Genomic DNA, 56415 nt, shown 5'->3' on the forward strand with positions numbered 1-56415 from the left:
ATGGGTATCGCCAAGCCCTTGAAGCCAAGGGGATTAAGCCGTGCATCCCGTCGCAGAAAAGCCGTAAGGTCGCGACCCGTTACGATAGGTGTCCGAAGGTCCTCCTATCAGCCTGCGCCCCTTGGCTGCCGTGGATATGTTCTGGTTATGAATCCTGACCCAAATCAATAATTCCACGTCGCGAACGTAACCCCTGAGGCGCGCAGATTAATTGAAATTCGCATGAGGGGCCAAGGCTTGAACCGACCAGAGGGACAACTGCGCAGTCCCGGTTGCGCATCACCCGAACATCGCGGCGAGCATCGTGGCCGCGACTATGACCTCGACGCACGCGCCGCGCCGATTCTCCGGCACCATATCAACCCGTCCCTGTCCCTTAACAGGCAAGCGTAACGAGGTCCCGCACCTCTCGCACCTCTTCCAGGCGGCTCAGCATGTCCAGTATCCCGGTCTGGCGATCCGGCGCCAGGACAGGGTCGGCGCAATCGCGGAACTTGTCACAAAGCTCGTCCCATGTCAGCGGGTTACGGGGGCCGCCGCGATAGTGTTCTTCTGACTTGGCCGTCAGGGTCCGGCCATCGGTGGTCAAAACGTCAATCTCAAAGACGACGCGGTCCTTGCCAAGATCCGCGATATGCTGCGCAATCGACACCTCTACCCGACCCTGCATGTCCTGACAGACGGGAGAGGCCACAAATTCGTCCGAGAATTCAGCCAGACCCGCCTTGCGCCGCAATGCAATCGCCGCCATCTGAAACGCGACGCAGAACTTACCCTCAAGCGCGGTATGCGCATGGGCGATGCGCAGGGGGCCGGGTCTGATCACGCTGGGGCCGGTGCGCACCACGATGCGGGCGATCTCTTCGGGACGAACCTCGTGCTCTGACACCAGGGCTTTCATCGCATCCATGCCGGGATGCCCAACCACCCCCGACGGATAGGGTTTGACGGACGTACCGGGGCTGATGATCGCCCAGGGATCGCCCAAACGCCCGCGCATGCGTGACGGATCGTGGCCTCCGCCGAAGGTGGCGAAAAAACCTCTCTCGCCTTCCAGGGCAGTCGCCGGTCCGTCAAAGCCCATGGACGCGAGCCGTGCCGCCGACACACCGCTTTCCACCGCATGGCCCATGTTCAGCGGCTTGGCCATAGTGCCGTGGTTTTCGCCAAGGCCCGATGACATCGTCGCGGCGATGGCGATGGCGTGAACGGTCTGTTCCGTCGAAAGCCCCATCAGTCGGCTCGCGGTCACCGTTGCGCCGAAGACCCCGATGGTCCCCGTGGTGTGAAACCCCCTGCCATAGATGAAATGATCAGCACCCATGGTTTCGGCGATCTTGACCTGTGCCTCGAACCCCAGAACAAAGGCGGTGAGCATGTCCCGCCCGCTCACCCCCAGCAGATCGCCAACCGCAAGAGCCGCGCAAAGCGGCTGCATCGTCGGATGGATCAGCACCGTGCGGTCCGGTTCAAGCGACAGCGCGGTGTCGTCCCAGTCAAGCGCATGACCGGCAATGCCGTTGGCGAGCGCGGCAAGCGGCGCCGGCAGGCCAACGGACCCCGCCCCCAGCGTGCGCGCCTCGGCCTTGCCGCCAAAGCTTGCGGCATGGCGGCGGGCGATCAGCGCGCAGGGTTCGCGCGACCCGGCCAGCATCACGCCAAGGCCATCGACCATGCAGCGCTTGGCTATTTGCACCACGTCGTCCGGCAGGTCGGCATAGGTGGTTTCAGTGACGAACGCCGCGACCGTACGGGTCAACCCGGTCATGGTCCCCCCTGCCCCGGTCATCCTGTTTTCCTCACGCGGGTTTCGTCAATCCGGCAGGCCTCTGCCAGCGTGGCGGGTGTGAACGGCTCGTGCAGGCACAATGCGATCAGCCGCGTGCCGCCGTCTGGCAGGATAGGGCCAAGGATATCCGCCGCCTTGTCCGCGACATCGGTGATGGACATCGGATCATCCGGCGTACCGCGCACCGTCCTGGCGTGATGCGAACGGGTCTCTCCGCCCGCGAAACGCACGGTGACGATCGACTGCCGCTCGGGCCGCGCCGCGACCAGCGCATCGTCCGGCACAAGGCGGATCTTTTTGCGCAGCGCCAAAATCTCAGGATCGTGCATCAGGCCGACATCGTGTGATTGGGCAAAGCTGACCCCGCCTCGCAACGCGACCAGCGCGGCAAGATGCTGGGCGCAGATTGCCGGCATATGCCGGTCGTCGACGACATGGACACGGTTCGCGGGCAGCCGAAGCTCGATATCCTCGATCTCGTCCGGCAGGGTCGGTTGGCCGCCAAACACCTCAATCAAGGCGTCCAACATGGATTGCAGCGGGGACCCGACGGACCATTTCTTGATCGTCGCGAACAGGATGCCGTACCGCGTGCCCAATTCGTCGGTCAGCGCAGCAGGGCGCGCATCTTCTGCATACGCAGCAAGGTAGCTGTTCACCCCGGTCAGCGGGTGGTCGGGCGACGTCATTCCGGCTTCGGCAAGTTGGGCTGCGAAAACGCCGTTGCGCGCGGCCCTTGCGCCGAAATCAAAGGATTTTTCCACATGATCGGGGTCGCGATTCCAGTAGGATAGTCCCGATGCCTGCTGCACGGTAAACGACAGTAGGGCTTCCGCCTCCGGCGCAGACAGACCAGCCAGCGCCCCAGCCGCCGAAGAAGCCCCGAACAATGCGCCAAAGGCATGGGTGGAAAACGTCGTGGTACGCGGATTCGAGAACCCCAGCGACATCGTCGCCCGCGCGCCAATGTCATAGCCAAGCGCGATAGCGGCCAGCAGATCGGCGCCGGTACTTCCCTTGGCCTCGGCCATGGCCAACGCGGCGGGCACAACGCCGCAGCCGGGATGAAAACGGCCGGCGACATGGCTGTCGTCCGTCTCGTCAGCATGCGCAGCCATCGCATTGGCAAAGGCGGCCATTTCTGCGCCGACTCTTTGCCTGTCGCCCAAAAGGGTGGCCAGTCCGGGGCTGGCATGCAGACCGGCAAAACGGTAGCCGAATTCACCCGCAGGCAGGAACCGCCCGGACAGGATCGCCGCCAGCGTATCCAAAAGATGCTCACGGGCCTTGGCCTCGACCTCGGGTGGCAGCGGGACCGACAACGCTCCTGCGATATGTTCGGCAAGCACGGCGTCCGGGCTGTCTGGACTAGAAAGTATGCTACGGGACATGGTGTTCACCTCTTATTGTAGGGGCCAGGGCAGTTCGATGCCGGCCCGGGTCTGCAAGAGCCCCTCGGGATACCGCAACGTCAGCTGATCCGAGAGAAGGCCAAGAATGAGGACAAAGCCGGCAGCACCTGCCAGCGCCTGCCAGGGCTTGGCCCGTCCAAAGCCGATCAGAAATCCGGCGATGAAGAACGCGGTGCCAAGGACAAAACCAAGCAGCGCACAAAGCGCAAGATGTCCAAGGATAACGCCAAGCCAGAATTCCGCCGAGCGGGTTGGTTTGTCGGTTCCGTCCGGCACGCGTTCCTCGTCATAGAACATCGTGCCTGCCTGCCGGGCTGTCGCCATCGAGAACGCCAGCGGCGCGAGACACAGCAGGATCGTGGTTCCGGCAACAAGGGGATACAGCGCGGTCAACTGGTTATAGCCAATCACATCCCACATGACATAGAGAGCAAAGGCCGCCACAACCGCCAGCATCCCCCACTGTGGCAATGTCCGGCTTGAGGAATAGGGAGATTCCTCGCCAACCTCGCCAGACGGCGGTGCCTTTAGAAAGATCGCCGCCGTGACAGAGCCAACCGTCAGCGCCAGCAGGATCAGCACAATCGGCCGTTGCAAAAAGCTGGCGCCATACAGCGCGACCGTCTGATAGACCGAAGTCTCAACCCGGCTCGACAGGACAAACCCGATCAGTAGCGCAGGCCGGGACCAGCCAAACCGCTTCATGTAAACGCCCAGAACGCTGAGCACGAACAGCGCAATCAGGTCGCCCCAGTTCCGCGTCGCCTGAAATGCGGCAAAGGCGATGATCCCCAACATGAACGGCGCCAGCAACACATACCGGATCGTCGTCAACCGCGCGATTTGCGGTGCCAGACCAAAACAGATCAGCGCCCCGACGACATTGGCCAGCGCCAGCGACCAGATGATGACATAGACCTGATCCAGATGGCGCGTGACCATCGTCACTCCGGGGTCAATCCCGACTATGATCAGCCCGCCCAACAGGATTGCCATGGTTCCCGACCCCGGAATACCCAGCAAGAGCGTCGGTATCAGCGCGCCGCCCTCCTTGGCGTTGTTGGCCGACTCGGGTGCGATCACGCCGCGCACATCGCCGGTGCCATAGCTTTCGCGGTTCTTTGTGGTTTGAATGGCGTGACCATAGGCGATCCAGTCCACAACCGACCCGCCAAGGCCCGGCAGCGCCCCGACCAGGCAGCCGATGACGGCGCAGCGCAGCGACAGCCACCAATTCGCCATCCAGTCCTTGACGCCCGCCATCCACCCAGGCCCCAGCGTGGCCTTATCCGAAATTCGTTCGCTGCGCCGCAGCAGATCGACGATTTCAGGCGTCGCGAACATTGCCAGACCGATGATCGTCAGCGGCAGCGGGTCAAGAAGGTAGTCAGTGCCAAAACTGGCCCGCTCAACCCCCGACATCGGCGCAGCGCCAAGCGCCCCCAACGCGAGACCAAGAGCACACGACGCCAGCCCCCGCCAGACACTCAGCCCCGTCAGGATGCCGACCATCGACAGCGCCAGAACCACAAGCATGAACTGTTCGCCAAAGCCGATGGACAGGATGATCGGCCGCGCTGCGACAACCGCGAACGACAGCACCACCGCGCCGAACAACCCGCCGAACAGCGACGACACGAACGCCGCTGACAACGCCCGCGTCCCCTGCCCTGCCTTGGCCATGGGAAAGCCGTCCATCACCGTCGCCTGGGACCCGGAGGTGCCCGGAATGCCCATCAGGACCGCCGGGAATGTATCTGATGTTGTTGTTACAGCCGCCATGCCGATCATCATGGCAAGGGCCGAAGATGTCTCCATTCCGAAGACAAAGGGTAAAAGCAGCGCAAGCCCAGCGGTGCCGCCCAACCCGGGCAGGATACCGACGACTAGCCCGACAAGAACCCCGCTGACCAGCGAGATCAACAAGGAAACCTGACTCAATTGCGATAATGCACTCAGTGCAGCGTCCAGCATGGGACCTCGGATCGTTGGGCCGATCGGCAACGCAAAACGTCAGCCAGCCGGACGGTTGGAATGTTCGGAGCAAGTTCGTCGAAACGGGCAATACGCATCGGCGCACGACGCCCCGCAAAGGGCGCCGCGACCGTCGTCAACCGTCGAGAGACGTGTCGTAATTCTCCATCAGGAATTCGTTGGCCCAGTCCCGGACCTCTGGTTCCATCCGGGTGCCCGATGCGATGGCGCGGGCGGTTTCCACACCAAAGTTCACAGGCATTTGTCCCAGTTCCTTGTCCAGAACGGCACGCACGTCGGGGTCGGTCACAACCTGACGCATGGCATCGACATACATGTCGCGCACCTCGTCGGACGTTCCGGCCGGCAGCATCAGCGCCTTGGAAATCATGACCTTCGCGTTCATGAGATTACGCAGAAGCTCGTAGCCCTGCCCCTCTGGCTTTGATCCGGTTGCGGTTTCAAAGAATTCCTCAAAGGTCGGTAGACCCGGTAGATCGGGATCCTGCTGAAGCGCCCCGGCTTCGTCAACGAACCCATAGCTCCATAGCGCAACAACGTTGGCATCCTCCTGGAAGTTCGAGATGAAGGACAAGGTGTTGTCAGTGTTCATGTTCAATTCAGCCCGCAGGAACGCAGCCTCTGCATCCGCGGAATCCAGGCCAAAGATCACCCGCGGATCCAGACCCAACAGGTCGAGCGCAACAAGATCCAGCATCTCGGCCGCAATCGGCGTCGAAAGACCGAACCGGATGGGTGCATCCTTGAGCGCGGCATAGTCAGCCGCCGGATCGGCCCCGCCACCGTCAACGCCGAGCTGGTCCTTGATACCATATAGCAGCGCACCGCGCGGGAACCCGGCAACAGCGGTCCATTCTGTGGGATCGAACCGCGCAATATCGGCGCCCAGCATCTTGGGCAGGAATGTCGATGTCGACGCCATCAAAAGCTGGGTACCGTCGGTCGCGTCCACCGACTGAAACGCATTGGCAGCCGTGACACCACCGCCGCCCGGCTGGTTCAGAACGATGATGTTCGGGGTGCCGGGCAGGTTTTTCGACAGACTGGGCAACAGGATTCGGGACAGCCGGTCAGCCCCGCCCCCTTCGGCGAATGGCACAATGATCGTGACCGTCTTGCCTTCTAGCGACAGATCCTGAGCAAGGCCCAGACTTGGGATCGCGATGGCAGCAATTGCAGCGCCCGCCATCAGGGGCTTTCTGAAATAGGACATTGTTATCTCCTCCCTTTGGACCGGTCGACCCTCCAAAGTCGTTGCCGGTTGGCAATTAACAGCACAGGACAACTACTGAATCAAACGCAATTAACTGATTGATTAATGAATATAATGAAAGTATCTCCAGATCATGCGCGTCTCACTCGATGATCTTCAGGCCTTCACAACCGTCGCCCGGGTAAAGAGTTTTGCCCGCGCCGCGACCGAACTTGCCATTTCGCAATCCGCCATCTCACGCCGGATCAAAAAACTTGAGGAAGAGTTGGGCACGCGGCTGTTCGACCGCACCACACGGCAGGTGACCGTCTCGGCTGTCGGATTGCAGTTCCTCCCCGAGGCAGAGCGGATCCTGCATGATTATTCCCGTTCGCTGCGCGACATGCGCGATTTGGTCAACGTGCGGCGGGGCTTTGTGTCTTTCGCCAGCAACATGACCGTTTCCGAAACGCTGTTGCCCGAAATCGTTGCGGGCCTCCGCGCCACCAATCCCGGCGTCCGCGTGCGCATCTCCGAAGGATCAAGCCCGCAAGCCCGCGAAAGGGTGCTGCGCGGCGAGGCCGAACTCGCCATCAGCCAGTTTGGCAACGGGCACCCAGAGCTGGAATTCGAGCCACTGCTCGAAGATCGATTCGTGCTGATCAGTCACCGCGATCATGAATTGGCCAGCGCCCCGGACCTGGCCTGGTCCGATCTGGAGGGGCACGATTTCATTCGGATGCGCCCCGGAAGCGGCACGATATCGCTTCTGGAACGCTCGCTCGGGTCCGGTTGGGATCGTCTGTCCGGGACGTTGGAGGTTGGCCATTTCCACGCGCTGATGGCGATGGTTGGGAAAAACCTCGGGATCTCGGCGGTGCCGACGCTGATGCAGTTTCGCCGCCTGGACCTGAACCTCGTCGCGACGCCCATATCCAACCCGGTGGTCAGCCGAAGCCTTGGCCTCGTCACCTTAAAGGGGCGCACCTTGTCCCCCGCAGCAGAAGCTTTGCGCCAAAGTTGCCGCACCGTGCTTGACCAGTCGGTGTCGCTCAGATTGCGCAAGATTGCCCACGATCTGGAATCCCCGCCCAAACCAAAGGCCCCGCGCCCGTCGGGAAAGCCCCCCGCCAAAACCAAAAAACGCAAGAAGGAATAGACAATGGATACGACTGACAGGGAACTGACTGGCCAGGTGGCGTTGGTGACAGGCGCATCGCGACGCATCGGCCGCGCCGTCGCGCTCGGTCTGGCGAAAGAAGGGGCCGCCGTCGTCGTGCACGCCCAGTCGTCGCGCGAAGAGATCGAAGCCGTCGCCGCCGAGATCCGCGCCGCAGGTGGTACGGCCATGGCCGTTCTGGGGGATATCACCGACGAAGCTGATGTCGCGCGCGTCTTCGCACAGGCCCGCGACGCGCTTGGCGAGATCACCATTCTGGTCAACAATGCCGCAATCAGGGGCGAGGCCGATTTTCTCGAAATGACGCTGAAACAGTGGCGACAGATCCAGTCCGTGATCCTGGACGGCGCCTTCCTGTGCAGCCGCGAGGCCTTGCGAGGCATGGTGGCTGCGGGCGGTGGAACAATCGTCAACCTTGGCGGGGTCAGCGCCCATGTCGGCGCAAAATCCCGGGCCCACGTCTCGGCGGCCAAGGCGGGGATTGTCGGACTGACCAAGGCACTGGCGCGTGAATTTGCAGACCGGGGCGTGACGGTGAATTGTGTCGCACCGGGCAAGATCGGCGGCGCCCGCTCCGCCAGCGCCGGCGCCGCGCCCGAAATGGGCGCAGGCCCGATCCTGGGCCGCCCGGGCAACGTCGACGAAGCCGCCTACATGATTGTATCGCTCTGCCGCCCCGGCGCACGATTCACCACCGGGCAAACCATCCACGTCAGCGGCGGAATGTATATGCCCTGAGCAACCATCGACTACGGCGATCCGGGGTCAGAGACCCCTGACAGAAACGACGCTCACGGTGGGATATCTCAGGGCGTTCTTTTGCCCGCCCACTGCTGATCATGTGCGTCGATGTCATCTCGACAACTTCCCGCGGTATGACCAAATTGTTTGCCGCGGGTCGTAGAGCTGCATCTTGGTCGTCTGTCAGGCTGCCAGTTCTGCGGTGTCGTCATCCCAATTGCACAGGCATTCCGCCCGACATAGCCCCGAGGTGCTTTCTTCACCGCTCAGGCCAGCCGGGACGACGCGGATTACACCTGTAAAAGTCTGTCGAAATCAGAAAAGCTTCGGTCACAAGAGGCAAGAAATTCGTTTACGTCTTTATCTTGTTCGATGATGGCGATTTCATCCGCATCTAACTCGGATGACCAGCGTTGATCATGAAAGACCTTCTTCAGACGATCAAAATAATATTCGTCATCTCCGGTTTTGACAGTGTATTGTTCCGCCCGAACGAGGTTGTTGAGCGCTGCGCCATTGCCCCCAAGGCCATGATGTTCAACCTCCCAATAGCGGAAAGCGTTTGGGTCAAAAGCAATGCCCAGAAAATCGCACACATGCGTCATATGCTGTTCGGGATCCAGTATGATCTCATCATAAAATGTCGTGAATCGTGGCACCCCAAGCTGAACCAAGCGATTCTGAATTTCCCTGTTTCTTTTGACCCATGCCGCGCATCCATGCTTTGCAGTCATCCGTGATCGACGTTTTTGAGAGGCAAACCATCCCCGGGGATCTTTGATAAGGTGCAAAGCAATCGATTCAAATTTAGATGATGCAGCAGCCAACTCAAGCCAGTCCAGCCGCTTGCTGCAATCAACCAGTATCCGCGCGCCTGTTCTTTGGAACGCAAAGGCATGGGCGTCTTCCTTTGGGATATTTTCGATTCCCGCCAGATATTCGCACTGGGGTTTTCCTTTGGCCTCACAGAGACGGCAGGCTGTGTGGCCGGGGCGCAGAAATGGGCGAAAATACTCTCCCAAGTGCGCGCAGTCGACATAGCTGCCCAACACGTATGACAACCAGGTCGAGCCGCTCTGTTCTGCGCTCATAATAAAGGCAGCTTTTTGGGTTCGGTTGGTATCCGGCATTTGTACCTCAAATTTTCTTAAAATCTTTTCACTGTTCGTGCCCCGGGACGCCACGTACCCGACAGCTATCATAGCTGTTTCCTATAGCGCTATGGTTTAGGTTTCTGCCAATCTACCGTAGCTTGGAAAGATCGGGCCATCCTCCCCAAGTACCGGGGGGCGGTCACCTCATCAATGCCAAACGGATGCCAAGTTAGATGATCAGCCCCGACGCCTCGTGCATCGGATCTTGGATGAATCAGTTTAGCTCTGAAACCCGGATGGGGTGCCCCTAGGTTTTTAGACGCTTTGCCCCATTACTTTGAACCGAGAGGGCGACATAGGGACAAGAAATTCCAGCGACGAGTTCAAACGGGATGCGGTGCATCAGATCACGGTGCGCGGGTATCCGGTGTGGGAAGTGTGCCGAGATTGCAGTTGGCCGTTTTCGCTACTGCAGGTCTGCACACCAGTTCGGCAGTAGCCGTTTCTACACTGGGAATCATGGGCTGTTATGTCTCTGATGTCGCTACGTTGAAACCAAGAATGAGAAGAGCAGCCATAGCTGCGGTGGTTGTTGACTGCACAAGTTCGGTGCCTCAAACGGCACTGAATGTCGAATATGTTTCGATGGGTAACGTGGCAGACCCGCCCACCGTGTCAGGGCGCGACGAATTTTGGTATTAGAGTGTCGACGCACCCGGTGTTGAGCTCTGCTTCGGGGGTCTCGATAAAGCCAACCGCGCTGTCGAGCGCACATTGTGAAAAGAGGATCGTCCCATGGCCTGTTTCGGCAAACGTGGCCGCGCGGGCGTTCGACAGCATCGGTGCTATATGCTCGGCTGCGTCTGGGTTGGTCTGCGTATCGTTCAAACCGGAAAGGGCGAGGACTGGAATATCGCTGTCGAACGGCTCGTGAAATCCGGTATGATCAATGGGTGTGAATGCGTCGCACAGGTCGCAGAATAGGGACGTATACTGACGCAACCAAGGGAACCGCAGCGGGTCGAGAGCGGCGTTAAATCCTGCCCGTGAGTTAAACGGTATCGATTCCTGACAGGCATAGATCGCAGTCTCAAACATCTGTCCCGCCCACGGAGTCTGTGTGGCGGTGTCGCGCACCGCGCGATCGTAAAAGGCGGCCAGATCGGCGTCGGACATGACGTTCAGCAGGTTGATCATCCGGGACAGGTGTGGCTCGGACACATGCGTCGTCGCCCACGCACTCACGGCATCTCGCGAACGCGGCTCGGCCAACAGGGCCGCGTAGTCGCGCCCCATTGTTATCGCATCACTCGGGCTCAGCCCGCGCACAGCCGCCGACAATTCTGAGTCGAGCAACAATTCGAAATCAGAAAAGCCAGGGCCGACAGACATATCTGACCCGGCCTGTCGCAACATGGTCTCGATTGCCAGCATCTGTTTATCAATCCCGGTCGCGGACCGCGCGGCGGCATAAGCGAAAGCAAGAATATCGCGGTCAACCACGCCGATATGAGGTGCAGGTGCAATCAGCGCTTCGGGTGCCACCGCCATGATCGGCACGCCGTTTCCGACCTGATCGAACGCGATTGGATCGCCCTCGGCTATCGCCAGTAGATGAAGGTTGCGACGAGAGTGATCTCACACAGGAAGACCTGTGGACTTTCTGCGCAATAAGATCGGTGCCGTCTGGATACGGCGTTTCAGGCCGGCGCTTACCTCGTTATGGCCAGTGTCGGAAAAGCCCAAGCGCGAGCGCCTCGTCGCTCGGCCCGAAATTCACTTCGTCGATTCCGGGCGTCAGAGGCATTCACCCCCGTCGATGACCAGCGCCAGCCCGGTAACAAAGGCCGAACGGTCCGACGCGAGGTAGAGGATACCCTCGGCAATCTCTTCGGCGCTGGCCCAGCGACCCATGGGGATGGTGTCGGCAACATAGCTCTCTAACCCGGCGCGTCCGCCCATCTGCGTCTCGAACCCGGCGTTAAAGGGTGTGTCGACGAACCCCGGACACAGCGCGTTGAATCGGATCTTTTCGCGCGCGTAATCCGCCGCCATCTGTTTGACCATCGCCACGGCGGCGTGTTTGGTGGTGGCATAGGACACCATGCCCCGGTCGAACTGGCAGCCGGAATTGGACGCTGTGATGATCACAGATCCCCCCCCCTGCGCACGCATATGCGGGATGACCGCCCGGGAGGCGACAAAATGCGCCCGCACGTTCAGCGCCCAGGCTGCATCCATCTGCGCAGGGGTCACGTCCTCGGCCCGGCCCGCGATCTGGATGCCCGCATGGCTGTGCAGCACGTCGATCCGCCCGTAGGTGGCTCCGACACGTGCAATCTCGTCCTCAACCGCCGCGTCGTCGCGCATGTCCAACGCACGGGCCTCACCACGCCCGCCTGCGTCCCTGATCAGCGCCAGTGTCTCGTCCGCCAAATCCTGTTGCAGATCGCTCACCACGACGAATGCACCCTCGCGGGCCATGGCAACGGCCCCGGCCCGGCCGATCCCCGAACCGCCTGCGGTCACCAGTGTGACTCGATCTTGCAACATTGCTGTCTCCTGCATCTGAATTAACGGCGCGCCTGCGCCTGTGACCGTCGCAACAGCAACTGCGCGACAATCAGAAGGGTGAGTGAGGCGATCATGACCATGGTGCCGATCGCGTTGATTTCGGGCGTCACACCGCGACGGATCGACGAAAAGACGTAGATCGGCAGGGTTGTCTCGGCCCCGGCGACAAAAAAGGCGATGACAAAATCGTCAAAGCTAAAGGTGAAGGCCAGCAGAAATCCCGCAAGGATCGCAGGCATGATCTGCGGCAACGTCACCTGCCAGAACGTGCCAAGTGGCGTCGCGCCCAGATCGTTCGATGCTTCGATCAGGGCACCGTCCAGCGTTTCCATCCGGCCGCGCACCAGCAGCACAACCAGTGACATGGTGAACAACCCGTGCGCACCGATCAGGGACCCAGCGCCCAGTGACAGGGACCAGCCGGTCATCGGTTCAAGCCAGGGATTGACCAGATCAAAGACGCTTACCAACGCGATCAGCGTCGCAATACCGATGACGATGCCGGGGATCATCACTGCGATCTGCACCAGCAGGTCAAAGGTGGCGCGCAACCGCCCGCGCATGCCGGTCAACGCCAGCGCCGCGGCCGTGCCCACCAACGTGGCCAATATCGCCGACAGAAACGCCACCCTCACGGATGTCCAAAGCGCCTCCATCACAAACGGATTATTCAGCGCCCGGCCGTACCATTGCAGGGAAAACCCCTGCATCGACGAAGCAGACCGTCCCGCCGAAAACGAAAAGAGGGCGATGATGCCGATGGGAAGATAAAGAAAGGCGTAGACCGCCATTGCGTAAAATTTCATGGCACCCTCACATCAGGCCAACATCGTCGCGGCTGGCGCTAAAACGCTTAACCACGCGGGAATAGATCGCGACCGTGATCAGCATGATCACAACCAGCGCCACGGCGACCGCCGATCCAAAGGCCCAGTTGCGTGATTGCAGGAACAGATCCACCAGCGCGTTGCCGACAAAGAACACTTTGCCACCGCCAAGGATCGCGGGGATCAGAAATTCCCCCATCAGCAGGATAAAGACCAGCATCGAACCCGTCAGAACCCCCGGCATCGACAGCGGCAGGGTAATTTGCAGGAAACTACGCCACGGCGGCGTGCCCAGATCAGCGGCGGCTTCAAGCAGGCGCAGGTCCAACTTTTCCAAGGCGACGTAGATCGGAAAAACCATCAGCGGCAGGTAGCCATAGACGATACCGACCAGTACGGCAAAGGGCGTGTTGAGCAGGCGAATTTCTTCGAACCCGATGGCGGCGAGTAGCGCTGGCACACCTTTGCCACCCAGCAGAAAGATCCATGCGTACGACCGGATAAGGATGGATGTCCAGAACGGTACAATGACCAGCACCAGCAACATGGTCTTCCACTTGGGCGTGACCTTGACCGCCAGAAAATAGGCCAGCGGATAAGCAATGAAGAGCGCCGCCAATGTCCCCACCGGCGCAAGCGTCAGGGTGTTGCGAAAGGCCGCGAACCGCGCCGGAAGGTTGGCATATTGCTCAAGCGTGAAACCGGGGGCATAGCCGCCGATTGCACTTCGCTCTCCAAAGGAAAAGATCAGGACGACGGCCAACGGCAACAGCAAAAGCGCCGCATACCACAGCGCTGCCGGCGTCAGCAGCAACGCCCGGGCCCGTGTTTGGGTCATGGCCATCGTCCGTCTCCCTTTTCTTTACCTCAAGCGGATTTGAAACGCGCCATCAGCTCGGCGCGGTTCGGGTCGGTCAGAGTGACCGCCGCACCGAACTCCAGCGCATCCAGCGCCTCGGCTGCGGGATAAAGGATCGGATCGTTCAGCAGCGCCTCGGGTAGCAGTTCGTTGGTGCGGCTGTCAGCCACCGGATATCCATGGGCCAGCGCCTCGCGGGCGTTCACCTCGGGGTCCAGCAGATAGTTGATCAGCGCATAAGCCGCGTCCATATGCGGTGCGCCCTTGGGGATCGCGTAGTAATCCGACCAGATTTCACCGCCTTCCTTGCCAAGGGCAAAACCGATTTCGGGCATGTCGACGTTCATCTGTTTGCCGTCGCCGGTCCAGCACATGGTCAGCCAGGCATCGCCATTGCGCATCGACGGCTGATAGTCCGACGAGATCGCATAAAGGTGCGGCTTAACGTCAATCAGCAGCTTTTCGGCCATCGCCAACTCTGCCGGATCGACCGAGTTAAAGCTGAACCCGTGATAGACCAGCGCGTTGCCGATTGTGGTCAATTGATAGTCATGCACCATCACGCGGCCATCGAACTGATCACGCGCGCCGTCAAAGAATGTCTTCCAGCTGTCGACCACACCGCCGGTCTTGTCGCTGTTAAAGGCGATGCCGGTGGTGCCCCAGTTCTTGGGCACGGCATAGACGGTGCCGTCGATCGTCCCCGCATCGGCAAAGCGCGGATCAAATGCCGCTGCATCAAAGTTCGGAATTTTTGAAAGGTCGAGCGGTTCGATCAGATCGGCCTTAACATAGGTCGGGATCGCATAGTTGGTGGGCACAAACACATCCCAGCCCGAACCACCGGCCTGAATCTTGGCCAGCATTTCTTCGTTCGAACCAAAAACGTTAACCTGCGTGTGGGCACCGGTCGCGTCCGTGAACATGTCGAAATTTGCCGTGTCGTGGTAGTTTGGCCAGGTCGCCAGAACCACGCGGTCGCCGATATCCTGCGCCCGCGCACGGGTAGGCAGCAGCCCCGGCAGCGTCCCGCCCATCACAGCCATTGCGGTACCCAGACCGGTGACACCCAGAAAGTGCCGACGCGTGACGGATCCTTTCTGGTAGCGGCGCAGCTCTTGCATGAAGGCTTTGCGCGAAATCGGTGTGTTGTCGTTTTTCATCTCATTTTTCCCTATTTGGACGAACTCAGGCTCAGTCAGGTGTCGGCGGCAAGAACGAGCCCCGTTCCCACCGGCCAGAGGATGTGAACTTGTGCGCCCACATCATGCTCGCCCAGGGCTCTTGCGGCCTGTCGCGGAGCGTTGACCTGCAGTGGGCCGATGCCGTCGGCCACCAGCAGGTATTCGGTACGGTCCCCCAAAAAGGTGCGATGCGTGACCCGCGAAGCAAGGGCGACTGTCCCCTCGGGCAACGGCGCCTCTTGCGGCGCGATGCTCAGCGCCTCGGGACGGATGGCAATCTCGGCATGTTGACGGTTGTCTGCGGGCAGGTCATGCACGATGACCTTTGTCCCATTGCCCAGAACAACCTGCGCCATGCCGCCTTGGCGTCCGGCGATCTGACCCGCGACGATATTCGCCTTGCCGACGAAATCCGCGACATACCGGTTGCTTGGTCGATCATACAACTCCTGCGGGCTGCCCACCTGCGCGATGCGGCCCTTGCCCATAATGCAGATGCGGTCAGACATCGACAGCGCCTCTTCCTGATCATGGGTGACCAGCACAAAGGTGATGTTCAGGCTGCGCTGAAGCTCGAGCAACTCGCGCTGCATTTCGCCGCGCAGCTTGGCATCGAGCGCCGCCATCGGTTCGTCGAGCAACAGAATTTGCGGCTCGTTGATGATGGCGCGTGCCAGTGCAACCCGCTGCTGCTGACCCCCTGAAAGTTCCCAGATGCGCCGCTCGCCAAAGGCCTCAAGTCGCACCGTGGCAAGCGCCTTGTCGACCTTTTGCGCGATGTCGCTCCTCGACAGACGCGGGCGGCGTTGACGCAGCCCGTAGCCGACATTCTGCGCCACCGTCATATGTGGGAACAGGGCGTAATGCTGAAACACCATGTTCACAGGACGCTTGTGGGCGGGCACCGCGCTGACATCGTGGCCGTCGATCAGCACCGACCCCTCTGTCGGGGTCTCAAAACCGGCAAGCATCCGCAGCGCCGTGGTTTTGCCGCATCCCGAAGGCCCAAGAAAAGACAGGAATTCGCCGCGACGAATGCGCAGGTTGATACGGTCGGCAGCAAGCACCTCGCCAAATCGTTTGGTGGCACCGGAAAATTCCGCCACCGCGTCCTGTGCCGCGACATGCGCGGATGTGGTTTCGGCCATCGTTGCGTCCTGGATCATCGTATTCCTCGTTCGGCTTACTCGCCCTGCATGGTGCATCTGAATTGACTTGCGCAACGCGGTATATGCCGTCATTTTTCAAAATCGTACGGAAATGGCCATCGGCTGTATATATCACAAAGGGCATAGATGGGCGTGAAAATGCAAATTTCAGACTGGGTGACGGCAAGCGCAGAGGTTGTGTCAGCGCTGGGGTCCCCGCGGTTCGCCGAGGCACTGACAGATGCTATGCGCGTCGTGGTGCCGTTCGAATTCACCGTCATTTTTGCCTATTACCGCGACAGTCGACCTCTTGATATCTATGATAATTTTCCCACTGAAAAGCGGCAGGTCATGGTTGATGATTATCAGGAGGGCCCCTACCTTCTGGACCCGTTTTACCTGCATTCCGCCGCCCCCACGACAACGCGCCTCGTGCGGCTGCGTGACCTCGCTCCGGACCGGTTTTATCAGGCGGAATATTTCCGCAACTACTACGTTCAGACCGGACTTGCTGAAGAAATAGGCTTTATCATCGACGTTGGTGACAACGTAAGCGTGGTGATATCGGCGATGCGTGAACACAAGGCCTTTTCCGCGCGCGAGTTTCGCGACCTGCAGGCCATCGTTCCTTTTGTCGCGGTCTGCGCGCAGCGGCACTGGGACGGGCTGCTCTCAAAATTCTCGGACCGCCCGCAGTCAGAAGGGCCGCGCCTGTCAAAACTGATCGACGAGTCGTTTCAGCGTTTCGGGCGCAACCTGCTGACCCCGCGCGAGGCAGAGATCGTGGAATACACGCTCAAAGGCTATTCTGCTGAATCCACGGGCAACGCCCTTGGCATCGCAACGGGTACGGTGCGGATTCACCGGCGCAACATCTATGGCAAGCTCGGGGTCAGCTCGCAGGGTGAACTGTTCTCGAACTTCATCGCCTCACTTGATGAGATCTGAGCCCCCTGCCCCTTGGGTGCCAGCACGCGCCACGGCGGCGCAACACGCCTGGTGGCCCGACATCACCAGCAAGTACTACATTCTTGTGCGATTCTGGACTTCCCGCCATCCGATTCTTCTGATCGAATGATACAATCAGGAAAACGCCCGGTCATGGCGCCCTGTGTATATGTCGTGTATAACTTATGCCGCTTGCCAAAGACAGCGCAAACTCAAGCCTAAACATCTGTGATTAAAGTATTATTTTCAGGCTGTCCAATCCATCAACTCACTGGGGGCACACGCTGAATGGCCAACCCCATCAGCTTTCTGTAGACTTACACACCTTTACTGATGTAAGCCTCTGTAAAGAATAAGACCGAAGAGGCAGAGCAGCATGAGAAACCTTCTGGGCTCCGAAACACTGGGGGCTTTCAGCGAAGCGCTGGATGTGGCCCTGCGCCAGCAATCCAGCCGCCTTCTTGCGCCGGATACGCGTAAATCCGACAAGGGTCTGCGCCGGTTCACCATCCGCGAGATGGCCGACATTTGCTTTCGGATGAACTACAACACCCTCCGGCATCATCTCAAGAACATCCCAGACCTGCCCCAAGGCATCATGGAGCCCGGCAACCGCCGGACATTCTCGCTCGATGAGATCCTCGAAATTCAGCAAAAGCTCTTTGATGCAGGCAAGATCCCGGTCGACATGTACCCCAGCAAGCTGGACGGAGAAGACACCGCCAAGCTGTTGATTTACAACCTGAAAGGTGGGGTCAGCAAGACCTCGACCGCGGTCAATCTGGCGCAGTTTCTGGCGATCCGCGGTTTCAAGGTCCTTCTGGTCGATCTTGACCCGCAGGCCAGCTGTTCGGACCTGTTCGACATTCAGGCTGACCTCGACGGAACCCCGTCGATCTACGATGTCCTGCGCTACGAAGAAGAAGGCGATGGCGAGCCGCGCGTCGCAATTGCCGATGCCATTCAGGCGACATATTTCCCCAATATCGACATCATCCCCGGCTCGATCTCGCTGACCGAATTCGAATACGAAACGGCAAGCGCCGCCGCCAAGGGTATCCCGTTTTACTCGCGGATCTCTGACGCGCTCAGCCTGGTCGAAGACGCCTACGATGTTGTGCTGTTTGACACGCCGCCACACATGTCGTTCTGCGTGATCGCGGCGCTCTACGCCTCAAACTCGATGCTGATCCCGCTTTCGGCGGGGATGCTCGACGTGGTCAGCCTCGTCAAGTTCCTCGATCTTGCTTCAAGCACGCTGGACAGCATCGAAGGTGTCGATCCAAACAAGCGGTTCGACTTTATCCGAATTCTGCTGACGCGGTATTCGCCCAATGATCCGGCCCAGCTCCAGCTCAGCTCCTTTCTGCGCAACACGCTGGGCAGCGCGATGCTGAACACCGATTTTCTGGCCTCGACCGCAATCGCCGATGCCGGCAACACGATGAACCCCCTTCTCGAGGTCGACCCGTCGAGCTTTACACGCAAGACCTATGATCGCATCCTCGAAAGCCTGCATGGAATCGCGTTGGAGATAGAAGCCGAAATCATGGCCGGCCGCGGTCGGCCATCCGAGAATGAGGAGGTGGCCTGATGGCGCGATCCGTCTTTGGTAATCCGACCGAACCGGGAAATGAGGGGACACAGGACCAGCCCGCCCAGAAACCGGCGCTGGTCCGACGCAAGCCGATCATCAAGGGCGGCGCGGCCAGTTCCAAATACATCAACGCCGCGACCCAGGGCGGCGCCGACCGGACCTATCAGGAAATCTCGATCGACCAGATCCGGGAAAGCCCGATCCGGGATCGCATCAATGTCGAGGAAGACCTCGACAGTCTGGTCGAAAGCATCCGCGCCAACGGCCAGCAGATCCCGATCCTTGTCCGCGTGGTGCAGGGCGACAAGCCCTACGAGATCGTGGTCGGGCGCAGACGCCTTGCCGCCCACCGCCGCCTGGGTCAGCCCAGGATCAAAGCCTTTGTCGCCAAACTGGATGACCGCGAGGCGTTCATTGCGCAGGGGATCGAAAATTCGGCCCGGCTGGAAACCAGCTATATCGAACGCGCCCGCGCCGCCGCGCAGGGGGTGGATGCGGGCTATGATCAGAAAGACATCGCCGAGTTTCTGAACATCTCGCGCACGCTGATCAGCTTCATGATCAAAAGCTATCAGGCCGTGGGCGAGGACCTTGTTCTGGCCATCGGTCCTGCCCGGGGTGTCGGGCGTCGAAAGTGGGATGCGCTTATCACCACAATGGCGCGCCACGGGATTTTGCCCGCGGCAGCGAAGGCGCTGGTCAACCAAGAGATCGAGGACAGCGTTGAACGGTTCGAGGCTTTGCTATTCGCCCTTCAGCCCGGAGTCGCAAAGACCAAGGTCCATGCCACCAAGCCAAACCACCGTAGTTTCCTTGGTGGCGGTGTCTCGACGGTTCGCAAGCCGCAGCAGCTGGTCGTAAACACCCGCAAGAACATGCCGCCCGAGATCCTCGATAAGATTGACGCAAAAATTGTCGAGTTCTTGGCAGAATTTGAAGCTGAGCAGGAGAAATGAAATGTAACCAACTGAAATAAAACAAAAAAATGATTTACCGCGGTAAATCCAAAAGGCGGGCCAATGAGCCCATTTACAGGCAACCCCAAAAAGGAGCAGACCCCGGTACAAAAAAGCCCTCCCGAAACCGAAGTTCCGAAGAGGGCTGGATAGATCTTGTAGCAAAGTCTTTCTAGCCGCTTTCCGAATCGTTTTCAACACCGGTTTTCGGTGAACGGTCGAATTTTGCCGTCTGATAACTGAATGAACACATTGATGTCCGCGGCTCAGCCGCGTGGGCAGGCGGAAGACGCTTGTCCGAAGCTTGGTACAAGGCTCCGCCTTCTGGACCGGTGGGAGCTGTTGTCCTTAATCACCGATCTGCGCCAAGAGCTCGGCCTCACAGACCGGGACGTAATGGTGCTCCGGGCGCACCTGAGCGTCCTGCCCCATGGCCCGCTCGATCCCGAAAAACTGAACGTGTCTTTCATGCGGGTGGCCGAAATCCTCGGCCGGGCCTGCGGTATGGATGAACGCCGCTTCCGCCGCGGCGAGACTCGCCTTGAACAGGCCGGCCTAATCCGGCGGCGCCTGAGCGGCAATGGCCGACGCTTTCCAGAGCGCGATCGCCAGGGCCACATCATCAATGCCTACGGCATCGACCTTGCACCACTGTTTGAAAGACACGCCGAACTACAGGAATTACGAGAACGTCTTGAGGAAAGGCACCTGTTGCTGCGCAGTCGCAAAAATAGCATCAGCGCGCGTCTGCAGGCTGCCCTCAAAGCGTTCCTCGCATCAGACACCAATCTGCCTGACTGGATCGAAGCACTGCGCACACAGCTGCGTCGCGCGGTACGTCGTAAGACGACTGCGCATGAGGAACTTGATGACATCGAGACCCGCATTCTTTCCTTAGAACACGCCGTCTGCGCCTTGCCCCCTGCCCCGCCCCAACCTGAAACAGTGACATCAACCCCGGTTTCACCAGTCAAAAAAGCCGCAGATGGCGGTCAAACTGTCCGGCACATAGAGTCAAAACTAAAAAAAATAAATAAAAGAAAGCCGACTCCATTTAGCCAATGCACCATTTCAGAGAGTTGGGCAAAGACCCTAACCCTCAAAGATCTATACCCACTAGCCCCCAAAACGGAACGCGAAGCAGCAGAGATACTTTTTAATTTCGCATCGTTTATTAGAATCGCTCAACCGCAGGTACTCCGCGGTCTCGCTCTGGTCGGCTGGGAAGGAATCATCCAACTCTTGGACTACATGGCATCAAAAATGGACACGATCGCCCAACCTGAAGTCTATCTAAGGTCGATGATAAAAGCCTGTGAACAAGGTGACTCCATCACCCGTCAGCGTGTGGTCCCATGTTATTCCTCCCGGCATCAACGAATGACGCCAGCTTGAGCCATGCGAAGAGCCACATCCCTGCCACACCATGCGCACTTGCTAGGTCATCGCCCACGACTAATCGCATTCGATTGCGAAACAGAAAACCGTAACCCAAATGTCAGCCATGAAAGCATGAACGGCGACGAAAACCATACACAGCTCTGACACTTTGCGCCGCCGCGCATTCCTTTGAGCAATCTCGATGAGGTTGTGATGAAGCCTTGGTTTCGAATCCGGTTTACCGCGGTAAATCCATTTTGGCGAATGCGCTCGAACCGTGAACTATTTCTGCCGAAGAGACGCAAGATTCTGTGGCGTTCGATCTCGGTGCACGCAAATTAGCAAAGGACTAGGCGCATTTTTCTGATCACTCGGATTGGTAGCGCGCAAGGGCTGTTAATTCTACTCTCCGCCAACACCGAACACCAGGCAAGTGGCGGCACCTGACTTACCGAGGTGGCATTGACTGCTTATCTTACATTACCAATCTTGAGCGCGTTCAAGATTGGCAGGTCTACGCACGATGGCCCTGAATGAACGCCTGAAGGACATAGGTGTATGAAATCTTTACCGTTCGCTTCAGATCATGCTACCACTTATGTTGAATCGCGCCGAGCGCGGAGCCAACCGATGTCAGGACCGTATTTTGAGCGGTAATTTAGAACAATTTCTGACCAATCTGTCGCGTGGGCTTGAGCGCACGATGGTGGCGGTTAACAGGGAATTGCCGCATCGCCAACGCATTAAGCGTGCGTGGTCGATGCGGCAATGTGCGCGCCTTTTGAATGTGAGCATTCAGTATCTGACCAAGTTCGCCAATTCGAGCCATGACTTTCCCGCAGGCGAATATGTTGGACGGGAACGCGTCTTCACGCTTGCTGAGTTGATGCACATGCGCGCGCTGTTGGCGGAATCTGCAAAGCGGCCGTATGATTACCTCGCCTGGCGCCAACCCGATGCGCCACTGCCGGTCATCTCCTTCGCGAGTCAGAAGGGCGGAACAGCCAAAAGCCTGAGCGCCGCACATTTTGCCCAGTATCTGAGCTTGCACTACGGTATGCGCGTTGGCGTGATGGATGCGGATCCGCAAAGCACAATCACTCTTTATTTTGTCGGCGGTGAAGGGCTGCCTAGGATGCCCGACGAGAATACTGCGTCGATGGTGGATTTTGCGGGGCTGTTTCCATCGGACAGTGCGCCCTACACCGATCATGACGCCGCCAGCCTGGACAGTTTCTTTCTAAAAACCTCGTGGCCGGGGTTACGTTTGCTGCCCGCCCATGGCGAAACATCCGAGGGTGAGATTCAGATTGCCCGGCTGGTGCGCGACGCCCCGGCGGGTAAGAGTTTCTATCGTTACCTGCGCGATGCCATCAACCGCTGGAAAGAAGGGTTCCCACCAAAAACCGCGCCCAGTGAATTGGTTGTCGACGGCAAGGTCGATCAGGCGCGGCTGAATGCTGCGTTGACCGAGACTTTGGATTGCATCATCATTGACTACCAGCCGGCGCTTACACTGTTTCAGCTGAACAATGTGATCGCGTCATCGTCGCTTGTGATTCCACAAACCATGAAGGGGTTCGACATCGCGACCTTGTCAACCTTTGTCACCGGGCTGCGGGGTATGCTGCAGCACATCCTGGCGCATGAACGGATCGACATCGGAACAGGTGCCAACATGCTGCTGCCGACGATTGTTCAACGCTCGAATGCGCAGGATCTGAATCATATCGGCAATCTGCTAGAACATTGTCCGACAGAAATTCTGCCGGTATTTTATATGCGGTCAGATGCGATAGCAAATGCGTCGGACGTGTATCAGTCTGTCTACGAATACGAGCCTGATACACCCGGAAAGCGCAAAGGTATCAACCGATTCATCGTAAATGCGGACGCGGTGAACGATGCAATCGTGGCACGGCTCTGGCCAGGGCTTGAGCGTGGCTATGCCGCGGCATGGATCGACGCATTTTATGAGGATGATGAGGAGGGCGGGACGTGAAACGCAGTATTCCAAGATCGCTGATCAGTCGGGCTATGAAGTCAGAGTTGGCCAAAGGGCAGGGATCCGGCAGGGCCAACAGCGCAGAACCAGATGCCGCAGTTTCTATGCCTTTCAAAGGCGCAGGCAGCGCCTGGAAATCGGGTGCGCTGGCGCAGTCGCAAGCCGCAATCCTACGCGCCAGAGAATTGCTGTGCGCCGATATTCTCAATGGTCGGCACGAGCTTAATCTGTCGCCGGGTCAGATATCTGACCCCGTGGGGACGGACCGCCGAAAAGACTGGAAATCTCAAGAGGCGTTCAAATCGTTGCGAAGCAGTATCGCGACAAACGGGCAGGATACGCCCATTTTGGTCTGGCCCGAAGATCCCCATTGGCGACCCGATCCCTTGGATCCGGCAAACATTGCCGGCGTTCCGTTCGTGATGCTGACGGGCCGTCGGCGTCTTGCTGCGGCGGCTGAACTCGGTCTGCCTGTACGTGCCATTTTGGCGTCACCCGAGGCGCGCAATGTTGAGAACAGCAAATTTGAGATGCTGTTCCTTCGGTTCAGAGAGAACGAAGAGCGCGAAAACCTTAGCCCGTTTGAGCGGCTCGTATCCATCGGTGAGATGTACGTATCGTTGGCGTCCGAGAACCAAAAGCTGACGGCGGTCGCATTTGCCAATAGGATCGGCGTACATGAGAGTCTGGTTTCGCGCGCCCGATCTGTTTTTGCGGCGCAAGATCAAATCTTGAACGCGTTCAAGAATGTCTATGACATGAGCTTTCGGGATTTACAGACCGTCATGGCGGGGCTGGACACAAGGCCCACACCCAAGCCCAAGAGCAAACACCAAAAGCTCAGCGTGACACGCAAGGTTGGCAACCGCAATCTGTCGGTGACATCCATCGATGGCAACCTTTCGATCAATGTTGCGGGTGTGCCGATGGATCAGGACGCTCTCGAAAAGCTTGGTGATTTGATCGCGGGCTATCTAAACGGCGACGACATAATACCGGGCGCAAACTGACACCGGATCTTGGGGCTGGGGTGGAGCATGACCCCGGAGCAGGCGCATCGGAAAGAGTAGAGCTATAAGTTTATCAAATCCTCGGTGGCCGTATTAGCATAGATCCCTATATTCCAAGCTGACCGCGCCGGGTCTACTCTTGCTGCAACACAGCATGGAGATGATCATGGGCGCACTCGACGGCATCAGGGTTCTGAGCTTCAATCACTTCCTGTCCGGGCCTGCGGCCGCGCAGCATCTTGGCGACCTTGGGGCGGATGTGATCGCGGTGGAGCCACTGAACGGCGCCTTTCAGCGCAACTGGGCGGTGGGCAACCGGTTTGTCGACGACACCTCGGTCAACCATATGACGACCGGACGGAACAAACGTTCCATCGCCATAGACCTGAAGGCGCCTGAAGGCATCGCAGCCGTCAAGCGGCTGATCGCCACCGCCGATGTGGTGATGGAGAACTTTCGCCCCGGCACGCTGGACAAGCTTGGTCTGTCCGAGGCCGAAATGCGTGCGGTAAACCCGAAAATCATCTATGCCGCCACGACGGGGTTCGGCGCGGATGGACCCTATGCCAAACGCCCCGGACAGGACGTGCTGCTGCAGGCGATGTCGGGCCTTGCGGCTCATACTGGCAGCATGGAGCAGGGTCCGGTTGCGGTCGGTTCGGTCCCCATCGACCACCACGCCGCGGCGCTGACAGTGACGGGCATCATCGCCGCTCTGTTCGAGCGCGAGCGCACTGGCACTGCCCGCCGTGTCGAGGTCAACATGCTACAGGCTGCGATGGATCTGCAGGGCGAGTCGATCACCGCCTGGATGAACGGTGCCGACCGTGCAGGCCCGCGCGGCAGTGACGGCATGGCCAACTGGTTCAGCCCGGCCCCCTATGGCATCTACGCCACGACCGACGGGCATGTGATGATCTCGATGTCCACGCCCGCCGATCTGGCACGTGCGCTGGACCTGCCCGAGGTTGCGGAATTCACTGAAACCGACGGGTTCGAGCGGCGCGGCGAGGTGTCGCGCACCGTGGCCTTGGGCATGGCGCGGCTCTGCACACAGGAGGCGACCGGCAAACTAGAGGCAGCGGGGGTCTGGCACGAGGTCGTGCAGGATTACGACGCCCTGCGCCGGAATCCGCAGGCGTTGCACCTTGATGCCTTTACCGAGGCGCGCACGCAGGGTGGATCGCCGATGGTCCTGCTGTCGCACCCGGTCCGCTATGACGGCGAGACACCGCCGCTGCGCCTGACGCCGCAGCCACTGGGCGGTCAGACCGGCGAAGTGCTGGCAGAAGCCGGGTTCAGTGGTGCCGAAATCGACGCGCTGCTGGCGGCGGGCACCATTGCCCAGACCGACAAGATGCGCGGTTGAGCCACTGAAAGGACCGGGAAGATGGATTTTACGATCTCCGACGAGATGAAGATGGTGACCGAGGCTGTGGGCCGTTTTGTGCGCGAAAAGGTACAGCCGCTGGAGGCAGAAACCGAAGAGGCGGCGGCCATCCCCGCAGACAGACTCGCCCGGGTCAGGGCAGAGGCACAGGCCCTTGGCTTTTACGCGCTGAACATGAGCGAGGACGTCGGGGGCGGGGGCCTTGGCGTGCTGGACATGTGCCTTGTCGAGGAACAGCTTGGCCAGACCTCGGACGCGCTGATCCGGCGCATCTTTGGGCAGGTCTATCCGATGCTCGAAGAGTTCAAGGGACCGCTGCGCGACAGGTACCTGTATCCCACCGTCAAGGGCGACAAAATCTGCGCTATGGCGATCACCGAGCCGGGCGCGGGATCGGACGCTGCCGCGATCCGGACCCACGCCCATCTGGACGGGGATGAGTGGGTGCTGAACGGAACCAAGCATTTCATCTCGGACGGGGATATCGCCGACTACATCATCGTCATGGCCGTGACCGATGCCGAAAAGCGCGCCCGTGGCGGTATCACACTGTTGATCGTCGACAAAGGCACGCCGGGTTTTAACGTGGTGCGCAATCAGAAGATGATGGGCCATCGCGGCTATGGCCATGCCGAGCTGACCTTTGATGATGTGCGCATCCCCAGGGACAACGTCCTGGGCGAAGTGGGGCAGGGGTTCCGCGTCATGATGGCCAATGTCGGCGGCATTCGTCTGGGCCACATTGGTGCGCGCGCTGTGGGCATGGCGTCGCGGGTGCTTGAGATGATGCGCGACCACGCCGCCAGTCGGCAGCAGTTCGGCCAGCCCATCGGCGACTTTCAGATGGTGCAGCAGATGATTGCCGACAGCGCGATTGAAATCTTTGCCACCCGCATGATGGTGCTCAACACCGCGTGGGAGGTCGATCACGGCATGGACCCGCGCGACAAGGTGTCGATGGTCAAGGTGCAGGCCTCGGAAATGCTGGGCCGGGTTGCAGACCGCGGGATACAGGTCTTTGGCGGTTACGGCTTTACCAAGGAACTGCCGCTTGAACGCATCTACCGCGACGCCCGCGTCACCCGCATCTATGACGGCACTTCTGAGGTGCACCGCATGCTGATCGCCCGCTCGGTGATCAAACGCGGCCTGACACTGTGAAAGGATCCCACATGACCGACGGACCGCAGCCCGGCCAATCCATCACCTTTCGCAAGACCATGACGGTGGCCGAGCAGGGGTTCTTTACCGGGATCTCGGGCAACCTCGGATCGCTCTATGTCGATCGGCGCGCCGCGCAGGCACAGGGCCTGCCCGACATGGCAGTGTTCGAGCTTGCGGCCGGCGCGCTGTTTTCTACGGCACTTGCCCGCCTCGCGGGGCCGGGCTGGCGGATCGAGTCGATTTCTTTCCGCTTCGCCCGCGCCCTGACATTGGGAGAGACACTTGCCGCCACTGCGACCATTGCCGCCAGCAGCAGCACGCTCGGCTTTTCGCTGTCGGGCGAGGTAAACGGCGAGCAGGTGATTGAGGGCGAGGCGCGCATGGCGCCCGTGACTGCCGATGTATGACATCCGTCAGATTGACGAACTGAACGTCGGCGACCGTGTGTCAGTCTCCAAGACCATTACCGAGGCGGACGGCGCCATGTACATTGCCGCCACTGGCGATTTCGGTCCGGTCCATGTGGATGGGGACTATGCTGCCGCCACACGGTTTGGCGAACGGCTCGCGCCCGGCATCCTTGTCGCGGGGATCTGTACCTCGGTTCTGACGGCCGAGCTGGTGGGAACATTGGGCGTGTCGATCCGCGACAGTTTCTGGTTCACTGGGGCGGTGCGCTACGGCGATACCATCACGTTTGAGATCTGGATCTCGGCCCGGGACGAGGACAACCGCACCGTCGACTGGCAGGCATCGGCCCGCAACGAAGTGGGCATTGAGGTTCTCAAGGCCGATGCCACCCTGAAATTCCCCAGAAAGAAGGTTATCACATGAGCCTCACCGGCAAGGATCTGCGCGGCATCACGGTCGCCACTGTGCTTCCCTTTGACGCCGAGGGCGGTATCGACTGGGACGGCTATGCCGCCGTGCTGGACCACTGCGCGCGCCCCGAGACGACAGACTGCGTTTTTGTCAACGGTCATGCGGGCGAAGCCACGGCGCTGACTCCTGCGGAGCGCGCCGAAGTCATCCGGTTCACCCGTGATCATATCGGCGCGGGTCAGCCGCTGCTTGCGGGGGTCGTGCCTACCGGTCTGCCGGACGCAATAACTCAGGCCGAAACCGCGCGAGAGGCGGGGGCCGACGTCGCGGTGATCTTTCCGGCCGAGGCACTTGCAGGCGGCAATGCGGCGACCGGGGCGCCGGTCGCGATGATGGAAAAGCTGGCCAGCACGCTGCAAATGCCGCTTTCGGTCTTCCAGTTTCCCATCGCCTCTGGCTTTGGTTTTTCCACGCCGGTTCTGGCCAAGATCGCGCAGATCCCCGAAGTTATCGCCGTCAAGGAGGGCAGCGCCACGCTGCTGGCCTATGATGAAAATCGCCGCGCGATCAAGGCGGCCGCACCCGATGTTGCGGTCCTGCCGTCGAATTTCCACTGGTTTTTCGCCCAGCTTGCTCTGGGAGGTGACGGCATCCTGTCGGGCCTTGCCTCGCTTGTGCCCGGGCTGCTTGCGGATCTGTGGACGGCTTCGGAGGCCATGGACCTTGCCGCGATGCGCGTCGCCAACGACCGGCTGTATCCGGTTGTGCGGGCAATCTATGGCCCCGCGCCGGTAATCGACATGCACACCCGGATGAAAGACGGCCTCAAGATGCTGGGAGTCATCGAGAACGCCGATCCGCGGCTTCCGCTGCTGCCGCAATCGGCAGAAATAGTCGAGGATATTCGTGCGGCGCTGATCACTGCAAAGGTGCTGCGATGACCCCGCGCGAGATCCATGGCGGTCTCTACGCCGCCACCATCTGCCCGATGCGCAGTGATGGGTCTTTGGACTGTGCAAGCCTTGAACGCCATTTTGCGTCGGTGTTGGCGGATCCTGGCCAGCGTGGCCTGCTGCTGAACGGTCATGCGGGCGAGGGAATCTTTCTGTCCCGCGCCGAACAGGCCGAGGTCGTGAGCATTGCCCGGCAGGCAGCGGGCACGAAACGTATCCTCGCCGCCGTCAGCGCCGAGGCCACCGCCATCGCTGCCACCGACGCGCAGGCGGCTCTGCGTGCCGGGGCGGATGGGGTCATGGTCTTTGCTCCCTTCTCCTGGGTGCTCGGAGCGGACGCCCGGTCGATCGTCGCCCATCACCGCGGCATTGCAGAGGCCACCGGAGGTGCGCCGGTCTATCTGTTCCAGGGCTCGGTCGGATCTGGCATCGCCTACAAGCCGGACGTCCTGAAAGCGTTGCTTGAAATCGACGCAGTTGTAGGCGTCAAGGAGGGATCGTGGGAAGTGAAATCCTATGAGATCACCCGCAGAATTGCCCGCGCGGCGCGACCCGATGTGGCGGTCATGGCCTCGGGCGACGAGCATCTTTACACATGCTTCGTGCTGGGCAGCGACGGCAGCGCCGTAAGCCTGTCGGCGCTGGTGCCCGAAATGATCTCGGCGCTGGATGCCCATGTTATCAAAGGCGACCACGCTGCTGCGCAGGCCATTCACACAAAGATCTTTGATCTGGCAAAGCTGGTCTATGCGGCGCCCGGTCATCTGGCCGCTGCGCGAGTCAAGGCCTGCCTTGCCGCACTGGGACGTATCGCCAGCCCGGCCTGCCGGGCCCCCACACCCGGCATCGACGACGCGGAAATCGAACGCCTTCTTGCCGCGCTGCGCCCCTGTCTGGAGGGGGCGTGATGGCGCAGACCCATATCGTCTTTGTCGACATAGACCCAGAGTACGAGACCGACTTTGATGCGTGGTACGATACCCGGCACCTGCCCGACATTCTGGCCTGCCCCGGCTGGCTCGAAGCGCGGCGCGAGAAGTGCCTTGAAGGCGGGCCGCGTCATGTTGCGATTTACACGATCAGCGGACCTGAAGCCTATGAAACGCCGGAGTTCAATGCTATCAAGGGCTTCGGGCCGTTCACGGACAAGATCCGCAACTTCCGCCGCATCAGGCTGACGCGGAGTTGACCGCAGGGGCCAGGATGGATCGGGGCCGCGACATGCTCAACCTCAGGCAGCTCGAAATTCTCCGCGCCGTGGTGCAATACCGCACGACCGTTGGCGCGGCGGAGCGTCTGGGCATGTCCCAGCCCTCAATCTCGAACACCATCCGACACATCGAAAGCGTGCTGGGCTTTCCGTTGTTCGAACGGGTCAGCAACCGTCTGACGCCAACCGAAGAGGCGCTGATCCTGCTAGAGGAATCCGAGCCTCTATTCCTGCTGCGCGACGCCGTGAACCAGCGCGCGACGGATCTGCGCATGGGCCGCATTGGGCGCATTCGCGTCGCCTCGACCGCAGAACTGTCCGAGGCTGTGCTGCCGCGCGTGATTGCGGATTATGCCAACGAGTACCCGCAGATCCAGATCTCACTTGAGACGCGGCCGCTCGACAGTGTGTTGCAGGTCGTGGAAAACGGTTTGGCTGATGTGGCTTTTATCATCGCGGGATACGAACGGCAGGCGTTGGAATACGTGCTGGTGGACGAATTGCGTGCGGTCTGCCTGTGTTCCGAGAGCGATCCGCTGGCCAAACTTGACCAGATCACGCCAAAGGACCTGACAGCCCGACCCATGGTCGGCCCGCAGGTCGCCAACCGTATTGGACTGATGATCGCCGACAGCTTTCGCGCCGCCGGCTACGATTACCGGCCCACCATCGAGACCCGTTTTATGAATGCCGCCGCGCGGATTGTGCGCGACGGGTGGGGTGTCACGCTGGTTGACGAGCTTTCTGCCTTTGCTGCGCTGAAACCCGGCCTTGTCGTGCGCCCGTATGTGCCGGAACTGCGGTTTCCTCTTTCGGCAGCCGTGCCGAAAGCCAAGACCGCCTCGCGGCAGACCCGGCGCTTTATCGCGGCCTTTTCCGAACGCGCCGCGCTGCGCATCGCGGAAGTCAGGGCGGCGACGCACCGGCCCGGGTTTCCGGACTGACCTCTGATTCACGCAGTCGGGCCAAGAGCGCCACGCCGCCCTCGATGATGAGGTTCGTCTCATTCGTCGCAACGACGGCGGTCGCGCCGAGGGACAGTGCGTGGCTTTGCACCAGATGCGGTGGCAGCCCCATGACCCCAAAGCCGCAGCCGTTGCGCAAGGCGGCCTCGGCAATCGTCGCAAAGGCTGTCAGAACGCGGGGATGATCCAACTGGCCGCGCAGGCCCAGCCCGTCTGCCAGATCGTTGGTGCCGATCATCAGCATGTCGATGCCGTCGGTCGCGGCGATCCCCTCGACTGCTTTCAGCGCTTCGGCGCTTTCGATCATGGCGATCACCTGCGTGCCAGCCTCGGCGCGGGTGCAGAGTTCGGCAGACGGGATCAACGCGTAGTCCAATCCGGGCAAGGGGCCGGGCAGGGCGCGCGCGCCGCGCGGGGCAAAGCGGCAGGCGCGGGCGATGCGGGCCGCATCCCCGGTACTATCCACATGCGGCACCACGACGGCGGTGGCGCCGCAGTCCAGCACCCGCGCGACGTCGCCCGAGCGGGGCCCCGTGACCCGGCCCCAGACCGGCAGACCCGCCGCAATCCCGGCCGCGGCCGCCTGACCCAGCTCTGCCATGCCCAGCGGGCCATGCTCCATATCAATCACGACGAAATCGAATCCCGCTCCGCGCGCCAGCAGAACAGCCTCTGCGCGGCCTAAAAGACAGAAGGCGAGGCCGCACATATGCGGGGCCGGATTTGTCGCGTGCTTAAGAATTGGTCGGTTCACCGGAGAATGCTCACTTTGTGGTCAGTGCCCTTGGGCGTGTGTTTTGAAGATAATGCAGAATCCCCGGAAACATTCAGGAAAAGCGCGGGATAAATAGTTGGTATCGGTCTTCTTATAGTCGCGGTTCTTCATCCACCCGCCATTGCCGGTAACCTGACCGCAACATGGCCGGGGATGGACAGTTGCAAGGCTCCACCATACCCCGCGCCGCACAACAGGAAGGTGTGTCGATGGAAGATCCCACGACCCGTTTCGCAGGCCCGACGTCGGCGCCGCGCACGTGGAGAGACAACAAGGTGATCAGGACGCTAACCTTTGGTCTGTGGGGTCTGCGGCGGCTGGTGGACGGAGCGGCATTGCTGCTGCTCGGTTACATGGCGCTGGCGATTCTGGTGCAGATCACCGGGCGCTACGTGTTCAACTATTCCATCGCCTGGAGCGAGGAGACCGCGACCTTTGCGCAGGTCTGGCTGACGCTGCTGGGGGCGGGCATCGCCATGCGCTACAACCAGCATGTCGGTGTCGATTTTCTGATCCGCAAGGCGCCGCTGCCGGTGCAGCAGCTGTGCTCGGCGGCGAGCTTTGCCTTGGGGGCCTGGTTCCTGAGCGTGGTGGTGATCGGGTCGCTGTCGCTGGTGGCGATCGGGTTCATGGTGAAATCCCCGGCGCTGCGGATCCCGATGGCAGTGCCCTATATGGCGCTGCCGGTTGGGTTTTCCTATTTCCTGTTGGAATTTGCGCTATCGGGCCTGCCGCGCATCCTGCGCCCCGGCGGTCCCGATGATGCGACCGGAGCTGCGGCATGATCTGGGCAGCGGGCGGTTTCCTTCTTCTGCTGGTCTCGGGCATTCCAATTGTTCTGGCGCTTGGCATTGCCGCGCTGGTGGCAATCGAGATGACCACGACGGCGCCGATCTCGATCGTGGCGCAACGGGTCTATGGCGGCATCAACTCCTTCACACTCATGGCGATACCGTTCTTCGTGGCCTCCGGCCTGCTGATGGAGGCAGGAGGTATCGCGCGCCGTTTCGTCAATCTGGCCACGGCGCTGGTGGGCTGGATCACGGGGAGCCTTTATCTGGTCGCCATCGTCACCGGCACGGGATTGGCCGCGATTTCAGGGTCGGGATCTGCCGACACAGCCGCCATCAGCGCCGTAATGACGCCCGAGATGAAACGCCGGAACTACAACATCGACCTTGCCGCGGCTGTCATCGCAGCATCCGGCTCGCTGGCCTCGATCATACCGCCGTCTATTGTGATGATCGTCATCGCCATCACGGCGAACCAGTCCATCGGTGCGATGTTCCTGGGTGGCGTGGTGCCCGGTCTGCTGGTCATGACGGGGTTGATGCTGGGATGCTGGATCTATGCCCGGCGGGGAGGCGAGGCCTATCGCGACCGGGAGGCCTTTACCCTTGCGCGACTGCGCACCGGTTTTTTGGATGCGGCGCCCGGCCTTCTGGTGCCGGTGGTCATCATCGGGGGCATCACGGGCGGCATCTTTACCGCGACCGAGGCCGCCTGCGTCGCCCTGTTCACCACTCTGATCGTCACGCTTTTCATCTATCGCGAGCTGAAGTTGCGCGACCTTCCGGCGATCCTGCTGCGGTCCATCAGTCTGTCAGCCACGGTGCTAATCATCATCGCGACCGCTTCGGTGTTCACCTGGATCATTGCAACACAGGGTTTTCCCGCGATGCTGCGCGGATGGCTGACCGGACTCACCGACAATCCGGTGGTGTTCCTGCTGATCGTCAACCTGCTGCTGCTGGTGGTGGGGATGTTCATGGAAAGCATCTCGGCCATCCTGATCCTGCTGCCGATCCTGCTGCCACTGTCGCAGAGCTATGACATCGACCCGGTGCAGTTCGGCGTAATCACCGCGCTGAACCTGTCCATCGGGCTGATCACGCCGCCCTATGGCATCTGCCTGTATGTCGCCGCGTCCGTGGCGGGGCGGCGGATCGAACAGGTCTCGCGCAAGGTCTGGCTGCCGTTCGGATGCATGTTCGCCGCGCTGATGCTCGTGACCTTTGTTCCCGCCATTTCCCTCTGGCTGCCTTCGGTTCTGATGAACTGAAACAGCCGTTTCGCCCACCCCCCCTCAACAGCAAGAAGAAAGTAGAAAAAAAGATGTCCAACAGAACGCTCACCTCCCTTGTCGTCGCCTGCGCCCTTGTCGCGGCCCCGGCATTTGCCGCCGACTACACCTTCAAGATCGCCCATACCAATGCCGCCGACGAGGTGCAGGATATGGGCCTTCAGAAGATGAAGGAACTGCTTGAGGCCAAGACCGACGGTGCCGCGACGCTGGAAATCTACCCCGGTGGTCAGCTGGGCGACGAGGCGCAGATCATCGAAGGCGTGATGCTTGGCTCGCTCGACATGGCGATGACCTCAAATTCGATGCTGTCGAACTATGTCGAGGATTTTCAGGTCTTCGACATGCCCTTTCTGTTCCCGTCGATCCCTGCGCTTGGCGAAAAGGTCGATGCCAATTCTGACATGATGGAAGCGTCGGCCAATGGTGCGGGCTTTGAACTTCTGGGTGTGTTTTCGTCGGGCATCCGGCATCTGATCACCTCTAAGCCGATCAACAGCATCGACGATCTGGCTGGCATGAAGATCCGCACCATGCAGAACCCCGTGCATGTCGAGGCGTTCCGCGCCTACGGCGCCAATCCCACGCCGATGTCCTATTCCGAACTGTATGGCGCGTTGCAGTCGGGCGTTGTGGACGGGGCCGAAGGTGCATCGACCGGGTATGACGGCATGAAGTTCTACGAGGTCGCGCCATCCTTTGCGCTGGTGGGCTGGCTCAACATGACCGCGCCCGTGACCATGCAGAAGGCCGCCTATGACGCGCTACCCGCCGAGATCCAGACCGCGCTTCTGGAATCCGGCGAAGAGGCCGCAACCTGGCAGCGCCAGTATGTTGTGGATCAAGAGCAGCCGCTGCTTGATAGCTTTGCCGCACAGGGGGTCAACATTACGCACCCCGATACCGCGCCGTTCATCGAAGCCTCCAAGCCGCTTTACGAAAGCCAGCTTACCACCGATGGTCAGAAAGCCCTTTATCAGGCCCTGACGAAGTGAGCGACCGGCCCGCGGCGCGCCTCGCTTCGCGCCGCGGGCCTTTTTGACCGACGGATAGAAAGACCACACATGCTAGATACCGCCATCCGCAATGCCGAAATCGTCACCGCCGCCGACCGCTACCGCGCCGAAATCGGCATTCGTGACGGACGTATCGTGATCATCGCCGAAGACGTCGGCCCGGCCCACGAAGAGATCGACGCCACCGGCCTGCTGGTGCTGCCGGGCGGGATCGACGCGCATGTGCATCTGGAACAGCCGCAGGGCGGTGGTGTGGTCATGGCCGACGGATTCGAAAGCGGCACACGTTCGGCCGCAGCCGGAGGCACCACCACGGTCATGCCCTTTGCGCTGCAACAGCGCGGCCAGTCCCTGCGCGAGGCCGTGACAGCCTATCACAAGGCTGCCGAGGGCAAGTGCCATACCGACATCTCGTTTCATCTGATCATCACCGACCCGACGCCGCAGGTTCTGGGGCAGGAACTGCCCGCGCTGGTCAAAGATGGCTATACCTCGTTCAAGGTCTTCATGACCTATGACGACATGGTGTTGAACGACGCGCAGCTGCTGGATGTCTTTGACGTGGCGCGGCGGGAAAAGGCCATGGTCATGGTCCATGCCGAGGGTTACGATGCCATTAAATACATGGCAAAACGGCTGGAAGAGGCAGGTAAAACCGCGCCCTACTACCACGCCGAAAGCCGCCCCCAGAGCGTTGAGCGCGAGGCAACACACCGCGCCATTTCCCATGCCGAACTGAGCGATGTACCGATCACCATCGTGCATGTGTCGGGGCGCGATCCGATGGAGCAGATCCAATGGGCGAAAAAGCGCGGCATGAATGTCTGGGCCGAGACCTGCCCGCAATACATCGCGCTGGTGGCCGACGACCTCAAGGGGTTGAACATGGATTTCGAGGGGGCGAAATACGTCTGCTCGCCGCCGCCGCGCGATCTCGATTCCCAAAAGGCGATCTGGGAGGGGTTGCGCGACGGTACCTTCGACCTGTTTTCGTCCGACCATTGTCCGTTCCGGTTCGAGGATGCCAAGGGCAAGGATGTCGCGGGTGCGCGCACATCGTTCCGCTGGGTGCCGAACGGCATTCCGGGGATCGAGGCGCGCCTGCCCATCCTGTTTTCGGAAGGCGTGTCCAAGGGGCGTATCCCGATCGAACGCTTTGTGGCGCTGACCTCGACCAATCCGGCGAAACTGTTCGGGATGTATCCCCGCAAGGGCACAATCGCCGTGGGCAGCGATGCCGACCTGACGTTCTGGGATCCAGAGCGCGAGGTGACCATGTCGCAAAGCCTGCATCACCACGATTGCGATTATACCCCCTACGAAGGCATGGCGATCAAGGGCTGGCCGGTGCGCACCATCCTGCGCGGCAGCACAATCTTTCTAGACGGCGAGATCACCGGCACACCGGGGCAGGGGGCTTACCTTGAACGTGGTACCAGTCAGGCCTTTGGCGTCTGAGCCGCGACGGGTGCTGGCAGAGGTTTGATCCGTCGGGTGGGTGTGCGCGGGCTCAGTCTTCTGGCGCGATGCGGGATACGAGGTCTTCCATCATCGCGGCGTTCTGCATCCGCAGGATGGCCTCGGCAGCGGGGGCGTCCTGTCGCTTTAGCGCGTCAATGAGCAGGGTCATCTCTTCTGCCATGACCTGCCGACGCCCGGTGCCGTAGCCATAGCCGCGCCGGAAGGCCAGGATCGTGTCCCAGCCGCGTTGGAATACCCGCAGCGCCTCGCGGTTGCCACCGAAGGTCACAAGCCGCACGTTAAAGCTCCGGTTGGTTTCGATGGCCGCCAGATCCTCGCCCGCTCCGATCTGCGCGCGGTAGCTCGCGGCCAGCGCCTCAAGCTCGCGGATTCGTTCCAGCGTCAATGCGGCCATGCCGCGCCGGATGGCAAAGATGCGCAGTTCGGTGTTCAGCTCGAACAGGTCGGTGATATAGGCGCGGTCGAGCTGGCGCACCGTCGCGCCCCGGTTGGGCTCGATCTCGACCAGGCCTTCGCCTTCGAGTTTTCGCAATGCTTCGCGCAGCGGCATGGTCGAAAAGCCCAGCCGTTTGGCCAGTTCCGCCGTCTTCAGCCGCGCGCCCGGCGCGATGCGCCCAGCGAGGATATCTTCGCGGATCTGGCGCGTGGCCTGATCGACTGAGTTCTGCGTGGCGTCCGGATCTTCGGTCATGCGTCGCACCATCCTTCAGGGGGCCTTTTGGATCAAGGAGATATGTTCGGCATCGATGAGCAGGGTCCCGTCGGCGCGGTGCAGGCGCACGGATTCGGTGATGATCCCGGCAGGGCGTGAGGCGGATTCGCGCTTGGCGGAAAAGGCCATTTCGACATGCACTACGTCGCCCGCGACGATGGGGGCGACAAAGCGTACAGCATTCCAGCCAAGCGATGCGATTGAGGTTTCCTCGTACAGCCGCAGTTCGGTTTTCAACCCCTCCATCAGCGACAGCCCGTAAAGGCCATGCGCGATGATCCCGGGAAACCCCTGCGCCTTTGCATAGGTTTCATCGGTGTGCAGCGGATGGAAATCCCGGGTGAGACGGCAGAAGTCCGCGATGTCCTGCGCGCTGATCCGGTGGCTTGGGGTAGTGAAGGATGCGCCCACCTCCACCTCTTGGAAATACAGGTTCATGTGTACAGCTTCTCTACCTGGCGCGCGATGATCATGCGCTGGATCTGGTTGGTGCCCTCGTAAATCTGGCTCAGGCGCACGTCGCGGAACAGCCGTTCGATGCGGAATTCGCGGGAATAGCCGTTGCCGCCGTGGATCTGCAAGGCGTTGGAAATGTGCACCTGCGCCATGTCGGTGGTGAAAAGCTTGGCCTGCGCTGCCTCAAGTGCGATTGCATGGCCCGCATCATAGAGCCGCGCCGCGTGGTGGATCAGCAGGCGGGCGGCGGCGATGTCCTTTGCCATGTCGGCAACCATGAACTGGATCGCCTGGAAATCGTAAAGCGGCTTACCGAACTGGCGACGGTCATGGGCGTAAGCGATGGCATCCTCCATCGCGGCCTGCGCCATGCCAAGCGCCATTGCGGACATCATCAAGCGCGAGAAGTTGAAATTCTCCATCGCCATGCGGAAGGCGCCATTCTCGGGCCCGATCAGATTTGCGGTGGGGACGCGCACATTGTCAAAGCTGACCATGCATTCGGCGAGGCCGTGCATCCCGAGCAGTTCTTCGGACTTGCCCTTGATCACGCCGGGGCGATCGGTTTCGACCAGAATGCACGAAATGCCCCTGTGCCCGGCCTTGGCATCGGTCTTGGCAAAGACCATGATCACATCCGCGACCTGACCGAAAGTGACCCAGGCTTTGGTTCCGTTGATGATAAATTCATCACCCTCACGACGGGCCGTGGTCTTTATCGCCGCGACGTCTGATCCGCAGTCCGGTTCGGTGACCGCAGTGGCCGGGATCACGCTGCCGTCGAGCACTCCGGGAATCAGTTTGTGATGCTCTGCGGTACCGTGATGGTGCAGGAACAACGCCGCCTCGACCGGAATGGCGAAGGCGTTTCCGACCGCGCCAGAGCCGCGCGCGAGTTCTTCCATGACGATGCAGGCTGTCATTGCATCCATCCCCACGCCGCCCGCGTCCTCGGGGAGGGCGATGCCGAACAGCCCTTGTTCGGCAAGGCTCAGGTAGATTTCGCGCGGGAAAGTATTGTCGCGGTCGATGGCGGCTGCTGCGGGGGCAACAACCTCATCTGAAAGACGGCGGGCCGTGGCGCGCACCATGTTTTGCTCTTCGGTGTAGAACTGGTTCAATGTGATCTCCTATTGCGGATATAAGATAATATCTGATCACAGATTTACGCCCGCCTGAACCGCCGCGTCAACCCGAGGCTGTCCCGCCGTGAAAGGCGTCGGCCGGGGCCGTGTCGAAAAAGTAGACGATGACATCCTTTGGCGATGCGCCATAGGCCGCGACCACCGCGTCGGTGATGCGCTGAGCTGCGTCTGCCTTTAGCTCAGCGCCGCGCGGAAAGGCATGAACCTTTATAAAGATGCGTATATTTTCAGCGTATTTGCCGTATTTTCCGGCATGTGCGTAGGAATAGTGACCCATGGAATTATAATAGACAGTGACGATTTCGGGCTTGATCGCGAAGGCCTGACAGAGACCATCAGTCATGTGGCGGCTCGCAACCTCCCGTATTTGTTCGCTGGGTCCGTGGTCGGTGACCTCAATGAAGGGCATGGGGGTGTCTCCTTTTTTGGCGGTGAAACGGGGCATCCAGACGGGAGCCCGAGTTGACTCAGTATCTGATCATATAAATGGTGTATGCAAGAAATTTGGATCGGGAATACCCCGATGCGGTCGGAAAGGAAAACCATGACCTTTAGAGGGAGCTACACCGTCTGCGTGACCCCGTTCGACGCCGAAGGACGCGTCGATCTTGCGACGTTGCGGTCCTATGTGGACTGGCAGATTGCCGAGGGCGTGCACGGGCTGATCCCCTTGGGCTCGACCGGTGAATTCCTGTCGCTGACCCGCGAAGAGCGTAGTGCCGTGGCCGAAGCCGTCATCAGCCAGGCTGCGGGCCGGGTGCCCGTTCTGATCGGCACCGCCGCCGAATGGACCGACGAGGCCGTGTCGCTCAGCCGCGAGGCAGAGGGGCTGGGCGCCGATGGCGTGATGTTGGTGCCTCCCTATTATTCCTCGCCGACCGACGCGGAACTGATCGTGCATTTCACACGCGTAGCCGAGGCGCTGAGCATCCCGGTGATGCTGTACAACAACCCGTTCACTGCGAACGTGGACCTCTCCGCCGCTTTGGTCGGGCGGTTGTCCGAGGTCGACAACATTTCCTACATCAAGGACACATCGAAGAATGTGCACCGGGTCACCGAACTGCTCGAGGCGTGCAAGGGGCGGATGACGGTCTTTGCCGGCTATTACCCCTGGGAAAGCTACCTTGCGGGGGCCGAGGGCTATTCCTCGGTCATGTCGAACATCGCGCCAAAGCTATCCGCCGAGACCTTTGAGCGGACGGTCGACGGCTCTGGAGAGGGCCGCGACCTTTACCTCAGAAGCCTGCCGTTGATCAACGCCCTCGCGGGCGACCTCTACGTGTCCGCGACCAAGGCCGCGATGGCGATGGTGGGGCATTCGGCGGGCCAGCCCCGTCCGCCGCGCCTGCCGCTGCCTGCGGACAGGCAGGCGGACCTGCGGACCGTTTTGGGCACTCTCGGGCTAATCGCTGAGGCCTGAACCCCGGCCCCGCACGGGGCCGCAATATCCGACCCAACAGAGAGACAAGGATACAACAAATGAAACTTACCAATCTGACCCTTTGCTTTGCGCTGGGTGCGGCTGCACTGGCAGCCCCGGCCCACGCGCAGGACATCACGCTCAAGGCGAGCCACAATGCCAATGCGGACGAACCTTATGGTGTCGGCATGCGCAAGATGGCGGAAATCCTCGGAGAGAAATCCGGCGGCGTCGCCACCATCGAAGTTTATGACAATGCCACGCTGGGCGACGAGATGGAGAGCATCCAGGGCACGCAGATCGGCACCGTGGATATCGCGGTGACGGCAAATTCGACCCTGTCGAACTTTGTACCGGATCTGTCGGTGTTTTCGCTGCCGTTCCTGTTCACCGATGCCGCGCAAATGGACCGCGCGCTAAGCGACCCGGCGGTGATCAAAGAAATCCAGACCGCGCTGGACGGGCAAGGCTTTCATCTGCTGGCGATCTTTTCGGCGGGCACCCGCCACATCATGACTAAGAAGCCGATCGAGACGATGGAGGACATGGCCGGCCTCAAGATCCGCACCATGCAGAACCCGGCGCATGTGGACGCCTTTACCGCCTTTGGCGCGAACCCGACCCCGCTGGCCTATACCGAGCTTTACGGCGCGCTGGAGACTGGCGTTGTGGACGGCGCGGAAGCGGCCAACACCAACTTTTATTCGCAGAAGTTTTACGAGGTCGCGCCCGACTGGGCGGTGATCGGCTGGCTGGAACTGGTCGCCCCGGTGATCATGGGCAAGGCAGCCTTTGACGCCCTGCCGGAAGACGTGCAGACCGCACTTGACGCAGCCGGGATGGAAGCGGGCAAGATCCAGCGCAAGGCTTACCTCGATAGCGACAATGCGCGCTTTGCCGATCTGGAAAAGGTCGGGGTCACAATCACGCGTCCCGACGACACGCCGTTCCGCGAAGCCGCAGCTGCCGTCCAGCAGAAGTATCTGGAAACCGACGCGCAGAAGACGATCTTTGAGCTTTTGAAATCCGTCGAGTGATCGCCCTTTTGGCATGACAGGCCCGGCCGCGCCCACCGCGGCCGGGCAAACTTTCCGCAAAGGAATGCGTTTATGGTCCGTCTTCTGGAACGTCTCTGCCTCGTGCTGCGCCGCGTCGTGTCGGGTGCGGTGATCCTGCTGTTTTCGGTGATGATGACGGCGGTTCTGATGCAGGTCGGCGGGCGATATGTGTTCAATTACTCCATCGCCCAGGCGGCCGAGATCGCCACTTTCTGCCAGATCTGGCTGGTGCTTTTGGGCGGCGGCGTGGCCGTGGCGAGGGGGCAGCACGTCGCCATCGATATGGTGCCCGCGGCCCTACCGTTGCCCGCAGCGCGGGTGGCACTGGTTGCCATCGCGGCGGTCGGCATGGCCTTTCTGGCGACGCTGGCCTGGGGCAGTCTCCCGCTGATCCGAATGGGGGAATTCCAGACATCTCCGTCGCTGCGGATGCCGATGAAATATATGTACTTCTGCCTGCCTGCGGGTGCTGCCTACATGGGGCTTGAATTGCTGTTGTCTGTGCTGCAGCGCTGGGACGATCCGTTTCCACCGCCCGTCCCCGAAGACGCCGAGGAGGCACTCTGACATGCTGGTTATCGCTCTCTCCTTTGTCTTCCTGCTTGTCCTGGGTGTGCCCGTGGTGTTTGTTCTGGGCGCCTCGGCGGTCATTGCGCTGGTGACGACGACCGACGTGCCCGTGGCCATCGTCAGTCAGCGGGTCTTTGCGGGGCTGAATTCTTTCACGCTGATGGCGATTCCGTTCTTTGTCTTTGCGGGCGTGATCATGGATGCGGGCGGGATATCGCGCCGGATCGTCGATTTCGCATCGGCGTTGATCGGCTGGATGGTGGGGAGCCTCTATCAGGTGTCCTGTGTGGCCGCTGCCGGTCTTGCCGCGATTTCCGGGTCGGGATCGGCGGACACCGCAGCAATCTCGGCCATCATGCAGCCGCAGCTGCGCCGCCGGGGGTATGACGTGGATTTTGGGGCGGCGCTGATCGCCTGCGCCGGGTCCATCGCACAGGTGATCCCGCCAAGCCTGACCATGGTCATCCTTGCCGTGGTATCCAACGTGTCGATCGGCGCGCTGTTCATCGCCGGAGTGCTGCCGGGGCTGCTGTGCATCGTCATGCTGATGATCGTAGCCTACCTTCAGGCCCGCAAGGGCGGCGAGGTTTACCGCGAAACCGAGCCGTTCACCATTGCACGCCTGCGCCGCACCGGCTGGGCGGCCCTGCCTGCCGCCGGAATGCCGGTGCTGATTCTCGGCGGCATCCTCGGCGGGGTGTTCACACCGACCGAGGCCGCCGCCGTCTCGGGTTTTTACGGGCTGCTCGTCGGGCTGTTCGTCTATGGCGATCTCAAGGTGCGCCAACTGCCCAATCTGATCCTGCGCACCGCGTCACTGTCGGCGGCCGTCATGCTGATCATCGGCACAGCCGCGGTGTTTTCCTGGCTCATCGCCAATGCCAATGTGCCCAAGATGCTGGGCGAATGGATCACCAGTGTGTCCACCTCGCAGCTTGTGTTCCTGATCATCGCCAACCTGCTGTTCCTGTTCGTCGGCATGTTTCTGGAAACCATCGCAGCGATCCTGATCATCGTGCCGGTGCTTGCGCCCATCGCCGCGCAGATGGGGGTGGACCCGATCCACTTTTCGCTGCTTGTGATCCTGAACTGCGCCATCGGCACGGTCACACCGCCCTATGGTGTGTCGCTATTCGTCGCCTCCAGCGTGGCCGGGCGACCAGTGCTGGCTGTCTCGCGGCGATTGGTCTGGCCGCTTGCCGGACTGTTCACGATCCTCATCGCCGTTACCTTCATCCCTGACCTGTCGCTGTTCCTGCCGCGTCTTGTCGGGCTTATCGACTGACCACAATGACCAAAGGAAAGACCACAATGCTCAAGATCACCATCGCCGGAATCGTGTTCGACGCGCAGTTCGAAGAAGACAAGGCGCCCAAAACTGTCGCTGCCTTCCGCGCGCAGTTGCCCTACACCAGCAAGGTCGTTCACGTCCGCTGGAGCGGCGAAGGCGTCTGGATCCCGCTGGGCGAAACGGATTTCGGCGTTGACTACGAGAACCACACTAGCTTTCCCGCGCCGGGGCAGTTCATCCTCTATCCCGGCGGCATTTCCGAAACCGAGATCCTGCTGGCCTATGGCGGGGTTCATTTTGCCTCCAAGATGGGGCAGCTTGCGGGCAATCATTTCATTACGCTGACCTCGAATCTGGACGCTCTGGCCGAGATCGGGCCGAAGGTGCTCTGGGAGGGTGCGCAGGAAATCCACTTCGAAGAGGTCTGAGGACGGGCTATGTCGGATGCGTTGCCCGACAACCGGATCAGTTACGGCGCCCGGCTGCGCCAGCTTGCCGCCATGCGGGGCGGGGCAGAGGCCGTGCGCTTTCTGCCCGCCGGGGGCGATGCCGTCTCTCTGAGTTGGGCGGCGCTGGATTTGTTGGTGGACCGCTACGCACGCGGCCTCATGGCGCGCGGGGTGGGGCAGGGCGATGTGGTCGCCTTTGCGCTTGGCAACGTGCCGGCGCATCTGGCGCTGGCGCTTGCGGTCTGGCGGGTGGGGGCAACGACGATGGTTCTGGATTCGGGAATGAACCCGGCCACCGTTGCGGCGATGAAGGCGCGCAGCGGCGCGCGGCTGGTGATTGGCGCAACGCCGGGGGCAGGGGATCTGGACATTGAGGCCTTTGAGGCCGAATCCGCTGCGCTGCCCGAAACGCCCGTCCCTGATCGCACAGCTTGCCCCGGCAAGATCGTGTTGTCAGGCGGCTCGACTGGCCTACCCAAGATGATGGCGGACGATCTGCCCTTTGTCCGGACGCCCGGTGCAAGCTGGGGACGTATCGCGCCCAGACTTGGCTTTCGCTGTGATCAGACACAGCTGGTCTGTGGAGCGATGTCGCACAATGCGCCCTTCACCTGGGCGCAGAATGGGTTGTTTGAGGGCAACCGGCTTGTTCTCATGGAGCGGTTCGACGCGGCCCGTGCACTGCGGGCGATCGACACGCACCGCGTTGGTTTTGCCATGCTGGTGCCGACGATGATGGTGCGGATGCTGGATGCGCTTCCCGGCAGCGGCGCGACCCTGAACAGTTTGCACGCGCTCTATCACACAGGCGCGCCCTGTGCGTCCTGGCTGAAACAGGCCTGGATCGACGTGCTAGGGCCGGACCGCGTGACCGAGATGTACGGTTCGGGCGAGAATACCGGACAGACCACGATCACCGGCGCGGAATGGCTGACGCATCGCGGCTCGGTCGGGCGTGGGTTCGAGACAGCAATCCGCATCTACGGCCCAGAGGGGGCGCCGCAACCTGCAGGGGCAGCGGGCGAAATCTTCATGCGGCCCGATGATCTGGGCGGGCGGGCGCGCTACCGTGGCCCCGATGCGCCGGAACCGCAGCGCGACGAGGAGGGATTTCAAAGCATCGGTGATCTTGGATGGTTGGACGACGATGGTTTTCTGTATCTAGGCGGACGGCGGGACGACGTTATCAACACCGGTGGGGTCAAGGTGCACCCCGAGACTGTCGAGGCGGCGCTGCTGCAGCATCCGGATGTCACCGATGCCGTGGTCTTTGGCATGCCGGACCGCGACTGGGGCGAAAGGGTCGTGGCCTGCGTGGTTCTGCACGCCGAGGTGACGTCAGAGGTGCTACAGGGCTTTTGCGCCGCGCGTCTGGCCCCGGCACAAGTGCCGAAAGTTGTGCGGATCTGTGACGCTCTGCCGCGGGATGGCTTTGGCAAGATCCGGCGCAAGGCGATGCAGGCGGCCTTTTCCTGACTGGAACCGACCACTGCGTGCCAATCGGCACGCAATCCTGCCCCCAGGCTGCGTGCCAAAATAACCCCCGATCGTGCGCACGGGTCGCTGACCCATGTCGAGATCCTATCCAGACCTCACCACAATGACGCGTTCGGCCAACGGACCCTCAATATCACGCAGGCTGAGCGCAAAACGATGATACGCCCAGACTGTGGTGGTAGTTGAGACAACACGTTGACGACGCGGCTATTCCATCTCCTGCACGACCCGGTCCAGCCAGGCAGGAGGGGCGCCGTGAAAACCGCCGTCAAGCGCGCTGTGACAGCGGCAGCTGCGGACCGGCGACAGGGTGGCGCAGGTCTAGCATCACAAGGTCAGCCTGAAATCCGGGGGCGAGGCGGCCAATTTCATCGTCCCAGCCCAGCACCTTGGCGCCCTCGTGGGCGGTCATGGAAAAGGCATCTCTGGCCAACAGGGCGTGACTGTCCAGCGTGTGCAGCCGTTGCGCAACATTTCCAGCACGGCCAGCGTGCAACCCCGGCGGTTGCCCGACGAGCGATATCACAAGGCTGATGCTATCCAGCACCGTACCGCGAAACGCCGCAGCAAGGATGCCAAGGGGCACCGCGATAATGATCGACAAAGCCAACGCGCTGCCGCTGAGGGCAAGCGTCGCCGAAGCCCGGTCAAGCACCAGACCCATGGCCGGTTCACCATAGCGCAGGGACATGCCGAAATCGCCCTGCAGCGCCTTACCCCGAAAACCGATGTATTGCTCAGGCAACCCGCCTTAAGGTGACGCCAAGCTGTGAACTCGGTACCGCGATCAAATGTGATCGAGCTACGTGCATTTTCGGGCAGGACTTACAGGCTTTCGATCAGACGTTCCATCACTGGCTTTGACTGTCGATCCGGGTTCTTCGGCACAACCGCAAACCGATTGACGCGTTCAATCAGTGTCGCGACATTGGCGTTGCTCTGCGCCCGCTCAAAGATCATCAAATCTCCCTCCCAATTGCCGAACTGGCTGCGATCGTTGATCTCTTCGGGTCGGGTGTGGATGCTTGTTTCCAAGGGGAACACACGGTCACGCGCCCTGGACTTGTCGCGATTTAGTTCCGGTCTCTTTCGAGCGATATTCGCAATGAAGGAGACACAAATTGGCACCAAGATACAGCGACGAGTTCAGACGTGATGCGGTTCGCATTGCAACAAGCAGTGGACTGACGCGACCTCAGATTGCGTCTGATTTAGGGGTTGGTGTTTCGACACTGAACAAGTGGGTTCAACACCATCAGAATGATGACCTGATGTCCGGCCCGCATGAGGATGTGGAGAAGGAGAACGCCCGCCTTCGCAAAGAGAACCGGCTACTCCGCGAGGAGAGGGAAGTGTTAAAGAAGGCGACGATCTTCTTCGCAGGCCAAAAGGCGTGAGGTTTGCCTTTATCGACACCTGGAAGAAGATCTGGCCCATTGAGTTTCTATGCCGCGTTTTGCGGGTAACTTCCCGTGGGTTTCGCGCCTGGAAGATCCGCCCTATCAGCCGAAGCCAGCGAGATGACATGGTGCTGTTGGCCCATATCAGAGAACAACACCGCCTTAGCCTGCAAAGCTACGGCCGACCTCGCATGACGGAGGAACTGCGCGATCTCGGTCTTGTTGTCGGGCACCGCCGGGTAGGCCGGTTGATGCGTGAGAACGCGATCAAGGTTATTCGAACCCGTAAACATAAAGTCACGACTAACAGCAATCACGCCTTCAATGTCGCCCCCAACTTTCTTGATCAGGACTTCTCTGCTGATGGCCCAAACCAAAAATGGGCAGGGGACATTTCCTACATCTGGACGAGCGAGGGATGGCTGTATTTGGCCGTGATCATCGATCTTTACTCCCGCCGGGTCATTGGCTGGGCGGTCAGTAACCGGATGAAGCGGGACCTGGCCATCAAGGCATTAGACATGGCAGTAGGGCTGCGAAAGCCACCCAAAGGCTGTATCCATCATACGGATCGTGGCTCTCAATACTGTTCAGGTGACTATCAGAAAAGTCTGAAGCAGCATGGATTTCTGGTCTCAATGAGCGGCAAGGGAAATTGTTATGACAATTCCATGGTCGAGACCTTCTTCAAATCTCTGAAAGCCGAACTGATCTGGCGTCAGAAATGGGCGACCCGCAGACAAGCAGAAGGAGCAATATTCCAATACATCAATGGGTTCTACAACCCGCGAAGACGGCATTCATCCCTTGGCGGGAAAAGTCCCTTGGCTTTCGAGAGACGGCCTCCTAACATGAGCTGAGAGACCGGAACTTTTGCGTGGCAAGTCCATCCCGCCAGTCGAGTGCAGGATGCCTCACGTTCTTTCGGTTGATCCGAGGGAGCTGCGCCTTGACCAGATTTTTCACGTCGCTCAGGTGCGTCTGCTCCCGCCCCTTGGCGTGAACCATGACAAGGTTCAGCCGGTCCAAGGCCTTGCGGCCAACGTCTTGATGGTAGATCGGGCGGATTACCTCGACAAGATCATCGAGGGACAGTTCCGCAATCGGACGCCCCCCAATCTTCGGAAAAACGTGCGTCTGGAGTGGGCTGAGCCATCGCCCTGCTTCGCCGTCACCTTTCAGCCCCACCTTGTTAAGCTCGAAGAACTCGAAGGTCATTTCTTTGAAAGTCTTCGACCGGATCGGCTTGGCCCAGAGCGAGCGGGGATCACCACCATCAGCTACCAGCCTCCGGCATTCAACGGCCTTCTCTCTTGCCCGTTTCAAGCCGACGGCACCTGCAGCTTCTCCGCGCGATAGATGCGCCTGACCTTCTTGTGGTTCACCTCAAAGCCCTCCCGCGCAATCATCACATGGATACGGCGGCAACCAAACCGACGCCGTTCACGAGACACGCGCTTGATTGCATCTCGCAGTTCGGCATCATCACAACGACGCGACAGATACCGCACCGATGACCGATCAATCTGCAGCACATCACACGCCCGTCGCTGGCTCACACCGTGCGCTTCGCACGGGTGAACCACCGCATTCCGCTTTGCCACGGGCGTCACCTTTTTTTTGAATTGATGTCTCGCAGCATCGCGTTGTCCAACATCTGTTCTGCCAACAGCCTCTTCACCTTGCTGTTCTCGTCCTCTAAAGCCCGCAATCGCTTGGCGTCAGAAGGGTCTGCACTTGCCCCCAACCTTGGACCACCTGGGTCTAGAGATTTCCGGCTTTCGTCAGATCGGTGGGCTGGTTTCACCTTCTGATTTTACGAGCATGATCGGTGACTTGTTTCCGATCGCGCTGTGGGGCCGTTCTTCGTTGTAGTATCTACGCCAAGTCTCCACCTTTTCTGCCGCATCCGCAAGGCTCAAGAACCAATGCGCGTTCAAACATTCCTGGCGAAACTTACCGTTGAAGGCCTCGATGAAGGCGTTGTCTGTCGGTTTTCCTGGCCTGCTAAAATCCAAAACCACGCCCCGATGATAAGCCCACAGATCCAGATCCCGAGAGATAAATTCCGGCCCATTATCGACTCGAATGGTCTTAGGATACCCAATCTTGGCACAAGCCAGATCAAGAGATTTAACCACATCCTCACCGCGATAATTGAACCTTACGTCTAGAATTGGCACATAGCGCGAGAACGTATCGACGACGGTCAAAACGCGCAATTTGCGGCCTGTGGCGAGTTGATCATGCACAAAATCCATTGCCCAGACGTCGTTATTCTTCACAGCTTCTGTGCGAGCATCCCGCAGCTTCGCTTTCACGCGACGTTTCGGTGTCTTGTTGCGCAGTTGAAGACCCATCTCCTTGTAAATACGATATGTTTTTTTAGCGTTCACTGGCCAACCCTCACGCTGCAACACAAAATGGACGCGCCGATATCCATATCGAACGCGTGTCTCACAAATCTCCTTAATGCGCTTTTTCAACGCGGCCGGATCGGTGCGGCGGGATTTGTAATGATAGGTCGAGCAATCAAACCGCAAAGCACCACATGCCTTTCGGATCGACACACGCCAATCAGACCGCATCCCATCGACAAGCTCACGCTTTCGATCCGGCCTTAGAGCTTTCGCTTGATAACGTCCTGCAACATCTCACGATCCAACGTCAGATCAGCGACAATCCGTTTCAAACGGTTGTTCTCGTCTTCCAGATCACGCAACCGGCGCATCTCTGACGGCATCAGCCCCTCATACTTTTTCTTCCAGTTGAAATACGTCGCCGGACTTATCCCGGACTTGCGGCAAATCTCCGCAACCGTCGTGCCCTCATTACCTTGCTTAACAATAAACGCCTTTTGGGCGTCCGTGAATTTGGATGCTTTCATCGCGTCCACTCCTTTTCCAGCCAGGAAAGTAGCAGTCGGAAACTCTAATTCAAAATGGTCCAGTTTTTAGGGGGCAGGTCATGAGTAAAGCTTGTTCATCGGCGATTCTCAATCGCTACGTATGTCACACGCGTCGAGGGAACACTGTGGGTTTCTCACATTCAGCCTTGCAACCCCTGCACCGTTCGCTGTAGAGCGGCTGTCGGAGAGGTGGCCGAGTGGTCGAAGGCGCACGCCTGGAAAGTGTGTAGGCGGGGAACCGTCTCGAGGGTTCGAATCCCTTCCTCTCCGCCACACCACAATATTGAACGGTTTTAATGGGTCGCCTTCGGTGGCCCTTTTCTTTTGTTTGCAGCGGTTTGTCGGGTTTCATCGTGATGCTGGATTTCTTTCGATTGCTCCTGTATCGTTTCCTTGAGTGGTATGGAACGTGGTATAGATCATGGCGGCGCTATCGGGAAAGCTGACACGGAAGCTGGTCGAGAATCTTGGGCCGGGGCGGCATGGCGACGGGAACGGGCTTTATCTCGTAGTCGATCCGTCAGGGGCGCGGCGCTGGATCGTACGGGTGGTGGTCAAAGGGCAGAAGAACAAGAAGGGTGCGCCGCTGCGGACGGACTTTGGTCTGGGCGGTGCGGATATCGTCACTTTGCATCAGGCGCGGGACCGGGCGCTGGAATATCGGCGCATGGCCAAGCAGGGGCTGAACCCGCGTTTCAACGCACGGCAGGACATCCCGACCTTGGAGGAAGTGGCGCAACAGGTCCATATCGACCGGATGCCCACGTGGAAGAACGCCAAGCATGGTCAGCAATGGATCAACACCCTGCGCGACTATGCTTTCCCCAAGATCGGGCGGATGCCGGTCGACAGTGTTGGCCAGCCGGAAGTCCTGATGTGCCTGTCCCCGATCTGGACGGACAAGCACGAAACTGCCAAGCGGTTGGCGCAACGGATCAAGACAGTGCTGGACGTGGCGCGATCCAAGGGACTTCGGTCTGGCGAAAACCCCGTGACGGCGATCAAGGAAGCGCGGGCGTTGCCCGTCGTCAAGGCAAAGCCAAAGCACCACGGCGCGATGCGTTGGCAAGACGTGCCTGTGCTTTATGCCGATCTGGCGACGCGGAAGGCGATGGCGGCAAAGGCGCTGATGTTCACCTGCCTGACCGGATCGCGCACGGGTGAGGTGCTGGGGATGCGCTGGTCAGAGGTCGACATTGACTCGCTCCTCTGGACCTGTCCGGCAGAGCGGATGAAGATGGGCGAAGATCACCGGATTCCGCTAACCGACGCAATGCTGGCAATCATCGAACCGCTGCGGGAGCTACAGTCGGAGTATGTCTTCGAGGGGCAGAAACGGCACAAACCTCTGTCCAATATGTCGATGCTGATGCTTTTGCGACGGATGGAGGTCGAGGGCGTCACAGTCCACGGCTTCCGCTCGACTTTCCGCGATTGGGCCTCTGAACAAGCCAATGTGCCGCGCGAAGTGGCGGAACTGAGTTTGGCGAACAAGGTCGGGTCGAACGTGGAACGGGCCTATGCGCGGTCTGATCTGCTTGAAAAGCGGCGCAGTTTGATGGAGCGGTGGTCACGATTCATAGCAGGATCGGACGGGATCGTTGTTCGGCTGCATCAGGTGGGCGATCCGCAGTAAAATGAAATGCCAAAAGGTCCGCCTTTCTGAGCCTTACGACAACATCCCAGCACCGAAAATAGTTGAGAGCAAACGATTGAAGGTTCAAAAGGTCACGACTATCGTACCTTATGGTTGATGCTCCGAGTACGTCAGAACAGATCGATGAGCTACTCCCCAATTGTTGGACAGGACTTGGCGTAAATTAAGCTACTCTTTGCTCCTGCTGATCGGGTTGGGTTGTTTCATTTCGCTGCCTATAGACCACGGCCGGTGGTTTGCCGCCAAGGGAAGAGTGTGGTCGCTTGTGGTTGTAAAACTCCATCCATTTCCCGATCCCGGCCCTGGCCTCTGATCCGGTCTCCCAAGCATGCAAATAGACGCACTCGTATTTCATCGACCGCCACAGCCGCTCCACGAAGATGTTGTCGAGGAACCGGCCTTTGCCGTCCATGGAGATGCGGATGGTTGATCTGCGCAGCCGGTCGGTCCAGGCAAAGGACGTGAACTGAGAGCCTTGGTCAGTGTTCATGATCTCAGGAGGCCCGAACTTGTGGATGGCCTCGTTCAGGGCTGCGACGCAGAAGTCTGCCTCCAGCGTGTTCGAGATGCGCCACGCCAGAACCTTGCGTGTGTGCCAATCCATGATGGCGACCAAATAGAGGAAGCCACGTCGCATCGACAGATATGTGATGTCGGCGCACCAAACCTGGTTGGGCCGATCCACGCGCAAGCCGCGCAATAGATAGGGGTAAATCTTGTGCCCCTTCGCCGCTTTGCTGGTGTTGGGTTTCTGGTAAATCGGCATGAGGCCCATCAGCCGCATCAAGCGCCGGATGCGTTTCTCGTTCACGAGGTGGTCTTCATTACGCAGATGCCACGGGTAATCCCCCCATTTTTAACGTGGTGCATTCGTAGAACTTACGCGGCCATTTTCAGTTTCTGGGCGGGTGTGATGCCGCCGATGGCCATGTTCGGGCGGTCGTTGTTGTAAGTCCAGAGCCATTGTGTGGCGTGATCTTGGGCCTCCTCGACAGTTTCGATGATGTATTGGTCCAGCCATTCATGTCGGACGGTGCGGTTGTAACGCTCGATGTAGGCGTTCTGCTGCGGCTGACCGGGTTGGACTTGTCGCGATTTAGTTCCGGTCTCTTTCGAGCGATATTCGCAATGAAGGAGACACAAATTGGCACCAAGATACAGCGACGAGTTCAGACGTGATGCGGTTCGCATTGCAACAAGCAGTGGACTGACGCGACCTCAGATTGCGTCTGATTTAGGGGTTGGTGTTTCGACACTGAACAAGTGGGTTCAACACCATCAGAATGATGACCTGATGTCCGGCCCGCATGAGGATGTGGAGAAGGAGAACGCCCGCCTTCGCAAAGAGAACCGGCTACTCCGCGAGGAGAGGGAAGTGTTAAAGAAGGCGACGATCTTCTTCGCAGGCCAAAAGGCGTGAGGTTTGCCTTTATCGACACCTGGAAGAAGATCTGGCCCATTGAGTTTCTATGCCGCGTTTTGCGGGTAACTTCCCGTGGGTTTCGCGCCTGGAAGATCCGCCCTATCAGCCGAAGCCAGCGAGATGACATGGTGCTGTTGGCCCATATCAGAGAACAACACCGCCTTAGCCTGCAAAGCTACGGCCGACCTCGCATGACGGAGGAACTGCGCGATCTCGGTCTTGTTGTCGGGCACCGCCGGGTAGGCCGGTTGATGCGTGAGAACGCGATCAAGGTTATTCGAACCCGTAAACATAAAGTCACGACTAACAGCAATCACGCCTTCAATGTCGCCCCCAACTTTCTTGATCAGGACTTCTCTGCTGATGGCCCAAACCAAAAATGGGCAGGGGACATTTCCTACATCTGGACGAGCGAGGGATGGCTGTATTTGGCAGTGATCATCGATCTTTACTCCCGCCGGGTCATTGGCTGGGCGGTCAGTAACCGGATGAAGCGGGACCTGGCCATCAAGGCATTAGACATGGCAGTAGGGCTGCGAAAGCCACCCAAAGGCTGTATCCATCATACGGATCGTGGCTCTCAATACTGTTCAGGTGACTATCAGAAAAGTCTGAAGCAGCATGGATTTCTGGTCTCAATGAGCGGCAAGGGAAATTGTTATGACAATTCCATGGTCGAGACCTTCTTCAAATCTCTGAAAGCCGAACTGATCTGGCGTCAGAAATGGGCGACCCGCAGACAAGCAGAAGGAGCAATATTCCAATACATCAATGGGTTCTACAACCCGCGAAGACGGCATTCATCCCTTGGCGGGAAAAGTCCCTTGGCTTTCGAGAGACGGGCTGCCTAACATGAGCTGAGAGACCGGAACTTTTGCGTGGCAAGTCCACCATCGACGGCGGCTTCGTCGTCGGCATGCGCGCCATGCCAGGTAACCCATACGACGGGCACACCCTGGCCGAGGCTCTTGAGCAGGTCGAGACGCTCACGGACCGCCGCCCGGACCTCGCCGTCGTGGACCGCGGCTACCGTGGACACGGTGTCGGAACAACCCATGTGTTGATCTCCGGAATGCGTCGCGGGCTGACGGATGGGCTGAAAGCGCAGCTCCGAAGGCGCAGTGCGATCGAGCCGGAGATCGGCCACATGAAGACCGATGGCCGCCTCGCGCGCTGCCCTCTCAAAGGGACCAAGGGCGATGCGCTCTTCGCTGTCCTGTGCGGCTGCGGGCACAACATCCGCAAGATCCTGGCCCGCCTGAGGGCCCGTTTGGTCCTGTTGTTCGAGGGCCTGTCACGGGCGCAGCGCGCGATCAACGCCTTCACCGTCCGATCAATAGCACTGCAAATCGCCGCGTAGGTGTTGTTCAACGTCGACTAAATTAGCGGACACAATGGGGAGCAGGTAAGCACCTGTTGCCTCATCTGCTCCAACAGCGTCCGCGCGATCAGTAGATTGGTAGCGCCACGGTATAGGCGGAGCATACGGCACGCGCGAATGCCGCGATGTGATGGCGGAGCGTCTACAGTCATCCCTCCGCGCAAGAATGCCTGACCTTAGAAGGCGACATGCTGTTGCCGTCGCCGGGAACGACGCGCTCCGCGCATCGTAATGCTGAGCCGATCAAGCGAAGGGCACACGCCTAAAATGTCCGTTGGCTGCAATCCATACGATAATCGACGCCGTTGATTTTTCAACGGCGTCGATTGGGTTTTATAAATTTGGAGCGCATCAAGTTTTATTGGGGTGCAAGAAACTTCAGGTCGCGCCAATTCACTCACTACTTCACGAAAACACGGTTCACTCTTTACGTACACGCGACTTGTTTGCGTCTACATAGATACATTAGCATACCTAATTCAGCATTAGCAAGACAATTATTGCACGCTAAGCAAGAAATCTTGAAGCAGAAAATTTCCTATTTTTCTACGCAATTTCAATATTATACAAGATAATCCCTGCGATGGAGAGCCGACTGACAGGTCGCGTCAGGCGTGTAAATTGTGAATCAGTGGCTCCAGATGCCGCCGCCGGGCGAAGATGCGGCATTCCCACAAAACCCGTCTCTTGAGCCACTTTCAGATGACGTATCTGCCAATATTCGTTGCGCGATGCGCCCGCTGTTGCCATTGGCGCTGTAAACCCTTCAGCACTTGGGGACGGCATCACGGGTTGGCGCCCGTCATGATATTTTCCATGACGGGCGGTGCTGCAGAAGTCTGTTTGAATTCGCGAAAGCCCCTTGCCCGGATTCTTCATGCCGCGCGGACGACCTCAGCGGTGCCGATTGCATTGAAGCCGACCATGCGTGCGGCATGGGTTCTTGCGGTTTGGCGGTCGGAGTCTCGTGGCGCGATCCGTTCTCAGAACGCATTGAGACATCGCATCCTGACCTCTATCGGCCGTTTGACCTCAGAGGCCGACCAGTTGCAACCCAACCGTTGTGTCGCCCTGAGGATGTTGTTGCCGACTTAGGGGGTTAGGCCTGCTCATGCGGCAGGTCTAACGCCATGGTTTCGCGATCTGAGTCGTCGCGGGCAGAGTTCAGCAACCCTGCCCCATGACGGCCAGGCGGAGCCTATCCCACAATCCGACCAATCACTCGGCGGGGATCAGGGTGTCCGCTGGTAAACGTTCCGCCAGAGTCTTTCGCGGAACCGCATTCGGGCGCGAATTGTAAACATCATCCAGTTCCAGCAACTTGTGCGACGCTTCGAGAAGACGGGCAGGAACATGTGGAAAAAGATGATGCACCAGATGGAAGCAGTCGTTGCGCGGAAAGAACAGGTACCGGATCAGATGCGGTGCCAGAATGTTGCGTGATGCGTCAAGATCGTCGCCCGACGCAACAATTCCACCGTGGTCCAAGCAATCTGTCCAATAATTCAAGGCCGAGTACAGCAACGTAAAGGGCAGGACGAGGAACAGGATGGTCGTTACGGGAAAAAGGACGAGGCAAAATGCCACGCTGGTCAGGACAAGCAGCTTAAGAAGCAGCGATACTTTGCCGTCACGTGCCGTCAGATCGAGGTGCAGATAGTAGGGAAGGTGGCGACCCAGGAACGGCGTCACCAGGTGGCGCAGAATCACCCGCGCGGACAGCGGTTCATGCAATTTGAGGTCCTTGATGCCCTGCAGATCATGATCATGATCATAGTCGCCAAGGTGGGCATGGTGCGTCAGATGCTCGTCCCTATAGTCCATGAACGAGCTAAACAGCAAGACTGCGCAGAACTTGCCGATCAGCGTGTTGTGCGACCGGACGCGAGTGAAAGTTGCGTGCGAACATTCGTGAATGATATTGTTGAGCCCGCGAAAGCGCGTTGCGACAAATATCATGAGTGCAAGAGCGGCGACCGGTGTCGCCCAGCCGAAAGTCAGAGAGAGCAGATACGCTCCGGCAGCGACCGCACCTAAGATCTGTGCGACATATCCGAACGTGATCAGGCCGGCGATACGCATGGGGTACTTGTCCATTCCAGCGAACCTACGCGTGTATTTTTGACGGAGCCATTTTGCAGACATCTTTCCACCTCATTTGAGTAAGTTTCATGCTATGATACTCAATTTATTGGAGTTTTTGCAACCAGCTCAGCCGGAACCCGCCTCATATTAGCCTTGCTAATGCCACAGAATAATATTCTTTATTAGTTCAGCCACGTGACACCACAGGAATTCTGATCTAACATTAGACGTGACTAATGCTCTAGGTGTGTGGCCATGGATTTCGACTATGATTCCCTTGCGGTTCTTTCTGCTGTTATCCGCACAGGAAGCTTTGAGACGGCGGCAAAATCGCTCAATGTCACCCAATCGGCCGTCAGTCAGCGGATCAAGCAGCTTGAGGAAAAGGTCGGTTCTATTCTGATCGTCCGCGGCAGACCATGCGTGCCGACAGAAGATGGGCTTTTGCTGTGTCAACATGTCGAGCAGGTCACACTACTCAGACATGAAGTGAGCGAGCAACTGTCCGGCCCAGTTGGAGTGTCCAGGGCAAACGTCAGGATCGCGGTCAATAGCGACAGCCTTGCCACTTGGTTTCCAAAAGTGGTCAAGCACGCCGCTGACGAGCTGAATCTGCGCCTGGACATTATCCCGGACGATCAGGAATTCACCGAGGATCGTCTCAGATCAGGGGATGCCACGGCGGTCATTACGTCATCCGTAACGCCCATCGCAGGATGCAAGAGCTATGCACTGGGGGAAATGGAATATTTGGCGGTCGCATCAAAGAGCTATGCAGAAAATCATCTCACTGCGGGCATCACACTTGCCAATGTTGCCTCTGGTCCGTCGATACGGTTCGATCGCAAAGACACACTTCCGCTTCAGTGGCTGCAGGTGGCCTTTGGCAATTCGGCCGTTCTGTCGTCGCATTACATTCCCTCATACGAGGGGCATATGCTTTGCTGTCGACTAGGGATCGGTTGGGCGATGATGCCGCATGTCGCCGTGGCAGCGCTCGTGGACAGCGGAGAACTGATAGATGTTGTTCCCGATGCCCGCGTCCGGGTTCCGCTGTTCTGGCACACCCGGTCACAGTCCAGCAGAATCATGCAGGGACTGTCCGAGATCGTCCTGCGGGTCGCAAAAACCGAGCTGGATGGAAACGGTCGCTGAACTGCACTGTTGAGGCAGTGAGGACGTCTGATGTCAGTTTTGGGCGTCCATCCG

General features: G+C 59.7%; 53 protein-coding genes, 1 tRNA gene and 4 pseudogenes. 33 read left to right on the forward strand and 25 right to left on the reverse strand.

Annotation, left to right across the window (positions count from 1 at the left end; all coding sequences use genetic code 11):
- Positions 1-151: pseudogene (locus IMCC21224_RS27940) on the forward strand (IS5/IS1182 family transposase); the annotation flags it as partial.
- A 225-nt stretch (positions 152-376) separates the two neighbouring features.
- Here the strand turns inward: IMCC21224_RS27940 and IMCC21224_RS19450 are convergent.
- The 4 genes from IMCC21224_RS19450 to IMCC21224_RS19465 form a co-directional block, all read right to left on the reverse strand.
- Positions 377-1768, reverse strand: coding sequence for an MmgE/PrpD family protein (locus tag IMCC21224_RS19450; protein WP_197089253.1), 1392 nt, complete (start codon positions 1766-1768; stop codon positions 377-379).
- A gap of 17 nt (positions 1769-1785) precedes the next feature.
- On the reverse strand, positions 1786-3180 hold the full coding sequence (locus IMCC21224_RS19455; RefSeq protein WP_082135344.1) for an MmgE/PrpD family protein: 1395 nt from the start codon (positions 3178-3180) through the stop codon (positions 1786-1788).
- A gap of 12 nt (positions 3181-3192) precedes the next feature.
- Positions 3193-5175, reverse strand: coding sequence for a tripartite tricarboxylate transporter permease (locus IMCC21224_RS19460; protein WP_047997290.1), 1983 nt, complete (start codon positions 5173-5175; stop codon positions 3193-3195).
- Between the two features lie 136 nt (positions 5176-5311).
- A complete protein-coding gene (locus tag IMCC21224_RS19465) occupies positions 5312-6409 on the reverse strand; it encodes a tripartite tricarboxylate transporter substrate binding protein (protein WP_047997291.1) in 1098 nt (365 codons plus the stop codon).
- A 133-nt stretch (positions 6410-6542) separates the two neighbouring features.
- Between IMCC21224_RS19465 and IMCC21224_RS19470 the strand changes: the two genes are divergently transcribed.
- Both IMCC21224_RS19470 and IMCC21224_RS19475 read left to right on the forward strand, forming a co-directional pair.
- Positions 6543-7547 (forward strand): LysR family transcriptional regulator, encoded by a 1005-nt coding sequence (locus tag IMCC21224_RS19470; RefSeq protein ID WP_053079086.1) that lies wholly within the window; start codon positions 6543-6545, stop codon positions 7545-7547.
- Positions 7548-7550: 3 nt separating this feature from the next.
- A complete protein-coding gene (locus IMCC21224_RS19475; RefSeq protein ID WP_047997292.1) occupies positions 7551-8306 on the forward strand; it encodes an SDR family NAD(P)-dependent oxidoreductase in 756 nt (251 codons plus the stop codon).
- Positions 8307-8599: 293 nt separating this feature from the next.
- Here IMCC21224_RS19475 and IMCC21224_RS19480 read toward each other — a convergent pair whose 3' ends face one another.
- From IMCC21224_RS19480 to IMCC21224_RS19510, 7 genes are all read right to left on the reverse strand, one after another.
- A complete protein-coding gene (locus tag IMCC21224_RS19480; protein WP_082135345.1) occupies positions 8600-9511 on the reverse strand; it encodes a sulfotransferase in 912 nt (303 codons plus the stop codon).
- 567 nt (positions 9512-10078) lie between these two features.
- Complete coding sequence (locus IMCC21224_RS19485; RefSeq protein WP_053079087.1) at positions 10079-10954, reverse strand: alpha/beta hydrolase; 876 nt, start codon at positions 10952-10954, stop codon at positions 10079-10081.
- Positions 10955-11200: 246 nt separating this feature from the next.
- Positions 11201-11971 carry an SDR family NAD(P)-dependent oxidoreductase gene (locus IMCC21224_RS19490; protein ID WP_047997294.1) on the reverse strand — a complete coding sequence of 257 codons (771 nt, stop codon included), beginning with the start codon at positions 11969-11971 and terminating at the stop codon, positions 11201-11203.
- 5 nt (positions 11972-11976) lie between these two features.
- On the reverse strand, positions 11977-12783 hold the full coding sequence (locus tag IMCC21224_RS19495) for an ABC transporter permease (RefSeq protein WP_047997295.1): 807 nt from the start codon (positions 12781-12783) through the stop codon (positions 11977-11979).
- Between the two features lie 7 nt (positions 12784-12790).
- Positions 12791-13648 (reverse strand): ABC transporter permease, encoded by an 858-nt coding sequence (locus IMCC21224_RS19500; RefSeq protein ID WP_156178369.1) that lies wholly within the window; start codon positions 13646-13648, stop codon positions 12791-12793.
- 23 nt (positions 13649-13671) lie between these two features.
- Positions 13672-14826 (reverse strand): PotD/PotF family extracellular solute-binding protein, encoded by a 1155-nt coding sequence (locus IMCC21224_RS19505; RefSeq protein WP_047997296.1) that lies wholly within the window; start codon positions 14824-14826, stop codon positions 13672-13674.
- Positions 14827-14861: 35 nt separating this feature from the next.
- Positions 14862-16013: an ABC transporter ATP-binding protein gene (locus IMCC21224_RS19510; protein WP_231582152.1), complete on the reverse strand. Its 1152-nt coding sequence runs from the start codon at positions 16011-16013 to the stop codon at positions 14862-14864.
- A 141-nt stretch (positions 16014-16154) separates the two neighbouring features.
- Here IMCC21224_RS19510 and IMCC21224_RS19515 point away from each other — a divergent pair, with 141 nt between their 5' ends.
- From IMCC21224_RS19515 to IMCC21224_RS19580, 14 genes are all read left to right on the forward strand, one after another.
- Positions 16155-16943, forward strand: a complete 789-nt coding sequence (locus IMCC21224_RS19515; RefSeq protein WP_047997606.1) for a LuxR family transcriptional regulator — start codon at positions 16155-16157, stop codon at positions 16941-16943.
- Between the two features lie 376 nt (positions 16944-17319).
- Positions 17320-18537 carry an AAA family ATPase gene (locus IMCC21224_RS19520; RefSeq protein WP_053079088.1) on the forward strand — a complete coding sequence of 406 codons (1218 nt, stop codon included), beginning with the start codon at positions 17320-17322 and terminating at the stop codon, positions 18535-18537.
- Complete coding sequence (locus tag IMCC21224_RS19525) at positions 18537-19496, forward strand: ParB/RepB/Spo0J family partition protein (protein WP_053079089.1); 960 nt, start codon at positions 18537-18539, stop codon at positions 19494-19496. Before IMCC21224_RS19520 ends, IMCC21224_RS19525 begins: the two co-directional genes overlap by 1 nt.
- Positions 19497-19751: 255 nt before the next feature.
- Positions 19752-20891, forward strand: a complete 1140-nt coding sequence (locus tag IMCC21224_RS19530) for a helix-turn-helix domain-containing protein (protein ID WP_047997297.1) — start codon at positions 19752-19754, stop codon at positions 20889-20891.
- A gap of 631 nt (positions 20892-21522) precedes the next feature.
- A complete protein-coding gene (locus tag IMCC21224_RS19535) occupies positions 21523-22878 on the forward strand; it encodes a ParA family protein (RefSeq protein WP_231582154.1) in 1356 nt (451 codons plus the stop codon).
- Positions 22875-23891: a ParB N-terminal domain-containing protein gene (locus tag IMCC21224_RS19540; RefSeq protein ID WP_047997298.1), complete on the forward strand. Its 1017-nt coding sequence runs from the start codon at positions 22875-22877 to the stop codon at positions 23889-23891. The genes IMCC21224_RS19535 and IMCC21224_RS19540 overlap by 4 nt, the downstream gene beginning before the upstream one ends.
- Positions 23892-24057: 166 nt before the next feature.
- On the forward strand, positions 24058-25260 hold the full coding sequence (locus IMCC21224_RS19545; protein WP_047997610.1) for a CaiB/BaiF CoA-transferase family protein: 1203 nt from the start codon (positions 24058-24060) through the stop codon (positions 25258-25260).
- A 21-nt stretch (positions 25261-25281) separates the two neighbouring features.
- On the forward strand, positions 25282-26442 hold the full coding sequence (locus IMCC21224_RS19550) for an acyl-CoA dehydrogenase family protein (RefSeq protein ID WP_047997299.1): 1161 nt from the start codon (positions 25282-25284) through the stop codon (positions 26440-26442).
- A gap of 11 nt (positions 26443-26453) precedes the next feature.
- Positions 26454-26852, forward strand: a complete 399-nt coding sequence (locus IMCC21224_RS19555) for a MaoC/PaaZ C-terminal domain-containing protein (protein WP_047997300.1) — start codon at positions 26454-26456, stop codon at positions 26850-26852.
- Positions 26845-27279 carry a MaoC/PaaZ C-terminal domain-containing protein gene (locus IMCC21224_RS19560; RefSeq protein ID WP_047997301.1) on the forward strand — a complete coding sequence of 145 codons (435 nt, stop codon included), beginning with the start codon at positions 26845-26847 and terminating at the stop codon, positions 27277-27279. The genes IMCC21224_RS19555 and IMCC21224_RS19560 overlap by 8 nt, the downstream gene beginning before the upstream one ends.
- Positions 27276-28208, forward strand: a complete 933-nt coding sequence (locus IMCC21224_RS19565; RefSeq protein WP_047997302.1) for a dihydrodipicolinate synthase family protein — start codon at positions 27276-27278, stop codon at positions 28206-28208. Before IMCC21224_RS19560 ends, IMCC21224_RS19565 begins: the two co-directional genes overlap by 4 nt.
- The gene (locus IMCC21224_RS19570) at positions 28205-29128 is read left to right on the forward strand and encodes a dihydrodipicolinate synthase family protein (RefSeq protein WP_047997303.1); all 924 of its coding nucleotides are present in this window, start codon (positions 28205-28207) and stop codon (positions 29126-29128) included. The genes IMCC21224_RS19565 and IMCC21224_RS19570 overlap by 4 nt, the downstream gene beginning before the upstream one ends.
- Entirely contained in the window at positions 29128-29409 is a 282-nt protein-coding gene (locus tag IMCC21224_RS19575; protein ID WP_047997304.1) for a DUF4286 family protein, read from the forward strand. Before IMCC21224_RS19570 ends, IMCC21224_RS19575 begins: the two co-directional genes overlap by 1 nt.
- Positions 29410-29423: 14 nt before the next feature.
- The gene (locus IMCC21224_RS19580) at positions 29424-30374 is read left to right on the forward strand and encodes a LysR family transcriptional regulator (protein ID WP_231582155.1); all 951 of its coding nucleotides are present in this window, start codon (positions 29424-29426) and stop codon (positions 30372-30374) included.
- Here the strand turns inward: IMCC21224_RS19580 and IMCC21224_RS19585 are convergent.
- Positions 30337-31149: an HpcH/HpaI aldolase/citrate lyase family protein gene (locus IMCC21224_RS19585; RefSeq protein ID WP_231582156.1), complete on the reverse strand. Its 813-nt coding sequence runs from the start codon at positions 31147-31149 to the stop codon at positions 30337-30339. The two genes, IMCC21224_RS19580 and IMCC21224_RS19585, sit on opposite strands and share 38 nt — an antisense overlap.
- 230 nt (positions 31150-31379) lie before the next feature.
- Between IMCC21224_RS19585 and IMCC21224_RS19590 the strand changes: the two genes are divergently transcribed.
- The 4 genes from IMCC21224_RS19590 (at position 31380) to hydA (ending at position 35727) form a co-directional block, all read left to right on the forward strand.
- Entirely contained in the window at positions 31380-31955 is a 576-nt protein-coding gene (locus tag IMCC21224_RS19590) for a TRAP transporter small permease (RefSeq protein WP_047997305.1), read from the forward strand.
- Positions 31952-33232: a TRAP transporter large permease gene (locus IMCC21224_RS19595; RefSeq protein WP_047997306.1), complete on the forward strand. Its 1281-nt coding sequence runs from the start codon at positions 31952-31954 to the stop codon at positions 33230-33232. Before IMCC21224_RS19590 ends, IMCC21224_RS19595 begins: the two co-directional genes overlap by 4 nt.
- A gap of 53 nt (positions 33233-33285) precedes the next feature.
- Positions 33286-34248 carry a TRAP transporter substrate-binding protein gene (locus IMCC21224_RS19600; protein ID WP_047997307.1) on the forward strand — a complete coding sequence of 321 codons (963 nt, stop codon included), beginning with the start codon at positions 33286-33288 and terminating at the stop codon, positions 34246-34248.
- A 69-nt stretch (positions 34249-34317) separates the two neighbouring features.
- Positions 34318-35727 carry a dihydropyrimidinase gene (gene hydA / locus IMCC21224_RS19605; RefSeq protein ID WP_047997308.1) on the forward strand — a complete coding sequence of 470 codons (1410 nt, stop codon included), beginning with the start codon at positions 34318-34320 and terminating at the stop codon, positions 35725-35727.
- 52 nt (positions 35728-35779) lie between these two features.
- Here hydA and IMCC21224_RS19610 read toward each other — a convergent pair whose 3' ends face one another.
- The 4 genes from IMCC21224_RS19610 to IMCC21224_RS19625 form a co-directional block, all read right to left on the reverse strand.
- Positions 35780-36442: a GntR family transcriptional regulator gene (locus tag IMCC21224_RS19610; protein ID WP_053079090.1), complete on the reverse strand. Its 663-nt coding sequence runs from the start codon at positions 36440-36442 to the stop codon at positions 35780-35782.
- 15 nt (positions 36443-36457) lie between these two features.
- Complete coding sequence (locus IMCC21224_RS19615; protein ID WP_047997309.1) at positions 36458-36901, reverse strand: MaoC/PaaZ C-terminal domain-containing protein; 444 nt, start codon at positions 36899-36901, stop codon at positions 36458-36460.
- Complete coding sequence (locus IMCC21224_RS19620; RefSeq protein ID WP_053079091.1) at positions 36898-38040, reverse strand: acyl-CoA dehydrogenase family protein; 1143 nt, start codon at positions 38038-38040, stop codon at positions 36898-36900. Before IMCC21224_RS19620 ends, IMCC21224_RS19615 begins: the two co-directional genes overlap by 4 nt.
- A 67-nt stretch (positions 38041-38107) precedes the next feature.
- Positions 38108-38473 carry a tautomerase family protein gene (locus IMCC21224_RS19625; RefSeq protein WP_047997310.1) on the reverse strand — a complete coding sequence of 122 codons (366 nt, stop codon included), beginning with the start codon at positions 38471-38473 and terminating at the stop codon, positions 38108-38110.
- Positions 38474-38608: 135 nt separating this feature from the next.
- Here IMCC21224_RS19625 and IMCC21224_RS19630 point away from each other — a divergent pair, with 135 nt between their 5' ends.
- From IMCC21224_RS19630 to IMCC21224_RS19655, 6 genes are all read left to right on the forward strand, one after another.
- Positions 38609-39487, forward strand: coding sequence for a dihydrodipicolinate synthase family protein (locus IMCC21224_RS19630; protein ID WP_047997311.1), 879 nt, complete (start codon positions 38609-38611; stop codon positions 39485-39487).
- Between the two features lie 59 nt (positions 39488-39546).
- A complete protein-coding gene (locus IMCC21224_RS19635) occupies positions 39547-40524 on the forward strand; it encodes a TRAP transporter substrate-binding protein (protein ID WP_047997312.1) in 978 nt (325 codons plus the stop codon).
- 72 nt (positions 40525-40596) lie between these two features.
- On the forward strand, positions 40597-41112 hold the full coding sequence (locus IMCC21224_RS19640; RefSeq protein WP_047997313.1) for a TRAP transporter small permease: 516 nt from the start codon (positions 40597-40599) through the stop codon (positions 41110-41112).
- Between the two features lies 1 nt (position 41113).
- Complete coding sequence (locus tag IMCC21224_RS19645) at positions 41114-42400, forward strand: TRAP transporter large permease (protein ID WP_047997314.1); 1287 nt, start codon at positions 41114-41116, stop codon at positions 42398-42400.
- 26 nt (positions 42401-42426) lie between these two features.
- Complete coding sequence (locus IMCC21224_RS19650) at positions 42427-42834, forward strand: DUF3830 family protein (protein WP_047997315.1); 408 nt, start codon at positions 42427-42429, stop codon at positions 42832-42834.
- Positions 42835-42843: 9 nt separating this feature from the next.
- Positions 42844-44331 carry an AMP-binding protein gene (locus IMCC21224_RS19655; RefSeq protein ID WP_047997316.1) on the forward strand — a complete coding sequence of 496 codons (1488 nt, stop codon included), beginning with the start codon at positions 42844-42846 and terminating at the stop codon, positions 44329-44331.
- Between the two features lie 289 nt (positions 44332-44620).
- Here the strand turns inward: IMCC21224_RS19655 and IMCC21224_RS19660 are convergent, their stop codons facing one another.
- Both IMCC21224_RS19660 and IMCC21224_RS19665 read right to left on the reverse strand, forming a co-directional pair.
- Entirely contained in the window at positions 44621-45043 is a 423-nt protein-coding gene (locus tag IMCC21224_RS19660; protein WP_047997317.1) for an amidohydrolase family protein, read from the reverse strand.
- Between the two features lie 134 nt (positions 45044-45177).
- Complete coding sequence (locus IMCC21224_RS19665; protein ID WP_156178370.1) at positions 45178-45387, reverse strand: hypothetical protein; 210 nt, start codon at positions 45385-45387, stop codon at positions 45178-45180.
- Between the two features lie 86 nt (positions 45388-45473).
- On the opposite strand from IMCC21224_RS19665, the gene IMCC21224_RS19675 reads away from it, so the two are divergent.
- Positions 45474-46612 (forward strand): IS3 family transposase gene (locus tag IMCC21224_RS19675; protein ID WP_156178119.1). Its coding sequence is split into 2 segments (ribosomal slippage): positions 45474-45714 and positions 45714-46612, totalling 1140 coding nucleotides; the frame shifts between segments, so codons are not numbered across the junction.
- On the opposite strand, the gene IMCC21224_RS19680 is transcribed toward IMCC21224_RS19675, so the two are convergent.
- The 3 genes from IMCC21224_RS19680 to IMCC21224_RS19690 form a co-directional block, all read right to left on the reverse strand.
- The gene (locus IMCC21224_RS19680) at positions 46599-47078 is read right to left on the reverse strand and encodes a hypothetical protein (RefSeq protein WP_156178371.1); all 480 of its coding nucleotides are present in this window, start codon (positions 47076-47078) and stop codon (positions 46599-46601) included. The genes IMCC21224_RS19675 and IMCC21224_RS19680 overlap by 14 nt on opposite strands.
- The gene (locus tag IMCC21224_RS27300) at positions 47075-47356 is read right to left on the reverse strand and encodes an IS3 family transposase (RefSeq protein ID WP_197089255.1); all 282 of its coding nucleotides are present in this window, start codon (positions 47354-47356) and stop codon (positions 47075-47077) included. The genes IMCC21224_RS19680 and IMCC21224_RS27300 overlap by 4 nt, the downstream gene beginning before the upstream one ends.
- Positions 47357-47536: 180 nt before the next feature.
- A protein-coding gene (locus IMCC21224_RS19690) for an IS3 family transposase (RefSeq protein ID WP_156178069.1) occupies positions 47537-48639 on the reverse strand; the annotation gives its coding sequence in 2 pieces (ribosomal slippage) (positions 47537-48378 and positions 48378-48639; 1104 coding nt in all).
- A 204-nt stretch (positions 48640-48843) separates the two neighbouring features.
- Between IMCC21224_RS19690 and IMCC21224_RS19700 the strand changes: the two genes are divergently transcribed.
- Together IMCC21224_RS19700 and IMCC21224_RS19705 are read left to right on the forward strand one after the other, a co-directional pair.
- Positions 48844-48933: transfer RNA gene (locus tag IMCC21224_RS19700), tRNA-Ser, on the forward strand.
- Positions 48934-49081: 148 nt separating this feature from the next.
- The gene (locus tag IMCC21224_RS19705) at positions 49082-50296 is read left to right on the forward strand and encodes a site-specific integrase (RefSeq protein WP_047997319.1); all 1215 of its coding nucleotides are present in this window, start codon (positions 49082-49084) and stop codon (positions 50294-50296) included.
- 184 nt (positions 50297-50480) lie between these two features.
- Here the strand turns inward: IMCC21224_RS19705 and IMCC21224_RS19710 are convergent.
- Together IMCC21224_RS19710 and IMCC21224_RS19715 are read right to left on the reverse strand one after the other, a co-directional pair.
- Positions 50481-51152 (reverse strand): annotated as a pseudogene (locus IMCC21224_RS19710) (IS3 family transposase); the annotation flags it as partial.
- A 44-nt stretch (positions 51153-51196) separates the two neighbouring features.
- Positions 51197-51403 (reverse strand): annotated as a pseudogene (locus tag IMCC21224_RS19715) (transposase); the annotation flags it as partial.
- Between the two features lie 58 nt (positions 51404-51461).
- Here IMCC21224_RS19715 and IMCC21224_RS19725 point away from each other — a divergent pair.
- Positions 51462-52591, forward strand: a protein-coding gene (locus IMCC21224_RS19725; protein ID WP_156178107.1) for an IS3 family transposase whose coding sequence is annotated in 2 segments (ribosomal slippage) — positions 51462-51702 and positions 51702-52591 — 1131 coding nt in all. Because the reading frame shifts where the segments join, the coding sequence is not laid out codon by codon here.
- 35 nt (positions 52592-52626) lie between these two features.
- Positions 52627-53100 (forward strand): annotated as a pseudogene (locus IMCC21224_RS19730) (IS5/IS1182 family transposase); the annotation flags it as partial.
- Positions 53101-53667: 567 nt separating this feature from the next.
- On the opposite strand, the gene IMCC21224_RS27950 reads toward IMCC21224_RS19730, so the two are convergent.
- Positions 53668-54000, reverse strand: a complete 333-nt coding sequence (locus tag IMCC21224_RS27950) for a hypothetical protein (RefSeq protein ID WP_156178373.1) — start codon at positions 53998-54000, stop codon at positions 53668-53670.
- 339 nt (positions 54001-54339) lie between these two features.
- Positions 54340-55266 carry a fatty acid desaturase gene (locus IMCC21224_RS19735; RefSeq protein ID WP_082135352.1) on the reverse strand — a complete coding sequence of 309 codons (927 nt, stop codon included), beginning with the start codon at positions 55264-55266 and terminating at the stop codon, positions 54340-54342.
- 195 nt (positions 55267-55461) lie between these two features.
- On the opposite strand from IMCC21224_RS19735, the gene IMCC21224_RS19740 reads away from it, so the two are divergent.
- Entirely contained in the window at positions 55462-56361 is a 900-nt protein-coding gene (locus IMCC21224_RS19740; RefSeq protein ID WP_047997323.1) for a LysR family transcriptional regulator ArgP, read from the forward strand.
- Positions 56362-56415: the final 54 nt, after the last annotated feature.

It is taken from the genome of Puniceibacterium sp. IMCC21224, assembly GCF_001038505.1.
GTDB lineage: Bacteria > Pseudomonadota > Alphaproteobacteria > Rhodobacterales > Rhodobacteraceae > Puniceibacterium.

What these genes read in the sequence shown, in the direction of transcription:
- IMCC21224_RS19450 (WP_197089253.1), bottom strand. Translation starts at nt 1,768, where the DNA reads ATGACCGGGTTGACCCGTACGGTCGCGGCGTTCGTCACTGAAACCACC.
- IMCC21224_RS19455 (WP_082135344.1), bottom strand. Translation starts at nt 3,180, where the DNA reads ATGTCCCGTAGCATACTTTCTAGTCCAGACAGCCCGGACGCCGTGCTT.
- IMCC21224_RS19460 (WP_047997290.1), bottom strand. Translation starts at nt 5,175, where the DNA reads ATGCTGGACGCTGCACTGAGTGCATTATCGCAATTGAGTCAGGTTTCC.
- IMCC21224_RS19465 (WP_047997291.1), bottom strand. Translation starts at nt 6,409, where the DNA reads ATGTCCTATTTCAGAAAGCCCCTGATGGCGGGCGCTGCAATTGCTGCC.
- IMCC21224_RS19470 (WP_053079086.1), top strand. Translation starts at nt 6,543, where the DNA reads ATGCGCGTCTCACTCGATGATCTTCAGGCCTTCACAACCGTCGCCCGG.
- IMCC21224_RS19475 (WP_047997292.1), top strand. Translation starts at nt 7,551, where the DNA reads ATGGATACGACTGACAGGGAACTGACTGGCCAGGTGGCGTTGGTGACA.
- IMCC21224_RS19480 (WP_082135345.1), bottom strand. Translation starts at nt 9,511, where the DNA reads ATGATAGCTGTCGGGTACGTGGCGTCCCGGGGCACGAACAGTGAAAAG.
- IMCC21224_RS19485 (WP_053079087.1), bottom strand. Translation starts at nt 10,954, where the DNA reads ATGGCGGTGGCACCCGAAGCGCTGATTGCACCTGCACCTCATATCGGC.
- IMCC21224_RS19490 (WP_047997294.1), bottom strand. Translation starts at nt 11,971, where the DNA reads ATGCAGGAGACAGCAATGTTGCAAGATCGAGTCACACTGGTGACCGCA.
- IMCC21224_RS19495 (WP_047997295.1), bottom strand. Translation starts at nt 12,783, where the DNA reads ATGAAATTTTACGCAATGGCGGTCTACGCCTTTCTTTATCTTCCCATC.
- IMCC21224_RS19500 (WP_156178369.1), bottom strand. Translation starts at nt 13,648, where the DNA reads ATGGCCATGACCCAAACACGGGCCCGGGCGTTGCTGCTGACGCCGGCA.
- IMCC21224_RS19505 (WP_047997296.1), bottom strand. Translation starts at nt 14,826, where the DNA reads ATGAAAAACGACAACACACCGATTTCGCGCAAAGCCTTCATGCAAGAG.
- IMCC21224_RS19510 (WP_231582152.1), bottom strand. Translation starts at nt 16,013, where the DNA reads ATGATCCAGGACGCAACGATGGCCGAAACCACATCCGCGCATGTCGCG.
- IMCC21224_RS19515 (WP_047997606.1), top strand. Translation starts at nt 16,155, where the DNA reads ATGCAAATTTCAGACTGGGTGACGGCAAGCGCAGAGGTTGTGTCAGCG.
- IMCC21224_RS19520 (WP_053079088.1), top strand. Translation starts at nt 17,320, where the DNA reads ATGAGAAACCTTCTGGGCTCCGAAACACTGGGGGCTTTCAGCGAAGCG.
- IMCC21224_RS19525 (WP_053079089.1), top strand. Translation starts at nt 18,537, where the DNA reads ATGGCGCGATCCGTCTTTGGTAATCCGACCGAACCGGGAAATGAGGGG.
- IMCC21224_RS19530 (WP_047997297.1), top strand. Translation starts at nt 19,752, where the DNA reads ATGTCCGCGGCTCAGCCGCGTGGGCAGGCGGAAGACGCTTGTCCGAAG.
- IMCC21224_RS19545 (WP_047997610.1), top strand. Translation starts at nt 24,058, where the DNA reads ATGGGCGCACTCGACGGCATCAGGGTTCTGAGCTTCAATCACTTCCTG.
- IMCC21224_RS19550 (WP_047997299.1), top strand. Translation starts at nt 25,282, where the DNA reads ATGGATTTTACGATCTCCGACGAGATGAAGATGGTGACCGAGGCTGTG.
- IMCC21224_RS19555 (WP_047997300.1), top strand. Translation starts at nt 26,454, where the DNA reads ATGACCGACGGACCGCAGCCCGGCCAATCCATCACCTTTCGCAAGACC.
- IMCC21224_RS19560 (WP_047997301.1), top strand. Translation starts at nt 26,845, where the DNA reads ATGTATGACATCCGTCAGATTGACGAACTGAACGTCGGCGACCGTGTG.
- IMCC21224_RS19565 (WP_047997302.1), top strand. Translation starts at nt 27,276, where the DNA reads ATGAGCCTCACCGGCAAGGATCTGCGCGGCATCACGGTCGCCACTGTG.
- IMCC21224_RS19570 (WP_047997303.1), top strand. Translation starts at nt 28,205, where the DNA reads ATGACCCCGCGCGAGATCCATGGCGGTCTCTACGCCGCCACCATCTGC.
- IMCC21224_RS19575 (WP_047997304.1), top strand. Translation starts at nt 29,128, where the DNA reads ATGGCGCAGACCCATATCGTCTTTGTCGACATAGACCCAGAGTACGAG.
- IMCC21224_RS19580 (WP_231582155.1), top strand. Translation starts at nt 29,424, where the DNA reads ATGGATCGGGGCCGCGACATGCTCAACCTCAGGCAGCTCGAAATTCTC.
- IMCC21224_RS19590 (WP_047997305.1), top strand. Translation starts at nt 31,380, where the DNA reads ATGGAAGATCCCACGACCCGTTTCGCAGGCCCGACGTCGGCGCCGCGC.
- IMCC21224_RS19595 (WP_047997306.1), top strand. Translation starts at nt 31,952, where the DNA reads ATGATCTGGGCAGCGGGCGGTTTCCTTCTTCTGCTGGTCTCGGGCATT.
- IMCC21224_RS19600 (WP_047997307.1), top strand. Translation starts at nt 33,286, where the DNA reads ATGTCCAACAGAACGCTCACCTCCCTTGTCGTCGCCTGCGCCCTTGTC.
- hydA (WP_047997308.1), top strand. Translation starts at nt 34,318, where the DNA reads ATGCTAGATACCGCCATCCGCAATGCCGAAATCGTCACCGCCGCCGAC.
- IMCC21224_RS19610 (WP_053079090.1), bottom strand. Translation starts at nt 36,442, where the DNA reads ATGACCGAAGATCCGGACGCCACGCAGAACTCAGTCGATCAGGCCACG.
- IMCC21224_RS19615 (WP_047997309.1), bottom strand. Translation starts at nt 36,901, where the DNA reads ATGAACCTGTATTTCCAAGAGGTGGAGGTGGGCGCATCCTTCACTACC.
- IMCC21224_RS19625 (WP_047997310.1), bottom strand. Translation starts at nt 38,473, where the DNA reads ATGCCCTTCATTGAGGTCACCGACCACGGACCCAGCGAACAAATACGG.
- IMCC21224_RS19630 (WP_047997311.1), top strand. Translation starts at nt 38,609, where the DNA reads ATGACCTTTAGAGGGAGCTACACCGTCTGCGTGACCCCGTTCGACGCC.
- IMCC21224_RS19635 (WP_047997312.1), top strand. Translation starts at nt 39,547, where the DNA reads ATGAAACTTACCAATCTGACCCTTTGCTTTGCGCTGGGTGCGGCTGCA.
- IMCC21224_RS19640 (WP_047997313.1), top strand. Translation starts at nt 40,597, where the DNA reads ATGGTCCGTCTTCTGGAACGTCTCTGCCTCGTGCTGCGCCGCGTCGTG.
- IMCC21224_RS19645 (WP_047997314.1), top strand. Translation starts at nt 41,114, where the DNA reads ATGCTGGTTATCGCTCTCTCCTTTGTCTTCCTGCTTGTCCTGGGTGTG.
- IMCC21224_RS19650 (WP_047997315.1), top strand. Translation starts at nt 42,427, where the DNA reads ATGCTCAAGATCACCATCGCCGGAATCGTGTTCGACGCGCAGTTCGAA.
- IMCC21224_RS19655 (WP_047997316.1), top strand. Translation starts at nt 42,844, where the DNA reads ATGTCGGATGCGTTGCCCGACAACCGGATCAGTTACGGCGCCCGGCTG.
- IMCC21224_RS19660 (WP_047997317.1), bottom strand. Translation starts at nt 45,043, where the DNA reads ATGTCCCTGCGCTATGGTGAACCGGCCATGGGTCTGGTGCTTGACCGG.
- IMCC21224_RS19705 (WP_047997319.1), top strand. Translation starts at nt 49,082, where the DNA reads ATGGCGGCGCTATCGGGAAAGCTGACACGGAAGCTGGTCGAGAATCTT.
- IMCC21224_RS27950 (WP_156178373.1), bottom strand. Translation starts at nt 54,000, where the DNA reads ATGAAGAATCCGGGCAAGGGGCTTTCGCGAATTCAAACAGACTTCTGC.
- IMCC21224_RS19735 (WP_082135352.1), bottom strand. Translation starts at nt 55,266, where the DNA reads ATGTCTGCAAAATGGCTCCGTCAAAAATACACGCGTAGGTTCGCTGGA.
- IMCC21224_RS19740 (WP_047997323.1), top strand. Translation starts at nt 55,462, where the DNA reads ATGGATTTCGACTATGATTCCCTTGCGGTTCTTTCTGCTGTTATCCGC.